This is a genomic window from Kribbella sp. NPDC049174, assembly GCF_043197365.1.
Lineage (GTDB): Bacteria > Actinomycetota > Actinomycetes > Propionibacteriales > Kribbellaceae > Kribbella.
In genome coordinates, this window is sequence record NZ_JBICSZ010000003.1 from 842,279 (window position 1) to 898,093 (window position 55,815).

Here is a 55,815-nt window from a genome sequence, read left to right on the forward strand (position 1 = left end):
TGGGTGTGGCCGGGTGCGGTGGGGGTGAAAAGCAGCAGCCAGTTGATGTTGCGAACCCGAGTGCGGCGCCGTCGCCCAGCACTACGCCTGCCCCGGTGCGGAGTGTTCCAGTGGTGACCGCGAAGCCGGCTCAGCTGAGTGTGGCCGCGGCGGGGAAGCGGTACCTGGCGGTGACTCGGCCGTACAACGTGGCGCTGGAGCGCTTCGAGAAGGCGGCCAACAGCGGCGCGTCCGTGGCCACGCTGCAGGCCCGGGCCCGGGCTGTCGCCGCGGCGAATCTGACCGAGTCGCGGCAGCTCCGGGCTATTGCCTGGCCGACCAAGGTGGCCACGCAGATCCGGGCGCTCGCGGCAGCAGACGCAGCGGCCCGCCCGCATTGGTTGCGGGTCGCCGAAGCCGACAGTCTGTCGGCGATGGCGAAGTACGTCCGGCTCGCCTCGGCGGAGAGCGGCAAGGCGCCGGCCGCCGAGATCCGACGTCTGCTCGGCCTCCCGAAGTACGACGAGAAGGACTACAGCTGACGTTGTCGGTCCTCGCGGGCAGGATGTGGGCATGGCGGTTCTGAGTGCGAGGTCAATCAACCGGGCGACGCTGGCTCGGCAGTTGTTGCTGGAGCGGGCTGACGTGTCGACGGTGGAGGCTGTCGGGCGGTTGGTGGGGATGCAGGGGCAGGAGCCCAAGCATCCGTATGTGGGGTTGTGGTCTCGGGTGGAGGGGTTCTCCGAGGGGGACCTGGATCGGGCGGTCGAGGGGCGGGAGGTTGTGCGAGCGACCCTCTTCAGGGGGACCTTGCACCTGGTGACGGCGGCGGACTATCTGCGGTTCAGGGCGACCTTGGCGCCGGTGCTGGAGGCTGGGCTCCGGATGCTGAAGGAGCGGGGTGAGGGGCTCGAGCCGGAGAAGGTGGTCACAGCGGCGCAGAAGCTGCTGGCCAAGGAGCCGTTGACGTTCACCGAGGTGCGGGACGCGTTGCAGAAGGAGTTCCCGGCGGTGAACGAGCGGGCGCTCGGGTTCTGCACCCGGATGATGGTGCCGCTGGTGATGTACCCGACCGGCACCCGCTGGGGCTGGCCGGCGAACGCCAAGTTCACCCCGGCCGAGGCGTGGCTGAGCGGCAAGCTCCACACGAGAGCGGTGCCCGAGGAGCTCGTCGTCCGCTATCTGGAGGCGTTCGGTCCGGCGACCCCGGCCGACTTCCAGACGTGGTCCGGACTACCGAAGGCGAAGCCGGTCTTCGACGGCCTCGAGCTCGAGCAGTTCACCGACGAGGCCGGCAAAACGCTGTACGACGTACCGGATGCGGCGCGGCCGGGTCCGGACACCCCGGCGCCGGTGCGATTCCTGCCCGAGTTCGACAATCTGCTGCTCGCACACGCCAAACGCGAGCGGATCATCGCGGACGAGCACAAGCCGGCCGTGTTCACGAAGAACCTGCGGGTCAAGGCGACGTACACCGTGGACGGGCTGGTCGCGGGCCTGTGGACGGCGGAGAAGAAGCGTGGTGTGGCGACTCTCACGCTGACCCCGTTCGGGCGTACGACGAAGAAGACCGGGACCGAGCTGGAGCGGGAGGGAGCGGGGCTGCTGCGGTTCCTGGAACCGGATGCGAAGACCTACGAGGTGGTTACGGCCAGTTGATGAGGTTGTTGTCACACGTCGGATGACTGGGCCGGAACCCTTCGGCCCGGTGGAATAGACAAATGAGCACAGTCCCCACCATCACTCTGGACAACGGTGTCGAGATCCCGCAGCTGGGCCTGGGGGTCTGGCAGATCGAGGACGACCTCGTCACCGACGTCGTGACGACCGCGTTCGAGGCCGGCTACCGGCATGTCGACACCGCGGCGATCTACGGCAACGAGGCCGGCGTCGGGCGGGCGATCGCCGCGGCCGGCCTCCCCCGCGACGACCTCTTCATCACCACCAAGCTGTGGAACAGCGACCAGGGCTACGACACCACCCTGGCGGCGTTCGACGCGAGCCTGGAGCGGCTCGGGCTCGAGTACGTCGACCTGTACCTGATCCACTGGCAGTCACTGAAGAAGGACAAGTACGTCGAGACCTGGAAGGCGTTCGAGCAGCTGTACGCCGACAAGCGGGTCCGCGCGATCGGGGTGTCGAACTTCCACGAGCCGGCGCTGCGGCGGCTGTTCGAGGAGACCACGATCCGGCCGGCGGTGAACCAGATCGAGCTGCACCCGGCACTGCCGCAGGACGAGCTGCGCGCGTTCAACGCGGAGAACGACATCATCACCCAGGCGTGGAGCCCGCTGGCGCAGGGCGAGCTGCTCGATCAGCCCACGCTGAAGACGCTGGCCGGCAAGCACGGCAAGACGCCGGCCCAGGTGGTCATCCGCTGGCACCTGCAGCTCGGCAACGTGGTGATCCCGAAGTCGAAGACCCCGAGCCGGATCCAGGAGAACTTCGACGTCTTCGACTTCCAGCTCGACAACGACGACATGGCGGCGATCGCCGACCTCGAGACCGGCGTCCGCACCGGCGGCGACCCGGACGTCTTCGGCTGAGGCTTCGGCCGGAGGCCGGGTCAGAGTCAGACCAGCTCGAGGAAACGGGCGAGAACCGGCGAGCGGTTGTCCGGTGACCAGGCCACGGAGAGTTTCCACGGTGGTAGGTCATCGGACAACTCGCGGTAGACGACCGCGTCCGGGTTCGACGGCGGGGTCGGGCCGATGAGCAGTGAGACCCCGAGTCCGGCCGACACCAGCGACACGATCGTCTGTACGTCGGCCGCCTGCTGCTCGATCCGGGGTGTGAACCCGGCCGCGCGGCAGTAGCCGACGATCGTGTCGTGAACGGCAGGCCCGCTCAACCGCGTGTAGAAGACGAACGGGTCGTCCGCGAGCTCCTCGAGCCGGATCCGCTTCCGCCGTACCAGCCGATGCCGCGCCGGCAGCACCGCCACCAGCGGATCGTTCGACACCACCTTCGTCAGCAGTCCATTCGTGCGGCCGGCCGTGGTCCGCGCACCCTCCGGGGTCGTCGGGCGGATCAGGCCGACGTCGATCCGGCCGTCGCGCAACGCCTCTGTCTGCCGGATGGTCGTCACGCTCTCCAGATCGAGCACGACCTCCGGGTACGCCTGCCGGAAGGGACGCAGCAACCGCGGCAGCGCCTCGAATGTCGCGGACTGGACGAAGCGCAACCGCAACGTCCCGAGCTCGCCGCGCTGGGTCCGCTGCGCCGCGCGGACCGCCTCGTCGGATCGTCGCAACAGGTCATGCGCCTCGGCCAGGAACGTCTCCCCGGCCGCGGTCAGCACGAAGCGGCGGCGTACCCGGGCGAACAACTCGACCCCGAGATCGCGCTCGAGCGAGGCGATCTGCCGGCTCAGCGACGGCTGGGTCAGATGCAGCCGGGTCGCGGCCCGGCCGACGTTCATCTCCTCGGCCACCACCACGAACGATCTGAGCTGACGCAGTTCCATGACCACGATCATGCACCAAAGACATCAACTCTGCGAGAAAATTTCATTGGACGTATGAAGGGGTCAGTTCTTACCGTCGAAGGGACGAAAGGAATCCCCGTGAACTACATCCCGTTCTCGATGGTCAAGGCGATCCACGAGCAGACCCACTCAGCATTTCCGAACGCACCGGTCGTCCCGCACAGACCGCTGCGCCCACGCCGGCACCCGGTGCGCGCCGTCCGCCGCCTGCTGCAGGGCCGAGATCCGTCGCCGCAGCCGGCGCCGGTCGAGCCACGTCCCACGCTGACGCTGGTGGCCGGAACCGATCACGAGCTGTGCGAAGCTGAGGTCCGTGATCGAGGTACGACGACTGCGAGTGCTGCGCGCGCTGGCTGATCACGGCACCGTGACCGCGGCCGCCGAGGTGCTGCACCTGACGCCCTCGGCGGTCTCGCAGCAACTGGCAGCCCTGGAGTCCGAGGTCGGTCAGGAACTGCTCGAACGCCGCGGCCGCCGCGTCGCCATCACCTCGGCCGGTCGCCTGCTGCTCGCCCACACCGACACGATCCTCGCCGAGGTCGAGCGGGCCGAGGACGCCATGCGGCTGCACGCGAACGGCGAGAACGGCGAGGTCCGCGTCACCGCGTTCGCGACCGCGATCAGCCTGCTCGTCGCGCCCGCCCTCGCCCGCCTCCGCGAAACCAACCCCGGCCTCGACCTCGTCATCCGCGACGCCGAAGGCCACCAGGGCATCACCCAGCTGCTCGACGGTGACGCGGACATCGCGATCGCCGTCGAGCATCGCGGTTCGCCCCGCCCGGACGATCAGCGCCTGGCCCGGATCCCCTTGTACGCCGAGCCGTTCGTCGCCGTCCTCCCGCCGGACCACCCGGCCGCCGCGGCCGACACGATCGAGCTCCCGATGCTCGCGGCCGACGACTGGGTGATGCCGTCACCCGGCAACCCGATCCGCGACGTCGTCCTCCTGGCCTGCGAACAAGCCGGTTTCCAGCCCCGAGTCGTCCATCAGTCCGACGACTTCCGCGCCGTCGCCGCCCTGGTCGCAGCCGGCGGCGGCGTCTCCCTCGTCCCCCGCCTCGCCGTACCCGCGCTCGCCGTCACCCGCCCCCTGACCGAACCGGTCCCCACCCGCCGCGTCTACGCCGCCGTCCGCCAAAGCCGAGCCGACCACCCCCTCATCACCGCAACCCTCGCCGTCCTCACCGAGGTCGCCGAGAAGCTCTGACTCAGCCGAGTCGGGCGGCTGCGGTGCGGGTCAGGTTTTCGAAGTTGGTGGGTTTTACGCCGTCGCCCATTTCGCGGAAGGCCAGGACGGAGACGACGTTGCCCTTGCGGGTGATGGCGTACGGGAAGCCACCGGGCTCGCTGCCGGGGTCCGATGGGAGCGGGAAGTCGTACCAGCGAACGATGGCGGTCGCGTCACCCAGCGGCAGCGTCCGGTTCTCGGTCAGCTTGCGGGCGTGAGTGGGAGCCGGGTCGAGCGCCTTGCAGGACTTGATCGTCGCGACGATCTTGTCGTACGCGGCCTTGGCCGCACGGGCGTCGTCGTACCGGGTCAGCCACTGCCCGCCGGAGGCGTCCAGCTCGGTGGTGAAGTTCCGGTTCAGGCTGCCGCGGACGCCGTTGCCGCGGGTCGACGACGGACCGCAGATCGGGTCGGCGGAGCCGGTCGTCACGATCCAGCCGCGGTTCGGATCCGCCTTGGCGACGTCGGGTCCGGTCAGCAGCATCGACGTGCGCAACTGCACCGCCGCCGGCTTCGTTGTCGGAGTCGGCGCCATCGTCGGCGTCTTCACCGGCTCAGGAACCGACCGCTCCGGCGTCGTACTGGGCGTCACGCTCGGCGTCGTCCCCGCGTTCCCCACCGGCGTACCCCCGTCGGTTTCGTTGCCGCAGGCCACCAAGCCCAATGCCAACCCGACCAGCCCGACCGCACCGGTCACCCGTCGTACTCCCCGTCCGTACATGGCACCAACCTTTCCCCCTCGATGTGTGCACGCTTTGACGCACGCAACACCGAGTTGGTTGGCAGTGACACCTCAGCCGCGACGGCGGCCGTCCAGGCCGATGGTGGAGACCCGCGCGATCAGGGATCGGGGAATGTAGCGCGCGGCGGCGGCGATGAGCTTGTAGCGGACGGACGGGATCGAGACCGCCTTGCCGCGCATCAGGTCCTTCCAGGCGGCGTTGACCATGTCGTCGGCGTCCAGCCACAGGAACGACGGGATGATCGTCTTGTCCATCCCCATCCGATCGTGGAACTCGGTGTGCACCAGCCCCGGGCACAACGCCATCACCGCGACGCCCTTCGCGTGCAGCCCGGTCGCCAGCCCGGCGGAGAAGGTGGTCACCCAGGACTTGTGCGCGCTGTAGCTGCCGCGCTGCAGGAACCCGGCGATCGACGACACGTTGATCACCGCACCCGACCCGCGCTCGATCATCGGCAGTACGGCGGCATGCGTCAGCCGCATCACCACCCGCACCAGCAGGTCGAACTGCTTCTCCTCGACCTCGATCGGGTTCGACCAGAACGGCTTCTTCTGCCCGAAGCCGGCGTTGTTCACCAGGACCTCGATCGGCCCGGTCCGGAACCGCTCCTCCACCCTGGCAAGGTCCTCGGCGTCGGTCAGGTCGGCCGCGAGGACCTCGCAGGCGACCCCGTGCACGCGGGTGAGCTCGGCCGCGGTCTCCTTCAGCCGCGCCTCGTCCCGCGACACCAGCACCAGGTCGTAGCCCTCCAGCGCCAGCTTGTCCGCGAACGCCCGTCCGATCCCGGTCGCCGGCCCGGTGATGAGCGCAGTCGCCACGTTCTCCGTCCTCCCGTAGGTGCCAGTCGGCACTCCCCAGTCTGTCACTACTCTGGTGGCGTGCTGACCGACATCGACGCCTGGGTGCTGGATCTCGACAACACGCTCTACCCCGCCGACTCGGCCCTGGCCGCGCAGGTGACGCACGGCATCTTGTCGTCGGTGGCCGAGTTCTACGGCACCGATGTGGTCGGCGCCCGGCAGATCCAGGCCGAGCTGGTCGCGCAGTACGGCACTTCTCTGCGCGGAGCGATGACGACGCGGGACATCGACCCGCACGAGTTCCTCAGCTTCGAACGGCGGATCGACTACTCGGTGCTGAGCCCGAACCCGGCACTCGCCGCCGCCCTCAGTGCCCTCCCGGGTCGTCGCTTCGTCTACACGAACGGGTCGGAGTACCACGCCGAGCAGGCGCTGCGGCAGCTCGGCCTGACCGCCTGCTTCGACGGCATCTTCGACATCCTGGCCGGCGACCTCATCCCGAAGCCCTACGAGGAGAGCCTCGACGCTTTCCTGACCCGCTTCACCGTCGACCCCGGCCGCGCGGCGATGTTCGACGACCTCCCGGTCAATCTGGAGGTTCCGCGGGCTCGGGGCATGGCCACCGTCCTGGTCGGCGGACCACCGGCGGCCGGCGACCGAGCGCCGTACCAGCAGGTCGGGGTACGGCAATGGCAGGTCTGGGATCTGCCGGCCTTCCTTCACTCCTTGACGGCGCCCGCGGTCAATCCCTCCACGATGTAGCGGCTGGCCACGGCGAACAGGATCATCGTCGGCACGATGCTCAGCACCGCGGCGGCCGACATCGAGCCCCAGTCGATGTTGTAGCTGCTGATGAAGCCGTTCAGCGCGGCCGGGATGGTCTTGTTGCTGTCGCTGTTCAGCAGCGTCACCGACAGGAACAGCTCGTTCCAGCAGTTGACGAAGTTGAAGATGTACGACGCCGCGATCCCCGGCGTCATCACCGGCACCAGCACCCGGAACAACGCCGACAGTCGCGAGCACCCGTCCACCATCGCGGCCTCCTCGAGCGAGGCCGGCACGTTCTCGAAGAACCCACGCAACATCACCGTGCAGAGCGGGATCGACATCGCGACGTACACCAGGACCAGGCCCCAGCGGTTGTCGACGAGGTACAGCCGCGTCATCAGGATGTAGAGCGAGCCGAGCGCGATGAACCCGGGGATCATCTGCGTCACCAGGAACGCGCCCATCACCGCGCCCTTGGAGACGAACTCGAACCGGGCCAGCACGTACGCCGACAACAGTGAGACCACCGTGGCCAGGGCGGCCGCGACCGTCGACACGATCAGGCTGTTGCCGAGGTAGACGGCGAAGTTCGACTGGTCGAACAGGCCGCGGTAGTTCTCCAGCGACCAGGTGCCCGGCCAGTACCGCAGCGGATACGCGAAGATCGTGCCCGGATCCTTGAACGACGTGATCAGGATCCAGTACAGCGGGAACACCGTGACGATCAGGCAGATGCCGAGCCCGCCGAACTTCACGATCCGGCCGGCCAGGGTTTCGGAGCGGATCATGCGAGTCCCTTCCGCGGCCGGATCGCCAAGAGGTAGAAGACCGCGAACAGCATCAGCACGAACACGACCATCACACCCATCGCCGAGGCGCGTCCGTAATCGCCCTCCTGGGTCACCTGGATCATGTACGACGTGACGATGTGCGTCTCGTTCGCCGGGCCGCCCCCGGTCATGCCGAAGATCAGTTCGGGCGAGTTGAAGATCCAGATCACCCGCAGCAGCACGGTCAGCGCCAGCGTGGTCCGGATCGACGGGATGGTGATGCTGAACAGGGTCCGGACCTTGCCGGCCCCGTCGATCGCGGCCGACTCGTACAACTCCTCCGGCACCCCCTGCAGGGCGGCGAGGATCATGATCGCGAAGAAGGTCACGCCGTACCAGACATTCGCGATGATGACCGAGATCATCGCGTACCGGGCATCGGCCAGCCACGGCACCGGGGTGTCGATCAGGTGCGACTTCATCAGCAGGTCGTTGACCACGCCGAACTCACCGTTGAACATCCAGCGGAACAGGATGCCGATCAGGAACCCCGACACCGCCCACGGGAAGAACACCAGCGCCTGATAGGCCCCGCGGAAGCGGAACCTCCGGCGCAGCCACAGCGCCATCGTGAAGCCGATCAGGAACTGCGGCACGAGCGAACCGACCACCCAGACGACCGAGTTCGTCACCGTGCCGCGGAACATCTGGTCGTCCAGCAGCGTGCGGAAGTTGTCCAGGCCGACCCACGAGGTGTCCGACAGGTCGTTCAGGTTGTAGTTCCGGAACGCCATCTGGATCCCGCTCAGCAGCGGGTAATAGGTGAACACCCCGACGAACACCAGCGCCGGCAACATGAAGGCGAGCAGCACCAACGCCGTCCGTCCGGACCAGCGCCGCCGACCACTGACCGGCCGCCTCGAGGCGGGTGGCTTCAGAGCCGGCCGGTCCGTTTCAGTCAGAGACATCGATCAGTTCCCGGCCCACTTCTTGGTCCAGTACTCGTCCCAGCTCTTCAGGATCTCGGCGGGCTGGGCCTTCCCGGTGATGAGCTTCTGGACGTCGGCGTCGGACTTGTTGCCCCACTCGGTGGACCACGGGACGCCGCGCGGCTGGGTGACCACGAGATAGGTGTCGGGCGATTCGTTCATCGCGACGTACGACGCCCACGGGCCGTCCTTGAAGAACGGGTCCTCGGCCGCCGACTTCAGGATCGGGACCAGGCTGTTCTCCTTCGAGAACGTCATCGCGGCGTCACCGGAGGTCAGGAACTTGACCAGCTTCACGGCCTCGGGCTTGTGCTCACTGCCCTGTGCCACACCCCAGCCCGCGTTCGCCAGCGGCTGGGCGGCCTTGCCGGTCGGCCCGACGGGCAGCGGCGCCGTACCCCACTGGTCTTCCTTGATCGTCTTGGACTGCTTGACGGTCGCGATCACCTCGGGGTCCTGGAGCAGGAAGCCCGTCGTACCGGAGGTGAAGCCCTGCACCATCTCCGGGTAACCCCAGCTGACCGAGGACGGCGGGGAGGCGTTCTTGAACAGGTCGAGGTACAGGTTCAGCGCGTCGACCGCCTTCGGCGACGAGAAGATCGTCTTGCCGCTGGTCAGCTTGAACGCGTTGTCCCGGTTGATCTCGTCGATCACGTACCCGGAGATGATCGCGATCGCGTTGCCGCCGGCCCCGAGTCCGCCGCGGAACGAGTAGCCGTAGACGTTCTTCGACGGGTTGTTGATCTTCTTCGCCTGCTCGACCATCTCCGCCCAGCTCTTCGGCGGGCCGCTGAACCCGGCCTGCTGGACCAGGTCCTTGCGGTAGAACAGCGACAGCCCGTAGAAGCCGTACGGGACCATGTACGACTTGCCACCCTGCTCGGTCACCTTCAGCGCGTTCGGCGTCAGCGCCTGCAGACCGTCCCAGCCCTTCAGGTCGGGGGCCATGTCGTAGATCCACTTGTTGGTCGAGAACGGGCCGACAGTGGTGTCCCGCACCTCCAGTACGTCGACGCCCTTGCCGGACTGCAGCATCTGCTGAATCTTCTGGTCCGCCTGGTTGGTCGGCGGCGAGATCAACTGCACCTTGATGCCGGAGTTCTTCGACTCGAAGTCGGCGATCAGCTTCTTCAGCAGCGTGGTCCGGGTCGGGTTGGTCAGGCTCTCGACCATCTGCAGCGTGACCTGACCTTCGGCCTTCTCGGCCGGGCCGGGGCCACAGGCTGACAGCAGCAGCGCGGCGGCAGTCGCCGCGGCGGTGAGAGATGCGAACATCGTGCGTGGTCGGTGGGACATGGCGCTTCTCCTAGCGGATGTAGGCCCAGGGGAGGGCATCAGACGTCGGCGCGGACATCTGATGAATTGATCGACCGCTCCCGGCACCCTAGTGACCATTGCGCGCGAATGACAAGGTTTCGGCGAAGATGTGACCACAAGAGGTCTGAGGACTTACTCTGCAGGTGAGTTTTGGGATCAGGCGGTCCGCGACGAGGAGGTACGAATGGCAGCCACCGACAAGGCGCTGGCCGGCCTGCGCCAGATGATCGCCTCCGGCGAGCTGGGACCGGGCGCGAAGTTCCCACCCGAACCCGAGCTGTGCGACCACCTCGGCGTGTCCCGCAGTTCGCTGCGCGAGGCGGCCCGGTCGCTGGCGGCGCTCGGCGTGATCGAGTCGCGGCACGGCTCCGGCACGTACGTCTCGGCGCTGGACCCGGCCGAGATCATCAGCCGGTTCTCACTGTCGGTCGAGCTGATCCCGCTCGAGGGCGTGCTCCAGCTGATGGAGGTACGGCGGGTGCTCGAGGCACACGCGACCGCCGCGGCCGCTGCCCGGCAGGACCCGGACCTGGAGAAGAAGCTGGGCGAGATCCTCGACCGGTTGGAGGAGACCACCGACGCGACCGAGATCCAGCAGCTGGACGCCGAGTTCCACGGCGCGATCTGCACGGCCGGTGGGAACCCGACCGTCACCGCGCTCACCGGCGTGATCCGCGGCCGCGGCGGTCACTACCGCATCTTCGAGCCGGGCGCGGAGTTCGACGCGATCAAGCAGACCAGCGACCGCGGCCACCGCGCCATCCTCTCCGCGATCGCCCGCCGCGACCCGGCCGCGGCCGCCACCGCCGCGTCTGCCCACATCGCCCAGACCGAGCTCTGGCTCCGCGCCCTCCGCCCCGAACCCCAGGTTGACCCACCGACGGACTGACGCGTCCGAGGACCAGCCCACCCAGCCCCTCGATCGACTCGGCCTTGAAACCAACCCACCGAGCGAAGCGAGGCGGTGCTTGAGCAGTTCTTTCTTCTTCTTGTCGAGATCTTGCAGTCTTGTGCGCGGCTGCATAACCTCCAGGCGCCGGCTGTTCGTCTGGAGGGGATCCGCCAATGTCCCGATCACATCTGCGCGCCGTGGCCGTCGCACTGACGACCGCCCTGCTCGGTGCCCTGCTCACTACCCCCGCCGCGGCCACACGTCCGGCCCCGCGGATCACCCGCGCCGGACTCGACCCGGCGCTCGTCGCAGGACGCGGTGCGGACGTCGCCTTCGTCGAGCAAGAAGCCGAAAATGCTTACCACACAGGCGAAAAGATCGGACCGAGCCGTGAGGCCTACACACTCCCGGCCGAGGCTTCCGGACGAACCGCCGTACGCCTCACGTCGACGCAGTACGTCGAATTCACCCTGACCGAGCCTGCGAACGCGTTGACCCTGCGCTACAGCATTCCGGACGCGCCGGCGGGTGGCGGGATCCGGGCGCCGCTCGATGTGACCGTGAACGGCAAGCACAAGCGGACCATGACGCTGACGTCGGAGTACGCCTGGCTGTACGGCATGTACCCGTTCTCCAACGACCCGAATGTCGACCCGATCCCCGGGTGGTGGAAGCCCGAGCCGGATCCGGTCGCCAAGCCGTTCCGGCCGAACCACTTCTACGACGAGCAGCGACTCCTGTTCGACCGGACGTACAAGGCCGGCGACCGGGTCCGGTTCGCCGTACCGCGGAACACGTCCGCTGCCTGGTACGTGCTGGACCTGGCCGACTTCGAACTGGTCGGCGCACCGCTGCAGCAACCACGGAAGTCGTTGTCGGTGCTGTGGTTCGGTGCCGACCCCACCGGACGACACGATGCGGCGCCCGCGATCGAACGGACGATCGCGGCGGCCCAACGGATCGGCTGGTCGGTGTTCATCCCGCCGGGCACCTACCAGGTCAACCGGCACATCGTCGTCGACAAGGTGACCGTCCGCGGCGCCGGCACCTGGTGGACGATCATCAAGGGCAAGGTCCTGCCGCTGCCTGAGCCCGCACCGGACAAGTCGGTGCACAGCGCACCCGGTTTCTACGGCAAATACGCCGCGAACGGCGGCAGCACCCGCGTCCACCTGGCCGACTTCGCGATCGAGAGCGACGTACGCGAACGGATCGACACCGACCAGGTGAACGGCATCGGCGGCGCGATCGGCGGCGGCTCGACGATCGAGAATCTGTACCTGCACCACACCAAGGTCGGCATCTGGCTGGACGGCCCGATGGACGGACTGCTGATCCGGAACACCATCATCACCGACGCGATCGCCGACGGGATGAACCTCCATCTCGGCGTCTCGAACGTCCGGGCGACCAACAACTTCATCCGCAACAGTGGTGACGACGGGCTCGCGATGTGGTCGGAGTCGAACCCGGACGGACTGGTCAACCACAACAACGTCTACGACCACAACACCGTGCAGACACCGGTACTGGCGAACAACATCGCCATCTACGGCGGCAGGGACAACGCGGTCACCGACAATCTGGTCGCCGATCCGATCCGCGAGGGCAGCACGCTGCACGCGGGATCGCGGTTCAACTCCACGCCGTTCGAAGGAACGCTGACGTTCGCCCGCAACGCCACGGTCCGCGGCGGCCCACGCGACCTGAACTGGAACCTCGGGCTCGGCGCGATCTGGCTGTACGCGCTGCAGTCGACGATGGCCGGCCGGATCGAGATCACCGACAGTTCGTTCCTGGACTCGACGTACAACGCGATGCTGTTCGTCGTCGACTGGCCGGTGAAGGACGACTACGCGATCACGAACGTTGCTGTGAGCAACATCAAGGTGGACGGGACCGGGACCAACGTGGTCAACGCCCGGGTCGGCGGCTGGGCGACGTTCGAGAATGTCGACGCGCGCAACGTCGGTGCCCCGTTCGTGAACAACTGCGGCACGTTCCAGTTCGACGGTACGCCGGAGTTCGACGTCCGCCTGCTGTCCGGCAACGACGGCGGCTGGACCGGCGCGACCTGGTGCGAGGACCGCCCGCCCGTCGTACCGCCGCCGCCGCCGTCCCCGTGGAGCTGACCCGTCTGACGTGAGGGATCCCGCTGCGCGGGTTAGGGTCGGGGCATGCGCGAACACGCACAGCGGCTGAACGGGCTCGGGACGACGATCTTCGCCGAGATGTCGGCCCTCGCGGTGGCGACCAACTCGGTCAACCTCGGCCAGGGGTTCCCGGACCGCGACGGACCCGACTCGCTGCTCGAGGACGCGATCGCCGCGATCCGCGCCGGTGCCAACCAGTACCCGCCGGCCCGCGGCGTCCCCGCGCTGCGCCAGGCGATCGCCGACCACCAGAAGCGCTTCTACGACCTGTCGTACGACCCCGACACCCAGGTCCTCGTCACCACCGGCGCGACCGAGGCGGTCGCCGCCGCCCTGCTCGCGTACGTCGAGCCCGGCGACGAGGTGATCGCGCTGGAGCCGTACTACGACTCGTACTCGGCCGGTATCGCCTTCGCCGGCGGCCGCCGCGTCCCGGTCACCCTCCGCGCCCCGGACTACCGCCTCGACCTCGACGAACTCCGCGCCGCCGTCACCCCGCGCACCAAGGTCCTGCTGATCAACTCCCCGCACAACCCGACCGGCACCGTCCTCACCGACGACGAACTCCGCGGGGTCAGCGAGGTCGCGGTCGAGCACGACCTGATCGTCATCACCGACGAGGTCTACGAACACCTCGTGTACGACGGCGGGCAGCACAAGCCACTCGCGGCGTACGACGGAATGGCCGACCGCACCGTGTCGATCAGCAGCGCCGGCAAGACCTTCGCCGTCACCGGCTGGAAGATCGGTTGGGTCACCGGGACACCGGCGATCGTCACCGCGGTGACCACGGCCAAGCAGTTCCTCACCTTCACCTCCGGCGCCCCGTTCCAGCCCGCCGTCGCCGGAGCACTTGCCCTAGGCAACGACTACTTCGACGCCCTCCGCGCCGACCTGCAGTCCCGCCGCGACCTCCTCTGCGACGGCCTCGAGGAACTCGGCTTCGGCGTCCACCGCCCACAGGGCACCTACTTCGTCACCACCGACATCCGCCCCCTCGGCCACACCGACGGCATCGACTTCTGCCGCATGCTCCCCGAACGCACCGGCGTCGTAGCCATCCCCCACCAAGTCTTCTACGACAACCCCGACCCCGGCCGCCCCCTGGTCCGCTGGGCCTTCTGCAAACAACCCCAAATCCTCCAAGAAGCCCTAACCCGCCTCCAAAAACTCTGACCACACCACGTGTGGATGACGAGGCACATCACCAGCTGCCTATGGCATACTGACGGTAGCTCCCCAGGTGCTGCTTGGAGAGAAGTGAAGCTGGGATTCCCACCGGATGATGGGGCCCAGCTTTCGCGCTTTCTAGCGGACCGTCAGGTGATGGTCGGCGATCATCTCCGACAAGGCCAGCAACCACCTCCGCTCCCCCAGGTTGGCCGCCGTCACCGCTCCGGCGACTGCGTCCGGAAGCCAGAGCATCGGTTCCTGAAGCGGCCGCGCGAATCCGACCGACGTTCTGCGCGACAACAGTCCCTTGTCCCGCGCGCTGTCGACCAGGCTCCGGTCCCGCTTGTCCTGCGACGGCGCTCGTGACTCGAGCCAGACCTGCCCGACGCGCAGTTGATCCAGCTCGTACAGCAGACGTTCGAGGCAGCACCTCCGGGCACGTTCCTGCTTCTGCCTGTGAACAGGCGTACCGACGACGACAACCGCCACGATGCCGAGCCTGGCAATCGTTTCGGAGATCAGATCCCTGCGCTTGGTGGACTCTGCGACCCAGTGGAGCCGAACGATCTTCCGCTCGGTCAACGCGCGGAGCTCCTCGCGAAGGCCCTCGGTCGCGGCATCGTCGGCAATGACTGCCGCGAGCGTGTAGGCGCCCGGCCGGTGATCGTCGCCGACGACGACGGACTCGTCGACCCAGGTGACCAGCGGCGGGTCTGGCGCGGGTGAGTTGGGCACCAACGGATTCTGCAGGAGTTGGCAATCCTGTGCTCGGCGCCATCCACAGGTTCTCTGGGGCAGCCTGGGGCATCGCGGGGCAGATCGCCGGGCCCGGACTGCGGTCCGGCTGGTGCGGTTACTTCGGGAGGAAGTGGGAGAGGGTTTCGGGGTCTCGGGCTACTGCGGTGGTGTTGTCGTCGGCGGTGAGGATGGGGCGTTGGATGAGGATGGGGGATTCGGTCATTGCCTGGATCCAGTCGGGGCGGTGGGCCTCGTCGCGGGGGAGGTTGCGGAGGGGTTTGGCGGCTGGTTCGTTGTGGCGGACCAGGTCCCAGGGTTCGAGGTTGAGGCGGGCCAGCACGGCGGTGAGTTCTTCGGCGGTGGGTGGGTCGTCCAGGTAGCGGCGGACGGTGTAGGTGATGCCGGCTTCGTCGAGGGCCTTGGTGGCGGTGCGGCATTTGGAGCAGGCGGGATTGATCCAGATCTCCACAGGTGAGGTCCTTCGGGTCAGCGGTGGTGGAACCAGAGCTTGGTCGGCTGCTGGAGCATGAGGAACAGCAGCGTGCTGTGGATGGCGAGGCCGAGAAGACTGCTCGGCAGCGCCATCAGGCCGCCGGCGATGCCGATCGCGGCGACGGCGATCAGCAGGTAGCGGGCCCAGGCGTAGCGTTTGCGCAGGTAGATCGCCGGGATGATGTAGGCGGCGGCGCAGGCGAGGATGACGGCGACGACTGTGCCTTGGGCGTCCTTGGAGCCGGTGACGATCTCGGAGATCTGTTCACCGGCGGAGGTGAACGCGAGGCCGGCGAGCAGGAAGCACATGACGCCGAGGCCGAGCGAGATCGCCGCTGCGATGGTGACCTGCTTGGGTGGGGGCGCGTCCTGATGCCGCTGGGTGCCGAACGCACCGCCGTACGCTCCGGGAAGGTCGCCGTACGGACTCGGTCGATCACCGTACGGCGGCGAGCCAGGCGACTGTGAACCGGGCGGCTGCGACCCCGGCGAGGGTGAGCCAGGTGGCGAGCTGGGAGGACCGTCGCCCGAGCCGAAGACACCCTGGTACGGGCCAGGACGGTCCTCGCCGGAGTTGTTGCCGTGCTGCTCGGTCATGCCTTGAAGGGTTCCTTCCACCAGCTCACCCTCGATCCTCCCAGATCCCCCAAACCACGGCCTTCCCCCGCGCCTCAGGCGCTGGTGACGATGCGGAGGTCGAGGTTGGGCAAGGTCAGAAAGGGGCGGAGGTCGTCGGCGGTGAGATTGTTGCCGGGGAAGTAGGCAGGATTGGGGTGGAAGTGGACGGTGGTGCCGGTGGTCGGGGTGGTGGGGATTGGGTCCAGGTCGGTGACTGGGAGCCCGTGTTCGTAGCGCTGGGTCCAGGAACCGTTGAGGCGGCGGTTGGTGTGGACGAGCCAGTCGCTGAGGGCGGCGACGACGGACATGCCTCGGCGAGGGTGGTCGTCGGGGAGGCGCGGCGTCGACGGGTTCGCGAAGAAGCGGAGGTCCTGGGTGGCCATGATCGGCTTCTTCATCAGCTCACCGTGTTCGTCGACGCGGGTGTCGGTGCCACGGCCGTCGTCCTCGATCGCGATGGAGCCGTCGACATGCAGCGTGACTGTGCAGGTGCCGCGCCGGCCGGCTGATTCAGCCTCGTCCTCCGGGTACGCGATGACTTCAAGCACCAAGTGGATCAGACCGCCCGGGGCGTAGCGAGCGGGCTCGGAGCGGATCTGTTCCAGGTGTTCCTGGTCGACCGTGCCGGCCCAGTCGTGCGTGGTGTTCACCCATTCGGCGCGCGGATTCGTCACTCACCCATTCAACAATCTCCAGACCCCGACGGGTTGGGCAAACACGAGAGCCGGGCCCGCAGCGTGCGGGCCCGGCTCTGGGTCAGGCGCGAGAGACGTCCAGCGCGTCCTTGGCCTCGTTGAGCGTGACCTTGACCGTGTCGCCGTCTCGGATATCGCCGGCCAGGAGTCCTCGAGCGAGCTCATCGCCGATCGCGGACTGGACCAGGCGGCGGAGCGGGCGGGCACCGTAGACCGGGTCGTACCCGGTCATCGCGAGCCACTCCATCGCGTCGTCGCCGACGTCCAGGGTGATCCGGCGGTCGGCCAGGCGGCGCTGCAGGGCGGTGATCTGGAGCGCGACGATCTGGGTCAGCTCCTCACTGCCGAGAGCGTCGAACAGCACGATCTCGTCCAGCCGGTTGATGAACTCCGGCTTGAACGACTGCCGCACCACGGCCATCACCTGGTCGCGCTTGGCCTGGTCGTCCAGCCTGAGGTCGGCCAGGTAGGCCGAGCCGAGGTTGCTGGTCAGGATCAGGATCACGTTGCGGAAGTCGACCGTACGACCCTGACCGTCGGTCAGCCGGCCGTCGTCCAGCACCTGCAGCAGGATGTCGAAGACCTCGGGGTGTGCCTTCTCCACCTCGTCGAGCAGGATCACCGAGTACGGACGCCGGCGCACGGCCTCGGTGAGCTGGCCGCCTTCCTCGTACCCGACGTAGCCGGGCGGAGCACCGACCAGCCGCGCGACGCTGTGCTTCTCGCCGTACTCCGACATGTCGATCCGGACCATCGCGCGCTCGTCGTCGAACAGGAAGTCCGCGAGCGCCTTCGCCAGCTCGGTCTTGCCGACACCGGTCGGACCGAGGAACAGGAAGCTGCCGGTCGGGCGGTCCGGGTCGGAGATGCCGGCCCGGGCCCGGCGGACGGCGTCGCTGACGGCCTTGACCGCCTCGCGCTGGCCGATCAACCGGCGACCCAGCTCGTCCTCCATCCGGAGCAGCTTGCCGGTCTCGCCCTCGAGCAGCCGGCCGGTCGGGATGCCGGTCCACATCGCGATCACCTCGGCGATCTCGGTCGGGCCGACCTCCTCGTTGACCATCGCGTCCGGTCCGTCGGTGACGTCGGGCTCGGCGTCGGCCGCCTCCAGCTCCTTGGTGAGCTCAGGGATCTCGCCGTACAGGATCCGGGCGGCGGTCTCCAGGTCGCCGTCGCGCTGGGCGCGCTCGGCCTGGCCGCGGAGCTCGTCGATCCGCTCCTTGACCTCACCGACCCGGTTCAGGCCGGACTTCTCCTTCTCCCAGCGGGACTCGAGTGCGCGTAGTTCCTCCTCGCGGTCGGCGAGGTCGGCGCGCAGCCGCTCGAGCCGCTCCTGGCTGGACGGGTCCTCCTCGCGGGACAGCGCGAGCTCCTCCATCTTCAGCCGGTCGACGGTACGGCGGAGCGAGTCGATCTCGACCGGGGAGGAGTCGATCTCCATCCGCAGCCGGGACGCGGCCTCGTCGACCAGGTCGATCGCCTTGTCCGGCAGCTGGCGGCCGGTGATGTAGCGGTGGGACAGCGTCGCGGCGGCAACCAGCGCGCTGTCGGAGATGGCGACCTTGTGGTGCGCCTCGTAGCGCTCCTTCAGGCCGCGCAGGATCGCGATCGAGTCCTCCACCGAAGGCTCGCCGACGAAGACCTGCTGGAAGCGGCGCTCCAGCGCCGGGTCCTTCTCGATGCGGGTCCGGTACTCGTCCAGGGTCGTGGCGCCGATCATCCGCAGCTCGCCGCGGGCCAGCATCGGCTTCAGCATGTTGCCGGCGTCCATCGCGCCCTCGCCGGTCGCACCGGCACCGACGACGGTGTGGAGCTCGTCGATGAAGGTGATGATCTGGCCGTCGGACTCCTTGATCTCGGTCAGCACCGCCTTGAGCCGCTCCTCGAACTCACCGCGGTACTTCGCACCGGCGACCATCGCGCCCAGGTCGAGGCTGATCAGCCGCCGGCCGCGCAGCGACTCGGGCACGTCACCGGCCACGATCCGCTGGGCCAGCCCTTCGACGACGGCGGTCTTGCCGACACCGGGCTCACCGATCAGGACGGGGTTGTTCTTGGTCCGGCGGGACAGCACCTGGACCACCCGGCGGATCTCGGAGTCACGCCCGATCACCGGGTCGAGCTTGCCCTCCTTGGCCCGCTCGGTCAGGTCGACGCCGTACTTCTCCAGGGTCTTGGTGGTGCCCTCCGCCTCCGGCGAGGTGATCCGGCGGTTGCCGCGCATCCGGTCGAACGCCTGCAGCAGCGCGTCGGCGGTCACGCCGAGCGCGGTCTTCGCGTTGCCTTCGACGGTGGCGAGCGAGATCAGCAGGTGCTCGGTGGAGACGTACTCGTCCCCGAGCCCGAGGGCCCGCTGCTCAGCCTGGTTCAGCACATCGCTGGTCTTGGGTGACAGGCTCGGCGCCTGCACGCTGCCGCCGCTCGCCTTCGGCAGGCGGCTCAGGAATTCGGCAGTACGACGGCGTACGGCGTCGACGTCCGCACCGGCGGCCTCGAGGAGACCGACGGTGGTCCCCTCCGGCTGCGCGAGCAGCGCGGACAGCAGGTGAATCGGCTCCACGGTCGGGTTGCCCGCCGCGGAGGTCTGACGGATCGCGACCGACAGGGTTTCCCGGGCCAGCGTCGTCAACCGCTGAACGTCCATCTGGTTCCAGCCTTTCAAGCTCAACGAACAGCAAACACTGGATACAACCTATCCAAACTTGAGTCCATTCCACTCAACTCTGAGAAATCCTGGGGATCAGTCAGGGTTCCCCAGGGTGCGAGAGATGGATCTACTACAAGTTGTATCCGTTTGATGGCTGCCGGTTGAGCATGAGTTGGCCACCTGTGGACAACCCTGGCTGGGGGACAAACTGGCTGTGGACAACCCGGCTGGGGGCGCTAGCGATCAGGAGCTCGACCTGACGGTCACCCAGTCAGTGGCCGGTGACGCCTACCGGCTCTGCGCGATGCTGGTGGGTCTCGCTCTGAGTTCGGTGAACTCGGAGGCGCGGATGCGGTAGACCTGCAGGTTCAGGTCGTAGTACTTGTCGGTCTCGCCGACCCATTCCATCCCGAGCCGGCCGGCGGTGGCGATGGCACGTTTGTTGTTCGGGCGGGCGACGGCGAACAGCTCGTCGGTCTCGCCGTCCTTGAACGCCCAGCGCATCAGCGCATGGCTGGCCTCGGTCGCATAGCCGTGCCCCCACGCGCTCGGCCGCAACTGCCAGCCGATCTCCAGATCCTCCTCGTACGGCGGGAGCAACCGGATCAGCAGGGCGCCGACCACCTCGTTGTCCTCCCGGCGGACGATGGCCCAGCGGCCGGCCGGTACGACGAAGTTCGGCTGCGCCTCGATCCAGGCAGCCAGGACAGCACGCATGGTGGCCACATCGCCGACCTTGTCGATCGCCGGTGAGAGCCACGGCGCCACCTCGGGCGAGCCGTAGATCTCGAGTGCGGCGTCGGCGTCGTCTTCTTCCCAATCCCGGATCAGTAACCGGTCCGTCTGCAGACTGAGCGTCACTCAGCCAGGGTAGGTCGCGTTGCCACATCTGCCGAACCGCAGGGCGGTCCTGAATCGGACCACCCTGCGGGGGGCCGAAGGGCGCCCGGGGGGTGGGGCGCACCTTCAGCGGTGGAGACGTCGGGGGGACGACAATCTCCACTGGCCGGAGGGTCCGAGGGGGGCGGACACCTCCGGGTCGTTGGGCTCAGCACGATCGGCCTGAGCCCGGGCTCATCGGGTCAGCGGGGGCCCAGCTCCAAGGGCTGGGTCCGGATCCAGCGGGTCGTGGTCTGCTGCCGGCCCATGGCGATCACGTCGCCGGCCGGACCGGCCGAGAAGACCCGGCTGCCGGTGGTGCTCCGTCGGGAGGCACCGACACCACGCTGGACCTCTGCGAGTAGCTGGTTGACCCGCTTGCGCAGGTCCTCCACTTCCGACTGTAGCGCGAGGATGTGCCGAATTCCCGCCAGGTTCACACCCTCCTCCTGGGACAGGTGTTGCACATACCTCAGCTTCGCCACGTCGTACGCCGAGTACCGCCGGCCGCGGCCGGACGCCCGGCTCGGCGTGACCAATCCGAGCCGGTCGTACTGGCGCAGTGTCTGCGGATGCATGCCGGCCAGCTGGGCCGCCACCGAGATCACGTAGATCGGGGTGCGGTCGTCCCAGGTCGGCACCTGGCTGAACGGGATACCCATCACGTACTCCCGAACAACCCGGCCCGCAGGTCAGGCTGGTCCGAGGCCGAGCTGAACTCCTGCAGCTTGGCGCGCTGCTCCTCGCTCAGCTCGTGCGGGACCTGCACCTCGATGGTGAGCAGGATGTCGCCCTTGCTGCCGTCCCGCCGGACCGATCCCTTGCCACGGACGCGCAACTTGCTGCCGTTCGCCGTACCGGCGGGGATCCGGACCGTGACGGGCAGGCCGTCCAGGGTCGGCACCTTGATCTCGGCACCCAGCGCCGCCTCGGTGAAGCTCACCGGGACGGTCAGCGTCAGGTGCTCGCCCTGACGACCGAAGATCCGGTGCGACTTCACGTGCACGGTGACGTAGAGGTCGCCCGCGGGGCCACCCCGTTCGCCGGCCGCGCCCTTGCCCTTGAGCCGGATCCGCTGACCGTCCTGCACGCCCGCCGGGATGCGGACCTGCATGGTCTTGCTCGACTGACCGCGGCCGGAGCCGTGGCAGGTCTCGCACGGCTGGTCGACGACCAGGCCGCGACCCCTGCACTCGGTGCACGGCTCGGTCATGGCGAACACGCCGCCCTGGACCGAGGTCTGCATCCCGGTGCCCTCGCACTTCAGGCAGACCTTCGGCACCGTGCCGTACTTCGCGCCGGTACCACGACAGGTCTTGCACGGCTCGTCGCTGGTCATCCGGAGCGCCACGGTGACACCGTTCACGGCCTCGGCGAACTCGATCGTCGCCTCGGTCTCGATGTCGGCACCCCGCCGCGGCCGGGCCGTCGACGAGGTGGTTGTGGTCCGGCCGCCACCGCCGAACATGCCGCCCAGGATGTCGCCGAGACCACCGCTCCCGCCGCCGGTACCGCTGCGGTTGAACAGGTCGCCGACGTCGAAATTGAAGCCGCCCTGTCCGGTGCTGCCGCCCGGCATCCGGAAGCCGCCGCTACCGAACAGCCGGCGTGCCTCGTCGTACTCCTTGCGCTTCTTCGGGTCGCCGACGACGTCGTACGCCTCGGAGACCTCCTTGAACTTCGCCTCCGCGCTGGCGTCCCCGGCATTGGAGTCCGGGTGGTACTTGCGCGCCAGCTTGCGGTAGGCCTTCTTGATCTCGTCGGCCTCGGCGGTCTTGGAGACGCCGAGAACCTTGTAGAAGTCCTTCTCGAGCCAGTCCTTCGTACTCATTCGACGCCTCCCCTCCCGCCAGGTCTGTTACTCCGCAGACTTGTCTGCGGGCTGGTCGTCATCAGTGCTCTCCACCGGTACGTCGGCCTTGGCGGCGTCGGCCGGCAGTTGCTCGGTCGGCTCCGAGACGGCCACCCGGGCCGCACGCAGGACTCGCTCGCCGAGGCGGTACCCCGGCTGCATCACCATCGTCGCGGTCGGGCCGTCCACCTCGTCGGAGTAGTTGTGCAGCAGGGCCTCGTGGATCCGCGGGTCGAAGGGGTCGCCCTTCTCGCCGTACCGCACCAGGCCGAGCTTCTCGGTGACCCGCTCGAGCGACTCGGAGACCGCCTTGAACGCGCCCTCCAGCTCACCCGCCTCGCGGGCCCGGCCGATGTCGTCCAGGATGCCGAGCAGCTCGGTCAGCACCGAGCCGATCACCAGCTCCCGCGACGCCTCGCGGTCCCGGTCCACCCGGCGCTTGTAGTTGACGTACTCGGCCTGCAGTCGCTGCAGGTCCGCCGTACGCTCGGCCAGCGCCTCGGTCAACAGAGCCTCCTGGGCGGACGGGCCGATCAGGTCCGACGGGTCCCGCGGCGGTTGCGCGCCCGGGGTGCCCGGCATGCCCGGTGCGGCGCCGGCCGCGGGAGCGTCCGACAGGGACGTCTCCCGCAGCTCGCCGGTGTCCGGGTCGATCCGGCGCTTGTCCCGGACGACGGGGTCACCGTCGCCGAACTCGCTGCCAGTCGGTCGATCCGTCACTTGTCCTCCGTCTTGTCCTGCGGCCGGTCCTCGTCCACGATCTCCGCGTCGACGACGTCGTCGTCGCTGCTCGAGCTCGCGGTGTCGTCGGACGACGCGCTCTCCTCGGATCCGCCGGCCGCCTGGGCGTTCGCGTACATCGCGGCACCCATCTTCTGGCTGGACTGGGCGAGCTTCTCCGACGCGGCCTTGATCGCGTCGGCGTCGTCACCCTCGAGCGCCTTCTTCAGCTCGGCGACGCCGTCCTTGACCTCGGTCTTGACGTCGTCGGGAACCTTGTCCTCGTTCTCGGACAGGAACTTCTCGGTCTGGTAGACGAGGCCCTCGGCCTGGTTGCGGCTCTCCACCGCCTCGCGGCGCAGGCGGTCCTCCTCGGCGTACTGCTCGGCGTCGCGGACCATCTTGTCGATGTCGTCCTTCGGCAGCGCCGAACCGCCGGTCACCGTCATCCGCTGCTCCTTGCCGGTGGCCAGGTCCTTGGCGTTGACGTGCACGATGCCGTTCGCGTCGATGTCGAAGGTGACCTCGATCTGCGGCACGTTCCGCGGCGCCGGCGGCAGGCCGGTCAGCTCGAAGTTGCCCAGCGACTTGTTGTCCCGGGCCATCTCGCGCTCGCCCTGGTAGACCTGGATCATCACCGACGGCTGGTTGTCCTCGGCCGTGGTGAAGATCTCCGAGCCCTTGGTCGGGATCGTGGTGTTGCGCTCGATGATCTTGGTGAACACGCCGCCCTTGGTCTCGATCCCGAGGCTCAGCGGGGTCACGTCGAGCAGCAGGACGTCCTTGACCTCACCCTTCAGCACACCGGCCTGCAGGGAGGCACCGACGGCGACGACCTCGTCCGGGTTCACACCCTTGTTCGGGTCCTTGCCACCGGTTAGCTCCTTGACCAGCTCGGCCACCGCGGGCATCCGGGTCGAACCGCCGACCAGGATCACGTGATCGATCTTCGCCACGTCGATGCCGGCGTCCTTGATGACGGCCTTGAACGGGGCGCGGGCGCGCTCCAGCAGGTCGTTGGTCATCTTCTGGAACTCGGCCCGGGAGAGCTTCTCCTCCAGGTGCAGCGGTCCCGACTCGGTCAGGCTCAGGTACGGCAGGTGGATGGTGGTCTCGGCCGCGGCGGACAGCTCGATCTTGGCCTTCTCGGCGGCCTCGCTGAGCCGCTGCATGGCCATCTTGTCGCCGGACAGGTCGGTGCCGTTCTTGTTCTTGAACTGGGTCACCAGCCAGGAGACGATCCGGTTGTCCCAGTCGTCACCGCCGAGGTGGTTGTCACCGCTGGTCGCCTTCACCTCGAAGACGCCGTCGCCGATCTCCAGCAGCGACACGTCGAACGTGCCACCACCGAGGTCGAAGACCAGGATGGTCTGCTCGGTGCCCTTGTCCAGGCCGTAGGCGAGCGCGGCCGCGGTCGGCTCGTTGACGATCCGGTGCACCTTCAGGCCGGCGATCTCACCGGCCTCCTTGGTCGCCTGGCGCTGCGCGTCGGAGAAGTAGGCCGGCACGGTGATGACCGCGTCGGTGACCTGCTCCCCGAGGTACGCCTCGGCGTCCCGCTTCAGCTTCTGCAGCACGAACGCGCTGATCTGCTGCGGGGTGAACTTCTTGCCGTCGATGTCCACGCTCCAGGCCTCGCCCATGTGGCGCTTGACCGAGCGGATGGTGCGGTCGACGTTCGTGGTGGCCTGGCGCTTCGCCACCTCGCCGACCAGGACCTCGCCGTTCTTGGCGAAGGCCACCACCGAGGGCGTCGTACGCGCTCCCTCGGCGTTGGGGATGACGGTGGGCTCGCCACCTTCCAGTACGGCGATGACGGAGTTCGTCGTACCGAGATCGATACCGACCGCGCGGGCCATGTGCTTACCTCCACGAAGTTGAGTGATGCGGACTCAATGTTGCCTTCCAGCCGCCCCGGTTTCAAATCCGTGACCGAGCAGACTTGAGTACACCTGACTCAACATGGCATACGGCCGGCTCATTCCCAACCCGGCCCCCGGTTTCCCAGGGCTCGCCCAGGGTCCTCCCCCGGCCCGGACCCGGGAATCTCCGGTCCGGCGACCCTTCGATGCACCGGAATCCGGACGCCCGCACCCCTGCCGCGGCAAAGGCTTTCCGTGGGATGGTGTGACAGTGAAGCTCCGCCCCATGACCTCCGCTGACGACGCCGCGGTTCTTGCCCTGAACATCGCCGCGGAAGGTCTGGTCGAGCCGCTCGGACCGGACCGGCTGGACTGGCTCCGACTGATCGCCGCGCACGCCGCCGTGGTCGACCTGGACGACGAGGTGGCGGCCTTCGTCCTCACCTTCGCGCCCGGCTCCGCGCACGACAGCCTCGACTTCCAATGGTTCGCCGGCACCTATGTCGACCGCTTCCTCCACCTGGACCGCATCGTGGTCGCCGAGCCGCACCGCCGCAAGGGCATCGCGACCGCGGTCTACCGCGCCGTCGAACGCTCCGCCAAACCCTTCGACCGACTGGTCTGCGGCATCCGCTCCGACCCGCCCGACGTCGCCGGCCTCGCCTTCCACGCCGGCCGCGACTTCGTCGAGGTCGGCAAACTCCGTCGTCCCGACGGCACCACCACAGCCCTGTGTTCGAAGGAGCTCACCGACTAAATCGGGTGCGTGGCCGGCGACTTCCGGTCACCCTTGAGCCATGACCACACAGCTGCAGGAGCGACTGCGCAACGCCTTCGTCTGGCGCACGGACCGCGGCGCCTGAAGCAACTACGCCGACGTCACCGGCTGGTGGCGCGACGCCGAGCTGTTGCGTGACCTGGGGCCCGCGCTGGGCCGTCTGTACGACGTGACGCCGACAGTCGTGGTGGGTCCGGTATCTCGCGGGTCGATGCTCGGTGCGTTGACGGCGGCGGCGCTGGGAGTCGGGTTCGCCGAGATCCGGAAGAACAACGGCCAGGCAGCCGACAGCGATCGTTGGGTACTGCGGACGACCGGGCCGGACTACCAGGATCGGCACATCGTCTTCGGGTTTCGCCACGGCCTGGTCAAGGCCGGTGATCGGGTCCTGATGGTCGACGACTGGGCCGATACCGGTGCGACCGCGCTGGTCGCCCGTGCCCTGGTCGAGGACTGTGGCGCCCACTGGATCGGCGCTGCCTGTGTCGTCGACGGCCTCGGCAACGCGCGACTGCGCCACGACCTTCCGCTTCGCAGCCTGATCGACGTACGTCGGCTGTGAAGTTGCGGACCGCCAGGCCATCACAATCGCCTCTCGTCCCCACCCGTCCGTGGGAGCTGAGGGCTAGACACCGAATGTGATGGCCTGGCGGTCTGCCTGTGGGTAACCACGGCCCGCCTCGCCGCAATTGAGCGACCATCGTGGGATGTCCGAGGTCATCGAAGTGCTCCAGCGGCGCGGAGGGACGGCAACCTTCGCCGAACTGCGAGCTGGCGTCTCCGGCCGTGCGATTCGCAGCGCCTTGGCCGACGGAGCGATCCGCCGGATTGCCAAAGGCATCTATGCGATGCCTCCGGCCGCCGATCCACTCGCTGCAGCCAGGGCCCAGGGAGGGATCGTGTCGCATCTCAGTGCCGCCGTCCTGCACGGATTCTCGGTGCTCGACCTGCCGGACAAGCCGCACATCACCGTGCCGCGCGGGCAGCACCGTCGGCTGAGTCCGGTGGATTGCGAACTGCACTGGGCCGACGACGTCCCCTCCGACGGGCGCCTGACGGGCAAGCTCCGAACCGTCCTGGACTGCACACGTACCTTGCCGTTCGCCGCGGGTCTCACCGTCGCGGACTCGGCGCTCCGGCTCGCCGCGTTCGACCGATCGCGACTGTTGGTCGCGGCCGCCGAACTCAGCGGTCCCGGCTGCCGTCGGGCCCGCCGGGTGGCGGCGGCCGCGGACGCCCGGGCTGAGTCCGCGCTGGAGTCTGCCCTGCGCGCCCTTCTGATCGAGGCCGACATCGACGGCTTCGAACCTCAGGTCGTGGTTCGGGACCGCGGCTTCTCCGCCCGGATCGACCTGGGGCACCCGGAGCTGCTGATTGCCCTCGAGGCCGACAGCTTCGCTCATCACGGCACGCGCAGTGCGCTCACCCGAGACTGCCGCCGACACGTCAATCTCACGATTCGCGGCTGGCGCCTGCTCAGGTTCTCGTGGGAGGACGTGATGTTCGACCCCGCCTGGGTGGTGGATGCGATCGGGCAGGCGATGGGCGGATCTCCAGGCCATCGCAATCCACGCGAGACCGCCATCGCGAGCCGTGGCCGGCGAGTACTGCGGCAATTGTGATGGCCTGGAGATCCGCCACCTCTAAACCGGACGCCCGCCCACGAACGTCCGGGTGACGAGCGGTACGCCGGGGCGGTAGGCGAGGTGGATGTACGACGGTGCATCGAGAACGGCCAGGTCCGCACGTGCCCCAGGCACCAACCGGCCGACGTCGGTACGACGAAGTGACGCGGCACCGCCCGCCGTCGCGGACCAGATGGCCTCGGCTGGAGTCATGTGCATCTCGCGAACGGCCAGGGCGACGCAGAGCGGCATGGAGGAGGAGTAGCCGGAGCCCGGATTGCAGTCGGTGGCGAGGGCAACGGTCACGCCGGCGTCGAGCAGCCGACGGGCATCCGGGTACGGCGAACGCGTCGAGAACTCGACCGCGGGAAGGAGGCCCGCGACCACGCCCGTCGAGGCGAGAGCATCGATGTCGGCGTCGGTGAGATAGGTGCAGTGATCGGCTGCCGCCGCACCGACTGAGCAAGCCAGCTGCACGCCCGGGCCCTCGCCCAGCTGATTGGCGTGGACCCGGGCCTGCAGACCCTTTCCTTGGCCGGCCGTCAGGATCGCCCGGGCCTGGTCCTCGTCGAAGGCGCCGCGTTCGACGAACACGTCGACCCACTTGGCGTACGGCGAACTCGCCTCGAGCATTGGGCCGGTCACGAGCGCCACATAGCCGGCCGGGTCGTCGGCGAACTCCGCCGGTACGACGTGCGCCCCCAGATAAGTCGTCTCCTCGGTGAACTGACCCGCGATCTGGAGCGCCCGCGCCTCGTCCGCGACCGTCAGCCCGTACCCGGACTTGATCTCGACCGTGGTGGTGCCCTGCCGCCGCATCTCGGTCACCAGCCGAGCCACGTTCGCCGTCAGCACCTCATCGGTGGCCTGCCGGGTCGCCGCCACCGTGGTCCGGATCCCGCCCGCGGAGTACGGCGTACCGGTCATCCGGGCGGCGAACTCCTCGGCCCGGTCACCGGCGAACACCAGATGCGCATGCGAGTCCACGAACCCCGGGATCACCGCCCGCCCACCGAGGTCCAGCGCGGAATCCGCAGCCGGGGCGTCGCGACGGGAACCCACCCACGCGACCTTGCTGCCCTCGATCACCAGCGCTGCGTCCCGCACCTCGCCGAGCAGCTCGCCACGCGCGGGGTCGTTGGTCACCAGCGAACCGATACCGGTCAACAACAGCGACATCATTCGGTCACCGCCGCGATCGAGGCGGCCAGTTCCGCCGGCACGTCCAGCATCATATGATTGCCCGCAGCAACCATCTGTTGCCCGCCGACGATCACGTCACTGACATCGGCGGCCGACGCCGCGAAGGCGATGGTTTCCACAGTTCCTCCGGTCCCCGCCGTACGCGCGCTGTCCAGCCGGACGGCGACCAGATCCGCGCGGGCACCCACCTCGATCGCCCCGGCGTCGTCGAACCCGAGCGACCGGTGCCCATCGACCGTCGCGGCCTTGAGCAGCTCGGCCGCGGACCAGTGGCCGCGCTCCTGGGAGGCGAGTCGCTCGTCCAGTTCCACCGCGCGCATCTCCTCGAACAGATCGATCACCGCGTGACTGTCCGACCCGAGTGTCAAGGGCGACCCGGCATCGCGCAGCGCCGCCGACGGACCGATGCCGTCGGCCAGATCCCGCTCGGTGGTCGGGCAGAAACATGAGTACGTCGCCGAGCTGCCGAGCAGGCCCACGTCGACGTCGGTCAGATGGGTCGCGTGGACGGCGCTCGTCCGCCCGCTGAGGAAGCCGGTCTCGTCGAGGACCTGGGCCGGCGTACGACCGTAGGCGTCCAGGCACGCGGCGTTCTCGCCGACCTGCTCGGACAGGTGGATGTGCAAGGGTGCGTTCGGCAACGCCGATGCGACAGCGCCGAGTTGGTGCTGGGGCACGCCGCGCACCGAATGCGCCGCCGCGCCGATCACGACATCGTCGGAGCCGGTCAGCAACGAGACCCTGGAGGCCCAGCCCGCGGCGTCGCCGTCACTGAACCGTTCCTGGACCGAGTTCAGTGGCTGGTCGATGCCGCCGGCGACGTAACACGTGTCCAGCAAGGCGATCCGGATCCCCGCGTCCCGGGCCGCCGCGATCAGCGCCGTACCCATCGCGTTCGGATCGGCGTAGCGACGACCGCCCGGTGCGTGATGCAGATAGTGGAACTCGCCGACCGCGGTGATCCCGGCCAGCACCATCTCGCCGTACGCGGCCCGGGCGAGCTGGTAGTAGGTCTCCGGAGTGAGCATCGAGGCGACGGCGTACATCTGCTCGCGCCAGGTCCAGAACGTGCCACGCTCGGTCTGCGTCCGGCCGCGCAAGGCGCGGTGGAAGGCGTGGCTGTGGCAGTTCGCCAACCCGGGCAACACGAGGCCGATCAGCCGGATCGCGTCACCCGGATCCGCGTCGGTCTCGACCGCGGCGAACCGTCCGTCGACGATCGTCACCAGCACCCGCTCGGCGACCCCGGTCGGGAGGAGCGCGCTCGAGCACCAGTACGACGTCACTTCGCGAGATCCCTCAGTACGGCGGCCAACGCGTCGACGCCGGCCAGGCAGTCGTCCATCTCCGCGTACTCGGCCGGCGAGTGCGAGATGCCGGTCGGGTTGCGCACGAACAGCATCGCGGTCGGGATGCCGGCAGCCGAGAACACGCCGGCGTCATGCCCGGCACCGGTCGGCAACACCGGCGCACCATCCAGCACGTCGACCAGCCGGTCCCGCAATCCGGCCGGGAAATCGACCACCGGCGACACCGACTCCGGTACGACCTCGAGCGTCGTACCGTCGCGCTCGGCGCGCTCTGTGGCTTGTTTGGTGATTGCTGCCAGCAACAATTGCAGCGTTGCGTCGTCGGCGGCGCGTGCGTCCAGCCAGGCGGTCACCTGGGACGGCACGGCGTTCGTGCCGTTGGGCTCGACCGACAGACGGCCGAAGGTCGCGCGGGCGCCGGCCAGGCGGGCCTGTTTGTTCGCGGCCAGTGCGGTCATCGCGTAGGTGAGCATCGGGTCGTGCCGGTCTTCCATCAGCGTCGTCCCGGCGTGGTTGGCCTCGCCGCCGAAGGTGAACCGATACCGCCCGTGCGGCCAGATTGAGCTGGCCACACCGACCGGTGCCGTCAGCCCGCGGCCCTGCTCGACGTGCAACTCGACGAACGTCCCCATCCGCTTCAGCAACGGCGACGGCCCGACACCCGCCGGATCCGTCCCCGCCGCCTCCAACGCCGCGGCCAGCGAAACCCCTGATCTGTCCGTCAACGCCAGTGCCTTGTCAGCCGGCAACACCCCCGTCGCCACCCGAGACCCAAGACAAGGCATCCCGAACCGCGACCCTTCCTCCTCCACAAAAGCACCCACCCCGATCGGCACCGACGGCGTAAACCCCTCCGCCCGCAACCGATCCACAGCCGCCAGCGCAGACACCACACCAAGCGGCCCGTCGAATGCCCCACCATCAATCACAGAATCCAGATGGCTCCCGGTCACCACACCAGCACCCTCTGAAGGACCCCACCAGGCGACGTGGTTGCCGATGCCGTCTGATTCGATGGTGAGGCCTCGGGTGGTGCCCTGGTCGAGGAACCAGTGGGTTGCCTCGCGTTCGGTCGGCGTCCAGCCGCCGCGGCGGTAGGCCCCGGTGTCGGGGTCCCGGCCGACGGCGGCCAGCGCCGCCCACATGTTCTCGAAGCTCAAGACAACGGGTTCTTCGACAGCCAGTCCTTGGCGACCGCGTTCGGCGACTCCTTGTCGACGTCGATGCGCTTGACCATCTCGGTCAGCCCGTCCGTGGTCAGCTTGGCCGAGACCGCGTTCAGCGTCGACGCGACGTCATCCGACTTGTGGTCGGTCCGGATCAGCGGAACGATCGCGTTCGGCGGCAGGATGTTCTCCGGGTCCTCCAGCATGACCAGGTTGTTGTCCTTGATCAGCGACTGGGTGGTGAAGAAGTTCGACACCTGGATCTGGTTGTCCAGCAGCGCCTTCAGGCTCAGCGGGCCACCCGCGTCCAGCGTCTTGTACTCCTTGCCGAACTCGACGCCGTACTTCTCCTTCAGACCCTTCAGCCCGGCGTCACGCACCTTGAACTCGGAGCTGCCGCCCGCGGCCATGTCCTTCGCGACCGCCTTCAGGTCGGCCAGCGACTTCAGGCTGTACTTGTCCGCGGTCGCCTTGGTCACCACGATGGTGTCTTCGTCGGCCGCCGGCGACTTCTCCAGCACCTCGAGCCCGGACGGCAGCGAGGCCTTCAGCGCGTCGTACGTCGCCTGGTCCTCGGTCTCGGTCGCGTCGGTCTTGAAGTAGTGCAGCGCGGCGCCGGTGTACTCCGGCAGCAGGTGCACCGAGCCGTCCTTGATCGCGGCCATGTAGGTCTCGCGGTTGCCGATGTTCGGCTTCTGGGTGACCTCGATGCCCTTGGCGGCCAGCGCCTGACCGTAGATCTCGGCCAGCAGCTGGCTCTCGGAGAAGTCCGCCGAACCGACGGTGATGCTGGTGACCTTGTCCGGCGCGGGCGAGGAACCCGCGTCGCTGTCGCCCAGCTGATCGCCTCCACCCCCACAGCCGGCCAGGCCGGCCAGGCCGAGCACCGCCACCCCGGCGATCGCAGTACGGATGAGTGTGGATCTCAACACGAGAGCCTCCAGTGTCTCGTCAGCCACCGGCCGTTGCCGGTGGATGTTTCGGTGGGGCGGTTCATCAGATTCATCAGGTTCATCAGATCAGGCCGGTCCGACACTTCAGTCGACCTTCAGGCCGTCGGACACGACCACCCGGCCGAGGACGGCGAACATCACGTCGAGCAGGATGGCGAGCAGGGCCACCAGCAGGGCGCCGGTGAACATCTGCGGGAAGTCGCGGAGCTTCAGTCCGTCGACCACGTAGCGGCCGAGGCCGCCGAGCGAGACGAGCGCGGCGATCGTCGCGGTCGAGACGATCTGCAGGGTCGCGCCGCGCAGACCGGAGATGATCAGCGGCATCGCGATCGGGATCTCCACCTTGGTCAGGATCTCGCGCCCGGTCATCCCCATCCCCCGGGCGGCGTCGATCGTGGCCGGATCGACACCGGAGACACCGGCGTACGTCGAGGCCAGGATCGGCGGGACACCGAGCGCGACGAGCGCGATCAGCACCGGCAGGAACCCGATCTGGTCGGTCAGCAGCACCGCGATCATCAGCAGTCCCAGGCTCGGCAGCGCCCGCGCCGCGTTGCCCAGGTTGATCGCCAGGAACGCCCCGCGCCGGGTGTGGCCGATCCGCAACCCCACCGGCAGCGCGATCGCCGCGGAGAGCCCGAGGGCGGCGAACGTGTACCAGACGTGCTCGATGATCCTGGCCCAGATCCCTTCCGGGCCGGACCAGTTGAACGGGTCGGTCAGGTATTCCCACATGTCAGGCCACCTCCACCGGAGGAGCGGCGATCACGCGGGCCCACGGAGTGAGGACGCGCTGGAGCCCGACCAGGGCCAGGTCGGCCAGCAGCGCCAGCAGCAGGGAGAGCACCACGCCCACCACGACCGGGGTGAGGAAGTCCCGCTGGAAGCCCAAGGTGAACAACTCGCCCAGGCCGCCGATCCCGATCACCGCGCCGACGCTCACCATCGAGATGTTCGCGACGGTGACGACGCGCAGACCGGCGAAGATCACCGGTACGGCGATCGGCAGGTCGACCGCGATCAGCCGGTGCATGGAGCCGTACCCGACCGCGACCGCGGACTGCCGGACTTCGACCGGCACGGAGCGCAGCCCGTCGATCACGTTGCGGATCAGCAGCGAGACCGTATAAATGGTCAGCGCCACGATGATGTTGACCGGGGACAGCACCTTGGTGCCGAGGACCGCCGGCAGCACGATGAACAGCGCAATCGAGGGCACTGAGTACAGCACGCCGCCGAGGGCGATCAGCGGGTTCGCCAGCCAGGAGAACCGGGTCGCCACGTAGCCGAGCGGCACCGCGATCAGCAGTCCGAGAATGACTGGGATGATCGCCAGGTAGATATGCTCGCGCAGCTGTTCCCAGATCAGGTCGAGGTTGTCGGCGATCCAGCTCATGGGCGGAGCGCCTCAGCGACGATCACCTGGTCGACCACCCCGACCGCCTTGCCGTTGTCGTCCACGCAGACGCCCCAGCCGGTCGGAGAGGTCAGTACGGCGTCCAGCGCGGCACGCAGCGAATCAGTCCGCTTGAAGACAGCGCCGATGGGCAGCATCTCGTGGTCGGTGCGCCAGCCGACCGGCACACCGTCATCGTCCAGCACGAGCTCCGGCGGCAACGGCTTGACCGGCAACTCGTCAGGGTGCACGAAGGTGAGCGCACGATAGCCGCGGTCCTGCCCGACGAAGCCGCGGACGAACTCGTCGACCGGGTTCGCCAGTAGCTCGGACGGCGGCGAGAGCTGGGCCAGCTTGCCGCCGACCCGCAGTACCGCGACGTTGTCGCCGAGTTTGATCGCCTCGTCGATGTCGTGGGTGACGAAGACGATGGTCTTGCCGATATCGCGTTGCAGCCGGAGCAGCTCCTCCTGCAACTGGTGCCGGACGATCGGGTCGACGGCGCTGAACGGCTCGTCCATCAGCATGATCGCCGGGTCGGCCGCCAGTGCTCGCGCGACGCCAACTCGTTGCTGCTGGCCACCGGACAGCTGGGCCGGATACCGCTCGGCCAGCTTGAGGTCGAGGCCGACGCGCTCGAGCAGTTCCATCGCGGTGTCGCGGGTCTTGCGCTTGTCCCAACCGAGCAGCTTCGGCACCGTGGCGACGTTGTCCACCACTGTCTTGTGCGGGAACAGCCCGGCGTGCTGAATCACGTACCCGATCCCTCGCCGCAACGCGACCGGGTCCTTGCCGGTGATGTCCTCGCCGTCGATCGAGATCGTCCCGCTGGTCCGCTCGATGGTGCGGTTGATCATCCGCAAGGAGGTGGTCTTGCCGCAGCCCGAGGGGCCGACGAACACAGTGATCTGACCGCTCGGGATCCGCAGGGACAGTGTGTCGACGGCGACGGTGCCGTCCGGATACCGCTTGGTGACGTCCTCGAACTCGATCATGGCGCCCCTTCGCGCTCGTCGTCGGTCGCCCGATCGACCCTAGCGGAACGGGAGACCGAAGCCACGTGATCGCCCGGTTTCCCATCCCTCGGAAAGTGCACCATAGCGGTAGAGAATGCTAGGGTCGCACTCCGTGATCAGGACTCCTGCATCGGAACCCTGACCCCTCGTTCGGCGGCAACCTCCGCTGCCGTGTCGTAGCCGGCGTCGACGTGCCGGATGACACCCATCGCCGGATCGTTGCTGAGTACCCGTTCCAGTTTCTGCCGGGCCAACTCGGTGCCGTCGGCAACCGATACCTGGCCGGCGTGGATGGACCGGCCGATGCCGACGCCGCCGCCGTGGTGGATCGACACCCAGGACGCGCCGCTGGCCACGTTCACCATCGCGTTCAGCAACGGCCAGTCCGCGATCGCGTCCGAGCCGTCCAGCATTCCTTCGGTCTCCCGGTACGGCGACGCGACGCTGCCGGTGTCCAGGTGATCCCGCCCGATCACGATCGGGGCCTCGAGCTCGCCGGAGGCAACCATCTCGTTGAACCGGACGCCGGCCTTGTCCCGCTCGCCCTGGCCGAGCCAGCAGATCCGGGCCGGCAGACCCTGGAACGCGACCCGCTCGCCGGCCAGCTTGATCCACCGGGTCAGGTGCTCGTTGTCCGGGAACAGATCGAGGATGGCCTGGTCGGTCTTGGCGATGTCGGCCGGGTTACCGGACAGCGCGGCCCACCGGAACGGGCCCTTTCCCTCACAGAACAAGGGCCGGATGTACGCCGGCACGAAGCCGGGGAACTCGAACGCCCGCCCGTACCCGGCTTTGCGGGCCTCGTCGCGGATCGAGTTGCCGTAGTCGAACACCTCGGCGCCCGCGTCCTGGAAGCCCACCATCGCGGCGACGTGCCGAGCCATTGATGCCTGTGCGCGCTCGGTGAAGCCGGCCGGGTCCTTCTCGCGGGCAGTGGTCCAGTCGTCGAAGTCGATCCCCACCGGCAGGTACATCAGTGGGTCGTGCGCCGAGGTCTGGTCGGTGACGATGTCGATCGGAGCGCCGAGCTCCAGCAGCTCCGGCACGATCACCGCGGCGTTGCCCAGGACACCGATCGACAACGGCCGCCGGGCCTTCGTGGCCTCCTCGGCCAACCGCAACGCCTCGTCCAGCGAACCGGCGCGAACATCGAGGTACCGGTGCTCGATCCGCCGGTCGATCCGGGTGGCGTCGACGTCGATGCAGATCGCCACGCCGTCGTTCATCGTCACGGCCAGCGGCTGCGCACCGCCCATGCCGCCGAGCCCGGCGGTCAGCGTGATGGTGCCGGCCAGCGAGCCGCCGAACTTCTTCTCGGCCACCGCACCGAACGTCTCGTACGTGCCCTGCAGAATGCCCTGGGTGCCGATGTAGATCCACGAGCCGGCCGTCATCTGGCCGTACATCGTCAGCCCCATCGCCTCCAGCTTGCGGAACTCCTCCCAGGTGGCCCAGTCGCCGACCAGGTTCGAGTTCGCGATCAGCACCCGCGGTGCCCACTCGTGCGTCTGCATCACACCGACCGGACGGCCGGACTGCACCAGCATCGTCTCGTCGTCCTTCAGCGTGGTCAGCGTCCGGACCATCGCGTCGAACGAGTTCCAGTCCCGGGCCGCCTTCCCGGAGCCGCCGTACACGACCAGCTCGTCGGGGTGCTCGGCCACCTCGGGGTCGAGGTTGTTCTGCAGCATCCGCAGCGCGGCCTCCTGCTGCCAGCCGCGGGCGGTCAGGGTGGTACCGCGGGGTGCGCGCACGGGACGGGGTCCGGACATGGGTGATCCAGCCTTTCTGCTCAGGACAGCGGGCCGGTGACGGCCTCGGTCGCTTCGATATAGGTGCCGTCGGCAACAAGGCGGACGGAGTGCTCGATCTCGGGAGCCAGGTGCCGGTCGGTGCCCGGCCCCTCGACATGCTCCCGGAGGGCGGCCCGGACGGCGGCGGTGGCCGGCGCCGGGGTCAGCGGCGCGCGCAGGTCGAGCGCCCGCGCGGCGGTCAGGATCTCGACGGCGAGGACGCGCTGCAGCCCGTCGATCGCCCTGCGCAGCTTGCGTGCGGCCGACCAGCCCATCGAGACGTGGTCCTCCTGCATCGCACTGCTCGGGATGGAGTCCACACTGGCCGGTACCGCGAGCCGCTTCAGCTCGGACACGATCGCGGCCTGCGTGTACTGCGCGATCATGTGGCCACTGTCCACGCCGGGATCGTCGGCCAGGAACGCGTTCAGCCCGTGGTTCCGGGCGACGTCCAGGAATCGGTCGGTACGACGCTCGCTGATGCTGGCCAGGTCGGCCACGGCGATCGCGAGGAAGTCGAGCACGTAACCCACGGGGGCACCGTGGAAGTTGCCGTTCGACTCGACGCGACCGTCCGGGAGCACCACCGGGTTGTCGATCGCGGCGGCGAGCTCGCGGTCCGCGACCGTGGCCGCGTGCGCCGCGGTGTCGCGAGCAGCGCCGTGCACCTGCGGCGAACAGCGCAAGGAGTAAGCATCCTGGACCCGGTTGCACTCGGGACCGCGGTGGCTCGCGACGATCGCGCTGTCGGCGAGGATCGCACGCAGGTTGGCGGCGGCGGACCGCTGCCCCGGATGAGGTCGCAAGGCCTGCAGGTCGTCGGCGAACACCCGATCGGTGCCGAGTTGTCCTTCGACACTCATCGCGGCGGCGAGGTCAGCGGTCTTGAGCAGCCGTTCGAGGTCGGCGAGGGCCAGCACCAGCATGCCGAGCATGCCGTCGGTGCCGTTGATCAGGGCGAGACCTTCCTTCTCCGCGAGCACGACCGGCGTCAGGCCGTGTGCTCGCAGCGCCTCGCCGGCGTCGAGAAGGTTGCCTTCGACATCTCGCACCTGGCCTTCGCCCATCGCCGCGAGAGCGACGTGGGACAACGGCGCGAGGTCACCGGAACAGCCGAGGCTGCCGTACTCGTGCACTACCGGAGCCAAGCCGGCGTTGAGGAGGCCGGCGTACGCCTGGGCCGTCTCGACCTTCACCCCGGTGCGGCCGGTCGCGAGGGTCGACAACCGGAGCAGGGTGAGGGCTCGGACGACCTCGGCCTCCACCTCGGGGCCGGAGCCGGCCGCGTGCGATCGGACCAGGCTGCGCTGCAACTGGGCGCGCAGTTCCGGTGCGATGTGCCGGGTCGCGAGCGCGCCGAAGCCGGTCGAGACGCCGTAGTGCGGGGTCTCGGCGTGGGCGAGTGCCTCGATCGCGGCCCGCGACTTCGCGATCTCCTCGAGCGCCTGGTCGTCGATCCGGACCCGGGCCCCGTGCCGTGCCACCGCTACGACCTCGGCCGCACTCAGCGGCCCGACGCCGACGATCACCTCGTTCTGCTCATCCACGCGTTCATTCCACCGCGCGGCACCGGCAACCGACAGCAGCGCCGTGCACTTTCTGTCTCGCATCTGAGACATCCGATGGACCGCCCGGCGCATAGGCTTCAGGAATGGTGTTCGAGATCCGGACGGCGGGGCCGGAGGATGCGGTGGGGATCGCCCGGGTCTGGGCCGCCGCGATGCCGCAGCTGGTGAAGACGGCACGCGGAATCGAGGCCGAACTCCGCAACAGCACGCGCCGGATCGTGCTGGTCGCGGTCGACGGTTCCGACGTGGTCGGCTTTGGGAACGTGTTCCTGCCCGACCCCGGCGCCGAAGCGCCACGGGTGCGGATCTCCGTGCAGGTGCCGCCCGAGTTCCGCCACCGCGGCATCGGCAGCCGGCTGGCCGAGGCGATCTGCGCGGAAGCCGAGCAGGCCGGTGCGGCCGGCCTGCTGGTCGTGGTCGAGGACAGCGACGAGGCCAAGGAGTTCGCGATCCGGCGAGGGTTCACGATCGGCCGCCGGATGAGCCACTCGCGTGCGGACCTGAGCGCCGTACCCGAGCCTGTGCCCGCGCCCGACGGGTTGCGCGTGACCGATCTCGAGCAGGTGGAGCCGGAGCAGCTGTGGCGCGCGGTCGTGGCCGTCGCTGAGGGCGATCCGAGCGGTCTTTCGTTCGCACCGCCGTACGACGAATGGCTGGCAACCGACTGGGGACACCCGGATCTGCGCCGCGACCTCAGTGCCGCGGTGCTCGACGGTGACACAGTGCTCTCGTTCGTGATCACCACGGCCGATCCGGAGCGGCGGGTGATCTGGTCCAACCTGACCGGCACCATCCCGGCGCAGCGCGGTCGCGGGCTGGCGAAAGTGGTGAAGTCGGCGGCTCTCGCACGCGCCCGGGACGCGGGATTCGCCCAGGCATACACCGGCAACGACGCGGGGAACGCGCCGATGCTGGCAGTGAACACGTGGCTCGGCTACACAGTGTCGTCGGCCGCCTGGACCGCGGAGAAGGCCCTCTGATGCGTCTGTTTCTCGTACTCGCGTTCTTCGGCGTGCTCTCGCTCAGCGCCGGAGTCCTGATGTCGGGTGACGACCAGGACGTCGACTGGCTGATCGCCGGCGGGCTGTTCGGGGTCGCGCTGGCCGGCGAGGGGGCCCGGCTGTGGTTGCGCCGCGGCCGCGCCAAGTCCCACGAATCGTCCGGAATCTGAACCTTCGCGGTTACGCTGCCGTTGTGAGCGGCAACGTTCCCGCCTCGACCCGCACTCTGCGGGTGCTGACGTTCCTGGCCACCCAGCCCGGTCCGGTGCCGATGGAGCGCATCGCCTCCGCGGTCGGCCTGCCGCGCTCGTCGACGTACCACTTGCTGCGGGCAATGATGGACGAGGGTTTCGTCGTGCACCTGCCGGAGGAGAAGCGGTACGGGCTCGGGGTCGCGGCGTTCGAGATCGGCTCGGCCTACCTGCGCCACGATCCGCTCGAGCGACTCGCCCGCCCACTGCTCGTCCAGTTGGTCGCGGAGGTCGGCCAGACCGCGCATCTCGGCGTACTGCACGGTCGTGAACTCGTCTACCTCCTGAAGGAGCAGCCGCCCCGCCCGGTCACCCTCGTGACGGACGTCGGCGTACGCCTCCCGGCCACCCTGACCGCCTCCGGCCGCGCCCTGCTCGCCGAGCTCCCGCCGGCGCAGGTCCGTGCGCTGTTCCCGGGCCCGGAGAGTTTCGTACGGCGTACCGAGCACGGACCGCAGTCGCTGAGTCAGCTCCGCCGCCTGCTCGCCGACGAGAAACGCCAGGGCTTCGCCGTCGAGGACTCCTTCATCAGCCCAGGCCTCTCATCCGTGGCCAGCGCAGCCGTCGACCACGCCGGCCACCCGGTCGCCGCAATCAGCGTCACCTTCCGCACCGACGCCGTACCTCCCACCGACCGCCACCTCCTAGCCCACCGCATCCGCCAAGCCGCCACCGCCCTAACCCGCCGCCTCCACGGCTAACTACCCCACGCGTGCTACGCAGCCGCTCCTCCACCACACCCAGCTCTAACCCGATTCGGCGGGATGTTCGACCTGGCGGTCGCCCCATTGCGTCAGCACACCGCGGGCGATCTCCAGGTCCTCTCGCAGCGACCGGTCGGCGAGGTCGCCCGGCAAGGTGGCCAGCGCGTCGGCCAGCCACGGTCCGACCGCCGCCGGGGCGAGATCGTCAGGCGTCAGCCCGGCGAGGCGAATTGCCCGTACCGCGGTGACCAGCTCACTCGCCAGCACCTCACGCAGTGCGTCGAGGAGTTGCGCGGTCAGTACGGCGGCCTGTGGCGCGAAGCTGGCGTGGTGCTCGGCTCCTCGTGACAGCGTCGCCGTACCGAGGGTCGCGGGCTGCGCCGACGAACGGACCGCGGCCAGCGCGTCGTGCGCGACGTACTCGATCATCATCACGCCCGAGCTCGCCTCCGCACCGCTGGCCAGGAACCGGCTCAGCCCGGAGAATTCCGGATCGACCAGGTTCGCGACGCGGGACGTCGACAGGGTGGCCACGCTGTGCAGACTCAGCCGGAGCGAGTCGAGGGCGAGCGCGATCGGCATCGCGTGCCAGTTGCCGTTGTGCAGCACGGTGTCGCCGGCCACCAGCGGGTTCTCCGCGGACGCGTTGATGTCGATCCGCAGACTGTTGCCCAGAGCATCCACATGGTCGACGGCCGGACCGAGCACCTGGGCGAAGGCTCTGAGTCCGAAGGGGTCCTGGACCCGCACCGGTGGGATCGGCAGGTCGTCGAGCAGTCCGCGCATCCGGCGCGCCACCCGGACCTGTCCCGGTTGCGGCCTGGCCTCGTGGACGCGGACGTCGTACACCTCGGCGTTGCCGCGGAGCGCGACATGCGACAGAGCACCGACCAGCGGTACGACGTTGATCAGCGTGGCGGCCTCGACATACGCGAGACAACACTCGGCCAAGGTGATCGCGTTGCTCGACAGGAGCGGCAGTGCGCTGGTCCCGTCGACGACGGCGCCGAGGGCGAGCCCGAGCTCGGCCAGCGGACCGAGGTCGCCGGTCCCGATCGCGCCACCCCGGTGCAGGTCGGGCAGCTCGTCATCGTTGAGCAGAGCAACGATCGCGTCGGCGACGTCGGGGTCCAGGCCCGATCCACCGACCGCGAGCTGGTTGACCCGGATCAGCAGCCCGAGCCGGACCACATCCTTCGGGTACGACGTCGTACCCGTGGTCGAGTGCGATCCGAGCAACCGCGCCCCGTGCTCCGGATCCGACGTGAGCACATCCCGATTGGCGCCGACCCCGGTCGTCCGCCCGTAGACCGGCCGATGGCGCGCCACCTCGGCGACCGCCAGGGCCGACTCGCTCATCCGTTTCCGGGCGTCGTCACTCAACCGCACCGCGGTCCGGCGCTGCCCGAGCGCGACCGCTTCCAGCGGGGTCAGCCCGACCCCGGAGATCTCCACCGGCTCCACGGACCCAGTGTGATCCGCCCCACGCCCCCAGGCAGCAACCTGGCCACCGTTGCCGTCTCGCATCCGAGACAAGAACAGCCCGCCGCCTCCGGGGAGACGACGGGCTGAAAAGACCAGGGGCTACTTCTGGCCGTAGCGCTTCTTGAACTTCTCCACGCGACCCTGGGTGTCCATCACACGCTGCTGGCCCGTGTAGAACGGGTGGGTGGCGGACGAGATCTCGACGTCGACGACCGGGTAGGTGTTCCCGTCGTGCCACTCGACGGTCTCGTTGCTCTCGCGCGTCGAACCGGTGAGGAAGCTGAAGTCGCCGGACTTGTCCCGGAAGACGACCCGGCGGTAGTCGGGGTGAATGGCCTTCTTCATGCTGCGGTACTTCCTTCCAGATAAGGGGCGAACGGATCGGTCAGGGGGTGGACCGCTTCATCCGCACGCAGGACACAACCATCGAGGCGCTCCCGTAATTCCCGGACGTCCAGACCGACCCCGGTGATGGACAGGTACGTGGCCCGGTCGCCGTACTCCGGGTGCCACTCCAGGGCCGAGCGGGCCTGGTGCTGCTGTCCGACGCCGGACCACCGGTCGGCCGGGAGGTCGGCCAGCCACGGGCCGAGCACGCCGATCGAGATGTTCGTGCCGAAACTGTCCCAGCTGAGGCGGCTGCGGTGCTGGGTCGCGAGCCACACGGTCCCCCGGCCCCGCGCCGTACCGGCGACCAGATCCTCCAGCGCGTCGTACAGGCGCTCGGGGTGGAACGGCCGGTCCGACTGCCAGACGAGCGTCCGCACCGGGCCGTCATCCACCGGCGCACTGATCGAACCAGGCTCCGTCCAGGTCTCAGCCGCGTCCGGATGATGCAGACGTACGCCGAGCAGCCCGGTCGGTGTGGTCCGGATGAGCAGCTGCGGATTGATCGCCCGCACCAGCGCCCGGACGGTCTCGTCGTCACTGCTGAGCACTGCCGCGTTCGCGTACTCGAGCTGATGGGCGATCACCTCGGCGATCGCGCGGCCATCCTCCGAGGCGGTCGGGATGCCGCGATCCTGGATCAACTGGTCGCCGGTGAGGTCCTCGACGACGCTGCCGGCGTCGACCGTGGTCACCACCGCGTCCACCCGGAGCTCGTCGGCGGCGTCGCGGGCGATCTCCTCGGCCAGCGCCTGGGTGTCCCCCGCGCCCGGCACCGACACGATCGCGACGTCATACCGCTCGACCGCCGCGATGCTGACCAGCAGCGCGACCAGTGAGCCGCGCATCGCGCAGGACACGCACGGGTGCCCCATCCGGATCACCTCTCGGTCGATCACCCCGCCGGCGGTTCTGGCGATCCGTACGACGGACCCGCCGGTCAGACCGCTCACGTCGTACTCGACGAGCACCCCGGACGGACCGGCGGCGGCGAGCAGATTGCCCCCGACGGCGGCACGGAACGGCTCGTCGACACCCGTCAGCACGGTCACCGGTAGCATCAGCACTCCCGCCTTATTGAAAACGATAACCAGTACAACGTACACTCCGGATCGGAATAGCGGCCACCCGGCCGGTGTTCTCCCCAGCGAGGGTCACCCGCCAGGTGATCCAGGAAAGGACAGTATGGCCAAGCGCAACGACCTCCGCCCGATCGTCAAGCTGCGGAGTACGGCGGGAACCGGCTTCACCTACGTGACCCGGAAGAACCGGCGGAACAACCCCGACCGGCTGGTGATGCGCAAGTACGACCCGGCGGTCCGGCAGCACGTCGACTTCCGCGAAGAGCGGTAGGGCGTGGCCAAGACCAGCAAGGTCGCCAAGAACGAGCAGCGCAAGCAGACGGTCGCGCACTATGCCGAGCTCCGGGCCGAGCTGAAGGCGATCATCGCGGACCCGGGGTCGACCTTCGAGGAACGCGGTGAGGCCCAGCTCAGGCTGCAGAAGCTCCCGCGGGACGCGAGCCCGGTCCGGGTCCGCAACCGCGACGTCGCCGACGGCCGCCCACGCGGCTACCTGCGCAAGGCCGGCATCTCCCGCATCCGCTTCCGCACCATGGCCCACCGCGGCGAGCTCCCCGGAGTCACCAAGTCCTCCTGGTAGTGCGGGTCAGAGGCGGTTGTAGGCCTTCAGGGTGCGGAGTGCGTGGACGGTGAGGATGCCGCGGTACTCGAGAGTGGCGGCGGCGCTCGGGGGTTCCCAGGTGAGGGTCCAGCCGCCGTCGTCCTGCTGGTCCGCGACCAGGCGATCCAGGTGTCCCTCGATCTGAGCGTCGTCGAACAGCGGGCGCCAGAAGCTGTCCGGGGTCGGGGCGAGGTGCAGCGGGGTCACGCCGTACGACGGGTCGGCGGCGTCGGCCCGGTACCACTTCAGCTTCGGCAGCCAGTCGCGGACCTGGTCGAGGTCGACCTCGGTGTGTTCCAGGAACTCCATCGCCTCGTGCATGCCGTGGGCGTCCTCAGGGAAGCCCTCGGCCAGCTGGGCGGCACACCAGGCGGCGGCTCGCTCACGCCACGGGTGCTCGACCCCGAGCTTGTGCAGCCGGCCGACCAGACCGGCCGTCGGGTTGAGATCGGGCTGGTAGGTCCACTCGCTCATGTGCTCGGCCCGCGGGTATCCCTCGATCACCGGGGAGGCCAGCGAGACCGCACCTTCCGGGGTCGCCGTCTTGTCCAGCCAGTCCGTAGCGCGCCGGACCATCTCGTCGTCCCGGGCGCCGGACGCGATCAGGGTGTCGAACGCGACCTCCACGTCGAGCGACAGACTGTCCGGGCAGCGCTTGTCCGGCTCCAGGCCGTGCCCGAAACCGCCGTCCGCGTTCTGGTAACCGCGCAACGCCGCCACGACCCCGGCCGGGTCGGCGTCCTCGAAGATCGTGGCGAACAGCCGGCTCTCGACCAGCCGCGCCTCCCGCCGTACAAAGTCCCGGCCTGCGCTGAAGATGTCCATGCCCTCACCTTGGCGCAGCCCACCGACAAAGTCTTGAACGAAACAGACATCGGCAGTGTGCTCAGCAAAGGCAGCAGGCTCCTGAAAGGCATTCGTTGGCAGGTAGATCTGCGCGGTTGACAGCTCTGGCAAACGGCTGAACTCTAGGTCTAGAAGGCAGACGTTCGGAGTACGTCGTGATCGTCATCCTGGGGCTCATCATCTTGCTCGCCGCGGTGATCATCGGCATGGCCGGTGTTCTCGGCAACAGTGGCGGCGCGGATACCCTCACCGACGACGGGTTCGCGGTGTTCGGCTACCACGTGACCGGCTCCACCGGCACCCTGTTCCTCTACGGCATCGTGGTCGGGGCGGTTGCCCTGTTCGGGTTGACCCTGCTGCTGGCCGGCGCGCGCCGCACCTCCCGCCGCGGCAGCGCGGCGCGCCGCGGGCTCAAGCAATCCCGCCGCGAGACCGCCGCTGCCAGCCAGGCTCGCGACGACCTCATCGACGAGCGCGACACCGCCCGCGCCTACACGGCGAGCGCGCTGGGGAACGGCACGCCCCGCGGCGAGCGCCAGCTCGACCCAGACGACGATCGCCGGAGCAGGCTGCACCTCTTCGGGCGCCGATCCGCTCCCCGGGAGGCCCCTGCCACACCCCCAGAGTCGCCGACCAGCCAGCCGCCCCCCGATGACCCTGGCGATCGGCCCGCCGGCGCTCAGGGTTCGAAGCGGTAGCCCATCCCTGGTTCGGTGAGCAGGTGTTTCGGCCGGGCCGGGTCCTGCTCGAGTTTGCGGCGGAGCTGGCCCATGTAGAAGCGAAGGTTGCCGCTGGCCGTCTCGTAGCCGGGGCCCCAGACCTCGGTGAGGAGCTGGCGTTGCGACATGAGCTTGCCCGGGTGCCGGACCAGGACCTCGAGCAGGTGCCACTCGGTCGGCGTCAGCCGGATGTCCTCACCATTCCCGAGGGTGACCCGCTTGGCCGCGAGATCGACGGACGCACCGCCGACGGTCACGACCGGCTGGTCCTGGGCCAGGTTGCTGCGACGCAGTACGGCGCGCATCCGGGCCAGCAACTCGTCGATCCCGAACGGTTTGGTCACATAGTCGTCCGCGCCGGCGTCCAGTGCCTCGACCTTGTCCGTCTGGTCGGTCCGGCCGGACAGCACCAGGATCGGTGCATCGGTCCAGCCGCGCAGACCACGGATCACCTCGACCCCGTCGAGGTCCGGCAACCCGAGGTCGAGGATCACCAGCTCCGGCGGATGCTGCCCCGCCACCTTGAGCGCGGCGGTGCCGCTGCCGGCCAGGAACACCTCGTAGCCACGGGCCTTCAGATTGATCTGCAAGGCCCGGACGATCTGCGGCTCGTCGTCGACCACCAGAACCCTGGTCATTCGTGCACCTCCGGTTCGGACCGTTCCCGGGCGCCCGGGACCGGCGCGTCGGCCGGCTTCACGGTCGCCGTCGGGATCGCGACCACCATGGTCAGCCCGCCACCGGGAGTGTCCTCCGGCTGCAGGGTGCCGGCCATCGCCTCGGCGAGACCACGAGCCAACGCGAGGCCGAGACCGACCCCGACCGTGTTGTCCGTGTCGCCGAGCCGCTGGAACGGCGCGAAGACCCGATCCCGGTCCGCCCGTGGGATCCCCGGCCCGCGATCGACCACGCGGATCTCCACGGTGTCGCCCAGCGAGCTCCCGGTCAGCAGCGGCGGCCGCCCGGCCGGCGAGTAGCGGATCGCATTCGCGACCAGGTTCGCGATCACCCGCTCCAGCAGCGCCGGATCGGCGTCGACCAGCGGCAGCGTGTGCGGGATGTCCACGATGACCTTGTCGCCGTCGTCGCCGAGCTCGGCCAGTACGCCGGGCATCACCTCGTCCAAGGCCATCGGCCGGGTGAACACCGGCAGTACGCCGGCCTGCAGGCGACTGAGGTCGAGCAGGTTGTCCACCAGGCGCGAGAGCCGGTCGAGCGACTCGTCAGCCGTCTCCAGGAGTTCTGCCCGTTCGGACTCGCTCCAGTCGACGTCATCGCTGCGGAGACTGGTGACGGACGCCTTCGCCGAGGCCAGCGGCGACCGGAGATCATGGCCGACCGCCCGAAGGAGCGCCGTACGGAGCTTGTCGGCCTCGGCAAGCGGTTTCGCCTCCGCGGCGGCCTCGCTCAGCCGGGCCTTGTCGACCAGCGCGGCCGCGTGGGCGGCGAACGCCCCGACCAGCCGTCGCTCATCCGCGGCCAGCCGGCGGCCCTGCAGGACCAGGACCAGGTTGTCCCGTCCGGGGATCTCCGCATCGCCGTCCTCGGGTCGGCGGCAGGTCGGCGTACCGGCGGAGGCGATCGGTCGCCAGACCTCGGTCAGCTCGTCGTCGTCCACCCGCTCCATCAGTACCGCGCCGGTCATCCCGAAGGCCTCGCGGACGCGTTCCAGCAGCGCGGGCAATGCGGTCTCGCCGCGGAGTACGGACCCGGCCAGCGTGGCCAGGGTCTCGGACTCGGCGGCGGCCCGGGCCGCCTGTCTGGTCCGTCTGGCCGCCCGGTCGACGACCGAGCTCACCATCGCCGCGACCAGCACGAAGATCGCCAGCGCCAAGGCGTTGTTGATCTCGGAGATGGTGAAAGTTCGGGTGGGTGGCGTGAAGAAGTAGTTCAGGACGACGGTGCCACCGATCGCGGTCAACAGCGCCGGCCAGAGCCCGCCGACGAGGGCGACCACGACGACCGCCAGCAGGAAGGCGAGCACGTTGCTGGTCAGGTTGAGGTGGTCCCCGCCCAGCCCGAGCACCAGCGCGAGCAGCGGCGGCAGTACGACGGCCAGCACGAAACCCTCGATCTTGCGCCGCCGGGACAGGCTGCCGCGCAACCGGGGCAGCCGGCCGCGGCCCATCTGCGAGTGGGTGACGAGGTGGACGTCGATGTCGCCGGAGTCGCGGATCGTGCTGACCCCGATCCCCGGACCGGTCAACAGCGAGGAGACCCGGGACCGGCGGCTGCCACCCAGCACCAGTTGGGTGGCGTTCTCGGCCCGGGCGAACGACAACAGCGCGGCCGGGACGTCGTCGCCGACCACCTGGTGGTAGGTGCCGCCGAGGCTCTCGACCAGATTGCGCTGCTCGGCGAGGCGTTTCGGGTTCGCGCCGGTCAGGCCGTCGGAGCGGGCGACGTGGACAGCGAGCAGGTCCCCACCGGAGGACCTGGCGGCGATACGGGCGGCACGCCGGATCAGTGTCTCGCCCTCGGGGCCGCCGGTGAGGGCGACCACCACCCGCTCCCTGGCTTCCCAGGTCGAGTCGATGTCATGTTGAGCACGGTACTGCTGCAGGCCGGCGTCCACCCGGTCGGCAAGCCACAGCAGCGCGAGTTCACGCAGGGCGGACAGGTTGCCGACCCGGAAATAGTTGCCCAGGGCAGCATCGATCTTGTCCGCCGCGTAGACGTTGCCGTGCGCCATCCGGCGGCGCAGCGCCTCCGGCGTCATGTCGACCAGCTCGATCTGGTCCGCGGCCCGGACCACCCGGTCCGGCACGGTCTCCTGCTGCGGTACCCCGGTGATCTTCTCGACCACGTCGTTGATCGACTCGAGGTGCTGGATGTTGACCGCCGAGATCACGTCGATGCCGGCGGCCAGCAACTCGTCGATGTCCTGCCAGCGCTTCTCGTTCCGGCTGCCCGGCACGTTGGTGTGCGCCAGCTCGTCGACCAGGGCGACGTCCGGCCGGCGGGCCAGGACGGCGTCGACGTCCAGCTCGGTGAAGCTGGCGCCGCGGTAGTCGAGAATCCGCCGCGGCACCACCTCCAGGCCTTCGAGCATCTCGGCGGTGTGCTGCCGGCCGTGGGTCTCGACGAACCCGACCACCACATCGGTGCCCCGGGACAGCCGCCGCTGCCCCTCGCCCAGCATCTTGTAGGTCTTCCCGACGCCGGGCGCGGCACCCAGGTAGATCCGCAGATGCCCGCGGCCCGTCTTGCTCATGTCTCCATGCTCTCAGGTCAGCTCAGCGCGGCCAGCGCGTTGTTGAGCGTGACCACATTCACCCGGGGTTCACCGAGGAAGCCCAGCGTGCGACCCTCGGTGTTCTCCGTCACCAACTCCTGGACCTTGGCCACGTCCAGGCCACGTTCCCGCGCGACCCGGTCGACCTGCAGAGCGGCGTACGCCGGGCTGATGTTCGGGTCGAGGCCGCTGCCGCTGGCGGTCACCGCGTCCGGCGGGACCTGGGACGGGTCCACCCCCTCGAGTTCGGCGACCGCCTGCTTCCGCTCCTCGATCGCCGCGAGCAGGTCGGCGTTGTTCGGGCCGTAGTTCGACCCCGCGCTGCCCATCGCGTCGTAGTCGACCGCGGACGGCCGGGTCTGGAACCACTTCGGGTCCGCGACCATGATCGCGTTGCCGTCGGCATCCTTCTTTCCGCTGTCCATCGTGTACGCCTGGCCGATCAGGCCGGAGGCCACGTCCTTGCCGTCGACCTGGACGATCGAGCCGTTCGCGTTGTCGTTGAAGACCGCCTGGGCCACGCCGGTCATCACCAGCGGGTAGGCGAGGCCGAGGACGACCGTGAAGAACAGCAGGGCCCTGAGTGCGACCCCGAACTGCCGGACGGAGCCGGGGAGATTGCTTGCCATGAACGACTACCTTTCAGCGGATCCCGGGGATCAGGGAGATCACCAGGTCCAGGAGTTTGATACCGATGAACGGGGTGACCAGGCCGCCGACGCCGTACAGGAGCAGGTTGCGGCGCAGCATCGCCGACGCGGAGGACGGCTTGTACCGCACACCGCGCAGGGCCAGCGGGACCAGCGCCACGATCACCAGCGCGTTGAAGACGATGGCCGACACGATCGCCGACTCCGGCGAGTGCAACTGCATGATGTTCAGCTTGTCCAGGCCCGGGTACGCCGCCGCGAACAGCGCGGGCAGGATCGCGAAGTACTTGGCCACGTCGTTCGCGATCGAGAACGTGGTCAGCGATCCGCGGGTGATCAGCAACTGCTTGCCGATCTCGACGATCTCGATCAGCTTGGTCGGGTTGGAGTCGAGGTCGACCATGTTGCCGGCCTCCTTCGCGGCCGACGTACCGGAGTTCATCGCCACGCCGACATCGGCCTGCGCGAGCGCCGGCGCGTCGTTGGTGCCGTCACCGGTCATCGCGACCAGCCGGCCGCCCTCCTGCTCCTTCCTGATCAGCGCCATCTTGTCCTCGGGCGTCGCCTCGGCCAGGAAGTCGTCGACCCCGGCCTCCTCGGCGATCGCCTTCGCGGTCAGCTGGTTGTCACCGGTGATCATCACGGTCCGGATGCCCATCGCGCGCATCTGGTCGAACCGCTCCCGCATGCCTTCCTTGACCACGTCCTTGAGGTGGATGACGCCGAGTGCGCGGGCCTTCCCATCGATGCTCTCAGCAACGACCAGCGGCGTACCGCCGGAGGCCGAGATCCCGTCGACGACGGCACCGAGCTGCGGAGTTGTGGTCCCGCCCTGGTTGCCGATCCAGGCGTTGACCGCCCCGGCCGCACCCTTGCGGACCTGCCGGCCGTCCACGTCCACGCCGCTCATCCGCGTCTGCGCGGTGAACTCGACGAACGTTGCGTGCGGCAACTCTCCGGTGTGCCGCTCGCGCAGCCCGTACCCGGTTTTCGCCAGGACGACGATCGATCGGCCCTCCGGCGTCTCGTCGGCCAGGCTGCTCAGCTGAGCCGCATCGGCCAGCTCGGTGTCCGTCACTCCCTCGACCGGGATGAACTCCGCCGCCTGCCGGTTCCCCAGCGTGATCGTTCCGGTCTTGTCCAGCAGCAGCGTGTTCACGTCACCCGCCGCCTCGACCGCACGACCTGACATGGCCAGCACGTTGCGCTGGACCAGCCGGTCCATCCCGGCGATGCCGATGGCCGACAACAGCGCGCCGATCGTGGTCGGGATCAGGCAGACCAACAAGGCCACCAGGATCACGATGCTCAGATCGGTCTTCGCGTACGTCGCGAACGTCGGCAGCGTCACGGTCGCGACCATGAACACGATCGTCAGGCTGGCCAGCAGGATGTTCAGCGCGATCTCGTTCGGCGTCTTCTGCCGCGACGCGCCCTCGACCAGCGCGATCATCCGGTCGATGAAGCTCTCACCGGGTTTGGTGGTGATCTTCACGACGATCCGGTCCGACAGCACCTTGGTCCCGCCGGTGACCGCACTGCGGTCGCCGCCGGACTCCCGGATGACCGGGGCTGACTCGCCGGTGATGGCCGACTCGTCGACGCTGGCGACACCCTCGACGACGTCACCGTCGCCCGGGATGATCTGGCCGGCCTCGACCACCACGAGGTCGCCGAGCTGCAACTGCGTGGCCGGCACCTCCTCCTCGCGGTCACCGATCAGCCGCCGGGCGGTCGTCTCGGTCTTGGCCCGGCGCAGCGTCTCGGCCTGGGCCTTGCCCCGGCCCTCCGCGACCGCCTCGGCCAGGTTGGCGAAGATCACGGTCAGCCAGAGCCAGACCACGATCCACCAGACGAACACACTGGAGTCGGTGAAGGCCAGGATCGTCGATGCGAGCGCGCCCACCTCGACCACGAACATCACCGGGTTCTTCACCATCACCCGCGGGTCGAGCTTGCGCAGCGCGTCCGGCAGGGAGGTCAGCAGCATCTTCGGGTCGAACAGACCCGACGGTGCCTTCTTCGCCACCTTCTCCGCAGCCGGAGGAGGGGTCTTCACGAGCGTGGTCACAGTCCCTCCGCGAGGGGTCCGAGGGTGAGAGCGGGGAAGTAGGTCAGCCCGGTGACGATGATCACGACACCGACCAGCATCGTCACGAACAGCGCCTTGTGAGTGGGCAGCGTGCCCTGGGTCACCGGCACCGGCTGCTGTCGCGCGAACGAGCCGGCCAGCGCGAGCACCAGCACGATCGGCACGAACCGGCCGAGCAGCATCACGATCCCGAGGGCGGTGTTGTAGAACGGGATGTTCGCGCTGATCCCGGCGAACGCGCTCCCGTTGTTGTTACCGGCCGAGGTGAACGCGTACAGCACCTCGGAGAAACCGTGCGGACTGTCGGTGTTCCAGATCGACGCCCGCGCCACCGCCAGGCCCATCGCGATCGAGGCACCGGCCAGAACCAGCGTCGGCGTGGTCAGGATGTACAGCGAGACGAGTTTCATCTCGCGCGCGGTGATCTTCTTCTTCAGGTACTCCGGTGTCCGGCCGACCATCAGTCCGGCCACGAAGACCGTGAGGATGGCGAGCACCAGCATGCCGTAGAGCCCGGTCCCCGTCCCGCCCGGCGACACCTCGCCGAGCATCATGTGGAAGAGCGTCGTACCGCCGCCGAGGGCGGTGTAGGAGTCGTGCATCGAGTTGACCGCACCGGTCGACGTACCGGTGGTCGAGGACGCGAAGAGGGCGGACGCCCATTCGCCGAAGCGGGTCTCCTTGCCCTCCATCGCGGCACCCGCGGCCTGCGTCGCCGTACCGGCGCCCTGGTTCTCGAAGAAGGTGACCGAGAAGGTGAAGGCCGCCCACAGGACGCCCATCACCCCGAGGATCGCGTAGCCCTGCCGCTTGTCCTTGACCATCAGGCCGAAGGTGCGCGTGATGCACACCGGGATCAGCAGCAGCAGGAAGATCTCGAACAGGTTGGACAGCGGGTTCGGGTTCTCGAACGGGTGCGCCGAGTTCGCGTTGTAGAAGCCGCCGCCGTTGGTGCCGAGTTCCTTGATCACTTCCTGGCTCGCGACCGGGCCGCCGGGGATGGTCTGCGTCTGGCCGACCACCGAGGTGACCTCGTGGCCGCTGGAGAAGTTCTGTACGACGCCGGTCGCGACCAGCACCAGGGTGCCGATGATCGCGATCGGGAGCAGGACCCGCAGCGTGGTCCGGGTCAGGTCGACCCAGAAGTTGCCGAGCCGATCGGTCTTGCTCCGGGCGAAGCCGCGGATCACCGCGATCGCGACACAGATGCCGACCGCCGCGGAGAGGAAGTTCTGTACGGCGAGGCCGGCGAACTGGACCAGGTGGCCCATCGTGACCTCAGGAACGTACGACTGCCAGTTGGTGTTCGCGACGAACGACGCGGCGGTGTTGAACGCCAGTCCAGACTCGACCCCGGGCAGATCGTTGGACAGCGGCAGCTGGGCCTGGAGCCGCTGGAGCAGATAGAGCAGGATGAGGCTGAGGGCGGAGAAGGCGATCACGGATCGGGCATAGACGGCCCAGGTCTGATCGGCGCGCGCGTCGACCCCGAGCAGCTTGTAGGCGCCGCGCTCGATCCGCAGGTCCTTGTCGGACGTGTAGACCCGGGCCATGTAGCCCCCCAGCGGCCGGTACACGGCGGCCAGGAGCGCGACGAGGAGGCCGACCTGCAACAGGCCGGCTGCGGTGTCGGACATCAGAACCTCTCGGGGAAGATCAGGGCGGCGACGAGGTAGAGGATCAGAGCCGCGGCGACCACCAGGCCGGCGATGTTCTCGGCGCTCACAACTTCTCCACTCCACGCAGCGCGAACCAGACGGCCGCGAAGACGACAACGGTGACGGCGAGGTAGATGACGTCAGACATGACGGCGCCACCTCACGCAGAAAGTGCTCATGAGCCCACTGCACACCGCTCGTTGCCCGCTCAGGAGTGTTCTCACAGGCCTCTCACACCGGCTCTCGCAGCTCTCACGGACCTCTCACGGGTACTGATTCCGACAGCTATCTTTGGGTGGGACTTCGTCTCAGCCCGCCGAGTCCGCATACTTACGCCTGGCAATCACGCCCCCACAGACAGACAAGGGAAGAACAGCTAGTGACTTCAGTGGACGAACAGCCGATCACGGCACCTGCAGAGCAGTTCTTCTCCGCGGAGACGCGGGAGGCGCTCGTCGAGGCGAGCCGCCGGCTGGCGGAGCGTCTCCAGGCCCACACCGAGGCCCTGCTGGCGATGACCGGCGACGAGGAGCAGGCCGCGCTCTACGAGCAGAACGCCGCCCTCGAGGAGCTCGTCGAAGGCTGGAACGACGCCGTCTTCGAGCACACCGGTACGGCGCCGCTGCTGCTGGAGGACAGCGCCGACGACGAGGACGACGAAGCGGTCGAGCAGGACCACGTGATCAGCGTGGTGTCCCGGTTCGACCTGCGCGTGGTCGACCTGGACGCGCTGATCGAGGCCGGCCGGGCCGCGCAGGAACGGCACCCGGCCGAGCTGGACGAGGGCGGCGAGCAGGAGCCGGTCGACTCGGCCGAGCAGGCGATCTACGAGATCAGCCGTGAGGTCGGCGAGGCGTGGTTCGAGCTGCCCGGGATCGAGATGGTGGCCGGCGCGCGGGCGTACGTCGTACCGGAGCATCCGTTCGAGGCGCTGGACGCGGACGCCGAGGACGTCGTCACCGAACTCATCGCCCCGAACGGCGTCGCCACCCACGCCGAGACCTGGGCCTAGAGCAGTAGCTCACCGTCCAGGGTGGTGACCGCGTTGCCGCTCAGGGAGACGCGGTCGCCGGCCGCGGTGACATGCAGGACCCCGCCTCGGGCGGACGCCTGGTAGCCGACCAGTTCGTTCCGTCCGAGGCGCCCGGCCCAGTACGACGCCAGCGCGGTGTGCGCACTGCCACAGACCGGATCCTCGGCGATCCCGGCGGCCGGTGCGAAGAACCGCGAGACGAAATCGAAGTCGTGTGCCGGCGCCGTCACGATGGTGCCGCGATTGTGGTCGCGCAGGTTGACCACCTCGAGCCCGCCGATGTCCGGCGTGAGCTCCCGGACGGCGGCCTCATCCGGCAGGACCACGAGTACGTCGGTCAGCGCACCGGTGCTGTGGACACTCTCCGGCTTCGCGCCGAGCGCCTCGACCAATCCCTCCGGCACGTCGATCTCCGTCGTACGCGAGATCGGGAAGTCGAGGGTGATCCCCGCACCCAGTGCCGCGGTCAGGATCCCGCTCCGCGTGCTGAATCGGACCTTCCCGCTGACCAGACGGTCGCCGGCCAGGACATGCGCGGTCGCGAGCGTCGCGTGCCCGCACATGTCCACCTCGATCGCCGGCGTGAACCAGCGCAGGTCCCAGTCCGCGTCGGCCTGACCCGACGGTCGCACGAACGCGGTCTCGGACAGGTTCATCTCCGCCGCCACCGACTGCATCCAGTCCGCCTCCGGCCACTCACCGGCCGCCAGCACGCACACCGCCGCCGGGTTCCCGCTGAAGGCACGCTCCGCGAACGCGTCGACCACTCTGATCCTCATACGCCGACGCTAAGCGGCCTGTTCGGCTGATTCCATAGCCACTCGGCAGCCGGTGGATCGGTCAGGCCATCGCGACGGCTTCGATCTCCAGCAGCCAGTTCTCGGCGTAGATGTCGCAGATGATGATGGTGAGGGCCGGCGCGTGCTCGCCGAGAACCTCCTCGCGGATCTTCGAGTTGATCGCGCGGTACTGCCGGTCCGACAGGTACGTCGTCACCTTGACCAGGTTCCGCACTCCCATACCGGCCTCGGCGAGCACGGCGAGCACGTTCCGCCAGACCATCCGGCACTGCGCCTCGAAGCTCTCCGGCACCCGCCCGTGCTCGTTGCCCCACGGCACCTGACCGCTGACGAACACCATCCGCTGGGCACCGTCCACCTGCACGCCGTGCGTGTAGTTGCCCGCAGCCGCCGGCAGGATCGCCGGGTTCAACGGCTCGATCGCAAGCTCCGCCATCCGTGAATCCCCCTCCACTCCCTCTGTTTCCCGCCCCCGGGTGTCAGTACTGCATCATGTCTACCCTGCCGACCCCCAACCGCCCACCCACAGGGCCGGATCGATGAGCAACCGACAAACAAGTGACATGCGCGGGTTTCAGGCCTTCAGGGACTTCTCGAACCAGTGATGGGCGTAGGGCTCGGTGTTGAAGGCGGGGACCTCGGTGTAGCCCGCGGCGCGGTAGAGCCCGATCGCCTCGACCAGGCTCCGGTTGGTCTCGAGCCGTCCGACGCTCGCACCCCGAGCGGCCACCTCGCGCTCGAGCTCGGCGAGCAGCCGGCGACCGAGGCCGAGGCCGCGTGCCTCGGGTGAGACCCACATCCGCTTGATCTCCGCGGGTTCCTCACCGTGCAGCTTCAGCGGGCCGCACCCGACCGGCTCCGAGTGCAGGGTCGCGACCAGCAGCAACCCGGCGGGCAACGTCAGCTCGGCATTGTCCGGCCGAGATGCTCCGCGTGTGATCGAAGTCGAACCGCTCGCCGAGCTCATCGAAGTACGCCCGCAAGCAGTACTGCGCATCCGGCCGCCGCGGATCGACGATCCCGACCTCCACCATCGACGCGGTCAGCAACCGCGACACGTCCTCCATCGCAGCGACCAACCGCTCCCGCTGCCGCTCACTCAGCGGCGCCAGGATCGACGCGGCCAACTCGTCGGACCGCTCATCCAGCACCCGCCGGTCAGCCACCCCCTGCTTCGTCAGCCGCGCGATCCGAACCCGCCCGTCATCCCCACTCGCCTCGACCCGAGCCAGCCCGTAACCACCCGATTGAACTCCCGAACCACCGCGATCCCCATCCTCTGACTTTGGTCAGAGAATGGGGATCGCGGGAGAGGTTCTGTCAGTCGAGGGGGCGGAGTTCGTCGGCGTAGGAGACGGAGACTCGGCGGAGGACTCCGTCCTTGACCGAGTACTGGCCCATCCGCCACAGGGGTGGGCTGTAGGCGTGGACGGTGACGCTGCCCTTGTCGAGGCCGGTGAGGCGGTGGATGTGGTCGGGGCCGAAGCCGTAGACGTCGCCGGACTCCACCTCGGTCTCGATCGACTCGGTGCCGATGGCCAGGTTGTGCTCGACGAGCTTCCCGCGCGCGACCGCGACCGCACCGGACGAGACGTCGTGGTCGTGCCAGCCGGTGTCGTTGACCGGCGTCCAGCAGATCAGCCAGACGTCGACGTTGGCGT

General features: G+C 68.7%; 59 protein-coding genes (1 of these 59 running past the window's edge). 19 read left to right on the top strand and 40 right to left on the bottom strand.

The features are described 5' to 3' along the window. The first annotated feature begins 113 nt into the window (after window positions 1-113). The 3 genes from ACGFIF_RS21420 (at window position 114) to ACGFIF_RS21430 (ending at window position 2,525) form a co-directional block, all read left to right on the top strand. Window positions 114-521, top strand: a complete 408-nt coding sequence (locus ACGFIF_RS21420) for a hypothetical protein (RefSeq protein WP_393156634.1) — start codon at window positions 114-116, stop codon at window positions 519-521. 31 nt (window positions 522-552) lie between these two features. Beyond that, window positions 553-1,638 carry a winged helix DNA-binding domain-containing protein gene (locus ACGFIF_RS21425; protein ID WP_393156635.1) on the top strand — a complete coding sequence of 362 codons (1,086 nt, stop codon included), beginning with the start codon at window positions 553-555 and terminating at the stop codon, window positions 1,636-1,638. Window positions 1,639-1,700: 62 nt separating this feature from the next. Beyond that, entirely contained in the window at window positions 1,701-2,525 is an 825-nt protein-coding gene (locus tag ACGFIF_RS21430; protein WP_393156636.1) for an aldo/keto reductase, read from the top strand. A gap of 26 nt (window positions 2,526-2,551) precedes the next feature. Here the strand turns inward: ACGFIF_RS21430 and ACGFIF_RS21435 are convergent, their stop codons facing one another. After that, window positions 2,552-3,445 (bottom strand): LysR family transcriptional regulator, encoded by an 894-nt coding sequence (locus ACGFIF_RS21435; RefSeq protein WP_393156637.1) that lies wholly within the window; start codon window positions 3,443-3,445, stop codon window positions 2,552-2,554. A gap of 99 nt (window positions 3,446-3,544) precedes the next feature. Here ACGFIF_RS21435 and ACGFIF_RS21440 point away from each other — a divergent pair, with 99 nt between their 5' ends. Both ACGFIF_RS21440 and ACGFIF_RS21445 read left to right on the top strand, forming a co-directional pair. Continuing rightward, complete coding sequence (locus tag ACGFIF_RS21440; RefSeq protein ID WP_393156638.1) at window positions 3,545-3,823, top strand: hypothetical protein; 279 nt, start codon at window positions 3,545-3,547, stop codon at window positions 3,821-3,823. Beyond that, window positions 3,780-4,673: a LysR family transcriptional regulator gene (locus tag ACGFIF_RS21445; RefSeq protein WP_393156639.1), complete on the top strand. Its 894-nt coding sequence runs from the start codon at window positions 3,780-3,782 to the stop codon at window positions 4,671-4,673. Before ACGFIF_RS21440 ends, ACGFIF_RS21445 begins: the two co-directional genes overlap by 44 nt. Before the next feature lies 1 nt (window position 4,674). Here the strand turns inward: ACGFIF_RS21445 and ACGFIF_RS21450 are convergent, their stop codons facing one another. Next, window positions 4,675-5,415, bottom strand: coding sequence for a hypothetical protein (locus ACGFIF_RS21450; RefSeq protein WP_393156640.1), 741 nt, complete (start codon window positions 5,413-5,415; stop codon window positions 4,675-4,677). Between the two features lie 72 nt (window positions 5,416-5,487). After that, window positions 5,488-6,255, bottom strand: a complete 768-nt coding sequence (locus ACGFIF_RS21455) for an SDR family NAD(P)-dependent oxidoreductase (protein ID WP_393156641.1) — start codon at window positions 6,253-6,255, stop codon at window positions 5,488-5,490. A 60-nt stretch (window positions 6,256-6,315) separates the two neighbouring features. Here ACGFIF_RS21455 and ACGFIF_RS21460 point away from each other — a divergent pair, with 60 nt between their 5' ends. Further along, window positions 6,316-6,999: a pyrimidine 5'-nucleotidase gene (locus ACGFIF_RS21460; RefSeq protein WP_393156642.1), complete on the top strand. Its 684-nt coding sequence runs from the start codon at window positions 6,316-6,318 to the stop codon at window positions 6,997-6,999. On the opposite strand, the gene ACGFIF_RS21465 is transcribed toward ACGFIF_RS21460, so the two are convergent. The 3 genes from ACGFIF_RS21465 to ACGFIF_RS21475 are packed head-to-tail and all read right to left on the bottom strand — an operon-like array spanning window position 6,957 to window position 10,060. Then, window positions 6,957-7,793 (bottom strand): carbohydrate ABC transporter permease, encoded by an 837-nt coding sequence (locus tag ACGFIF_RS21465; protein WP_393156644.1) that lies wholly within the window; start codon window positions 7,791-7,793, stop codon window positions 6,957-6,959. The two genes, ACGFIF_RS21460 and ACGFIF_RS21465, sit on opposite strands and share 43 nt — an antisense overlap. After that, complete coding sequence (locus ACGFIF_RS21470; protein WP_393156645.1) at window positions 7,790-8,743, bottom strand: carbohydrate ABC transporter permease; 954 nt, start codon at window positions 8,741-8,743, stop codon at window positions 7,790-7,792. Before ACGFIF_RS21470 ends, ACGFIF_RS21465 begins: the two co-directional genes overlap by 4 nt. A gap of 3 nt (window positions 8,744-8,746) precedes the next feature. Further along, a complete protein-coding gene (locus tag ACGFIF_RS21475; RefSeq protein ID WP_393156647.1) occupies window positions 8,747-10,060 on the bottom strand; it encodes an ABC transporter substrate-binding protein in 1,314 nt (437 codons plus the stop codon). 205 nt (window positions 10,061-10,265) lie between these two features. Between ACGFIF_RS21475 and ACGFIF_RS21480 the strand changes: the two genes are divergently transcribed. The 3 genes from ACGFIF_RS21480 (at window position 10,266) to ACGFIF_RS21490 (ending at window position 14,302) form a co-directional block, all read left to right on the top strand. Further along, window positions 10,266-10,970: a FadR/GntR family transcriptional regulator gene (locus tag ACGFIF_RS21480; RefSeq protein ID WP_393156648.1), complete on the top strand. Its 705-nt coding sequence runs from the start codon at window positions 10,266-10,268 to the stop codon at window positions 10,968-10,970. Between the two features lie 176 nt (window positions 10,971-11,146). After that, window positions 11,147-13,105, top strand: a complete 1,959-nt coding sequence (locus ACGFIF_RS21485) for a glycosyl hydrolase family 28-related protein (protein WP_393156649.1) — start codon at window positions 11,147-11,149, stop codon at window positions 13,103-13,105. 45 nt (window positions 13,106-13,150) lie between these two features. Then, window positions 13,151-14,302, top strand: a complete 1,152-nt coding sequence (locus tag ACGFIF_RS21490; protein ID WP_393156650.1) for a pyridoxal phosphate-dependent aminotransferase — start codon at window positions 13,151-13,153, stop codon at window positions 14,300-14,302. Window positions 14,303-14,434: 132 nt separating this feature from the next. Here the strand turns inward: ACGFIF_RS21490 and ACGFIF_RS21495 are convergent, their stop codons facing one another. The 10 genes from ACGFIF_RS21495 to dnaK form a co-directional block, all read right to left on the bottom strand. Then, a complete protein-coding gene (locus tag ACGFIF_RS21495) occupies window positions 14,435-15,034 on the bottom strand; it encodes a hypothetical protein (protein WP_393156652.1) in 600 nt (199 codons plus the stop codon). Between the two features lie 118 nt (window positions 15,035-15,152). Further along, window positions 15,153-15,506 carry an ArsC/Spx/MgsR family protein gene (locus ACGFIF_RS21500; protein ID WP_393156653.1) on the bottom strand — a complete coding sequence of 118 codons (354 nt, stop codon included), beginning with the start codon at window positions 15,504-15,506 and terminating at the stop codon, window positions 15,153-15,155. A 17-nt stretch (window positions 15,507-15,523) separates the two neighbouring features. Next, window positions 15,524-16,126 (bottom strand): hypothetical protein, encoded by a 603-nt coding sequence (locus ACGFIF_RS21505; protein WP_393156654.1) that lies wholly within the window; start codon window positions 16,124-16,126, stop codon window positions 15,524-15,526. 74 nt (window positions 16,127-16,200) lie between these two features. Next, the gene (locus ACGFIF_RS21510; protein ID WP_393156656.1) at window positions 16,201-16,821 is read right to left on the bottom strand and encodes a hypothetical protein; all 621 of its coding nucleotides are present in this window, start codon (window positions 16,819-16,821) and stop codon (window positions 16,201-16,203) included. An 82-nt stretch (window positions 16,822-16,903) separates the two neighbouring features. Then, window positions 16,904-19,486, bottom strand: coding sequence for an ATP-dependent chaperone ClpB (clpB, locus tag ACGFIF_RS21515; protein WP_393156657.1), 2,583 nt, complete (start codon window positions 19,484-19,486; stop codon window positions 16,904-16,906). Between the two features lie 291 nt (window positions 19,487-19,777). Further along, window positions 19,778-20,350, bottom strand: a complete 573-nt coding sequence (locus ACGFIF_RS21520) for a GNAT family N-acetyltransferase (protein WP_393156658.1) — start codon at window positions 20,348-20,350, stop codon at window positions 19,778-19,780. Window positions 20,351-20,571: 221 nt separating this feature from the next. Further along, window positions 20,572-21,030: a heat shock protein transcriptional repressor HspR gene (locus ACGFIF_RS21525; RefSeq protein ID WP_393156660.1), complete on the bottom strand. Its 459-nt coding sequence runs from the start codon at window positions 21,028-21,030 to the stop codon at window positions 20,572-20,574. Continuing rightward, on the bottom strand, window positions 21,030-22,199 hold the full coding sequence (dnaJ, locus tag ACGFIF_RS21530) for a molecular chaperone DnaJ (protein WP_393156661.1): 1,170 nt from the start codon (window positions 22,197-22,199) through the stop codon (window positions 21,030-21,032). Before dnaJ ends, ACGFIF_RS21525 begins: the two co-directional genes overlap by 1 nt. 27 nt (window positions 22,200-22,226) lie before the next feature. Beyond that, window positions 22,227-22,940, bottom strand: a complete 714-nt coding sequence (gene grpE, locus ACGFIF_RS21535; RefSeq protein ID WP_393156663.1) for a nucleotide exchange factor GrpE — start codon at window positions 22,938-22,940, stop codon at window positions 22,227-22,229. Continuing rightward, window positions 22,937-24,799 carry a molecular chaperone DnaK gene (gene dnaK / locus ACGFIF_RS21540; RefSeq protein ID WP_393156664.1) on the bottom strand — a complete coding sequence of 621 codons (1,863 nt, stop codon included), beginning with the start codon at window positions 24,797-24,799 and terminating at the stop codon, window positions 22,937-22,939. The genes grpE and dnaK overlap by 4 nt, the downstream gene beginning before the upstream one ends. 289 nt (window positions 24,800-25,088) lie before the next feature. Between dnaK and ACGFIF_RS21545 the strand changes: the two genes are divergently transcribed. From ACGFIF_RS21545 to ACGFIF_RS21555, 3 genes are all read left to right on the top strand, one after another. Beyond that, window positions 25,089-25,559 (top strand): GNAT family N-acetyltransferase, encoded by a 471-nt coding sequence (locus tag ACGFIF_RS21545; protein WP_393156665.1) that lies wholly within the window; start codon window positions 25,089-25,091, stop codon window positions 25,557-25,559. A 151-nt stretch (window positions 25,560-25,710) separates the two neighbouring features. Continuing rightward, on the top strand, window positions 25,711-26,142 hold the full coding sequence (locus ACGFIF_RS21550) for a phosphoribosyltransferase family protein (protein WP_393156666.1): 432 nt from the start codon (window positions 25,711-25,713) through the stop codon (window positions 26,140-26,142). A gap of 145 nt (window positions 26,143-26,287) precedes the next feature. Then, window positions 26,288-27,202: a type IV toxin-antitoxin system AbiEi family antitoxin domain-containing protein gene (locus ACGFIF_RS21555; protein WP_393156667.1), complete on the top strand. Its 915-nt coding sequence runs from the start codon at window positions 26,288-26,290 to the stop codon at window positions 27,200-27,202. 21 nt (window positions 27,203-27,223) lie between these two features. Here ACGFIF_RS21555 and hutI read toward each other — a convergent pair whose 3' ends face one another. The 9 genes from hutI to hutH all read right to left on the bottom strand — a co-directional run bounded on the left by hutI (window position 27,224) and on the right by hutH (window position 37,652). After that, the gene (hutI, locus tag ACGFIF_RS21560; protein ID WP_393156816.1) at window positions 27,224-28,384 is read right to left on the bottom strand and encodes an imidazolonepropionase; all 1,161 of its coding nucleotides are present in this window, start codon (window positions 28,382-28,384) and stop codon (window positions 27,224-27,226) included. After that, on the bottom strand, window positions 28,384-29,694 hold the full coding sequence (locus tag ACGFIF_RS21565) for a formimidoylglutamate deiminase (protein ID WP_393156669.1): 1,311 nt from the start codon (window positions 29,692-29,694) through the stop codon (window positions 28,384-28,386). Before ACGFIF_RS21565 ends, hutI begins: the two co-directional genes overlap by 1 nt. Next, window positions 29,691-30,863 carry an allantoate amidohydrolase gene (locus ACGFIF_RS21570; protein ID WP_393156817.1) on the bottom strand — a complete coding sequence of 391 codons (1,173 nt, stop codon included), beginning with the start codon at window positions 30,861-30,863 and terminating at the stop codon, window positions 29,691-29,693. Before ACGFIF_RS21570 ends, ACGFIF_RS21565 begins: the two co-directional genes overlap by 4 nt. A gap of 11 nt (window positions 30,864-30,874) precedes the next feature. Beyond that, the gene (locus ACGFIF_RS21575) at window positions 30,875-31,816 is read right to left on the bottom strand and encodes an ABC transporter substrate-binding protein (protein ID WP_393156670.1); all 942 of its coding nucleotides are present in this window, start codon (window positions 31,814-31,816) and stop codon (window positions 30,875-30,877) included. Window positions 31,817-31,921: 105 nt separating this feature from the next. Further along, window positions 31,922-32,572, bottom strand: a complete 651-nt coding sequence (locus ACGFIF_RS21580; protein WP_393156672.1) for an ABC transporter permease — start codon at window positions 32,570-32,572, stop codon at window positions 31,922-31,924. A gap of 1 nt (window position 32,573) precedes the next feature. Next, window positions 32,574-33,233 (bottom strand): ABC transporter permease, encoded by a 660-nt coding sequence (locus tag ACGFIF_RS21585; protein ID WP_393156674.1) that lies wholly within the window; start codon window positions 33,231-33,233, stop codon window positions 32,574-32,576. Next, window positions 33,230-34,228: an ABC transporter ATP-binding protein gene (locus ACGFIF_RS21590; RefSeq protein WP_393156675.1), complete on the bottom strand. Its 999-nt coding sequence runs from the start codon at window positions 34,226-34,228 to the stop codon at window positions 33,230-33,232. Before ACGFIF_RS21590 ends, ACGFIF_RS21585 begins: the two co-directional genes overlap by 4 nt. A 137-nt stretch (window positions 34,229-34,365) precedes the next feature. After that, window positions 34,366-36,021 carry a urocanate hydratase gene (hutU, locus tag ACGFIF_RS21595; RefSeq protein WP_393156676.1) on the bottom strand — a complete coding sequence of 552 codons (1,656 nt, stop codon included), beginning with the start codon at window positions 36,019-36,021 and terminating at the stop codon, window positions 34,366-34,368. Between the two features lie 20 nt (window positions 36,022-36,041). Then, window positions 36,042-37,652 carry a histidine ammonia-lyase gene (hutH, locus tag ACGFIF_RS21600; protein ID WP_393156677.1) on the bottom strand — a complete coding sequence of 537 codons (1,611 nt, stop codon included), beginning with the start codon at window positions 37,650-37,652 and terminating at the stop codon, window positions 36,042-36,044. Window positions 37,653-37,693: 41 nt separating this feature from the next. On the opposite strand from hutH, the gene ACGFIF_RS21605 reads away from it, so the two are divergent. From ACGFIF_RS21605 to ACGFIF_RS21615, 3 genes are read left to right on the top strand one after another with little or no spacing between them, the layout of a single operon-like run. Continuing rightward, complete coding sequence (locus ACGFIF_RS21605; RefSeq protein ID WP_393156678.1) at window positions 37,694-38,590, top strand: GNAT family N-acetyltransferase; 897 nt, start codon at window positions 37,694-37,696, stop codon at window positions 38,588-38,590. After that, entirely contained in the window at window positions 38,590-38,781 is a 192-nt protein-coding gene (locus tag ACGFIF_RS21610) for a hypothetical protein (protein ID WP_393156679.1), read from the top strand. The genes ACGFIF_RS21605 and ACGFIF_RS21610 overlap by 1 nt, the downstream gene beginning before the upstream one ends. A gap of 23 nt (window positions 38,782-38,804) precedes the next feature. Continuing rightward, window positions 38,805-39,563, top strand: a complete 759-nt coding sequence (locus ACGFIF_RS21615) for an IclR family transcriptional regulator (protein WP_393156680.1) — start codon at window positions 38,805-38,807, stop codon at window positions 39,561-39,563. Between the two features lie 45 nt (window positions 39,564-39,608). On the opposite strand, the gene ACGFIF_RS21620 is transcribed toward ACGFIF_RS21615, so the two are convergent. The 3 genes from ACGFIF_RS21620 to ACGFIF_RS21630 form a co-directional block, all read right to left on the bottom strand. Further along, a complete protein-coding gene (locus ACGFIF_RS21620) occupies window positions 39,609-41,030 on the bottom strand; it encodes an aromatic amino acid lyase (protein ID WP_393156681.1) in 1,422 nt (473 codons plus the stop codon). 120 nt (window positions 41,031-41,150) lie between these two features. Next, a complete protein-coding gene (locus ACGFIF_RS21625; protein WP_393156682.1) occupies window positions 41,151-41,396 on the bottom strand; it encodes a type B 50S ribosomal protein L31 in 246 nt (81 codons plus the stop codon). After that, the gene (locus ACGFIF_RS21630) at window positions 41,393-42,499 is read right to left on the bottom strand and encodes a CobW family GTP-binding protein (RefSeq protein ID WP_393156684.1); all 1,107 of its coding nucleotides are present in this window, start codon (window positions 42,497-42,499) and stop codon (window positions 41,393-41,395) included. Before ACGFIF_RS21630 ends, ACGFIF_RS21625 begins: the two co-directional genes overlap by 4 nt. 124 nt (window positions 42,500-42,623) lie before the next feature. Here ACGFIF_RS21630 and rpmG point away from each other — a divergent pair, with 124 nt between their 5' ends. Next, window positions 42,624-42,791, top strand: coding sequence for a 50S ribosomal protein L33 (gene rpmG, locus ACGFIF_RS21635; protein ID WP_360449989.1), 168 nt, complete (start codon window positions 42,624-42,626; stop codon window positions 42,789-42,791). A 3-nt stretch (window positions 42,792-42,794) separates the two neighbouring features. Beyond that, window positions 42,795-43,100 carry a 30S ribosomal protein S14 gene (rpsN, locus tag ACGFIF_RS21640; protein ID WP_393156685.1) on the top strand — a complete coding sequence of 102 codons (306 nt, stop codon included), beginning with the start codon at window positions 42,795-42,797 and terminating at the stop codon, window positions 43,098-43,100. Between the two features lie 6 nt (window positions 43,101-43,106). On the opposite strand, the gene ACGFIF_RS21645 is transcribed toward rpsN, so the two are convergent. Further along, window positions 43,107-43,946, bottom strand: a complete 840-nt coding sequence (locus ACGFIF_RS21645) for a hypothetical protein (RefSeq protein ID WP_393156686.1) — start codon at window positions 43,944-43,946, stop codon at window positions 43,107-43,109. 176 nt (window positions 43,947-44,122) lie between these two features. On the opposite strand from ACGFIF_RS21645, the gene ACGFIF_RS21650 reads away from it, so the two are divergent. Further along, a complete protein-coding gene (locus ACGFIF_RS21650; RefSeq protein ID WP_393156688.1) occupies window positions 44,123-44,665 on the top strand; it encodes a hypothetical protein in 543 nt (180 codons plus the stop codon). Here the strand turns inward: ACGFIF_RS21650 and ACGFIF_RS21655 are convergent. Genes ACGFIF_RS21655 through kdpF form a run of 6 tightly spaced genes read right to left on the bottom strand, consistent with a single transcriptional unit; the run spans window position 44,647 to window position 52,389 of the window. Beyond that, window positions 44,647-45,324: a response regulator gene (locus tag ACGFIF_RS21655; protein ID WP_393156689.1), complete on the bottom strand. Its 678-nt coding sequence runs from the start codon at window positions 45,322-45,324 to the stop codon at window positions 44,647-44,649. The two genes, ACGFIF_RS21650 and ACGFIF_RS21655, sit on opposite strands and share 19 nt — an antisense overlap. Further along, on the bottom strand, window positions 45,321-47,900 hold the full coding sequence (locus ACGFIF_RS21660) for a DUF4118 domain-containing protein (RefSeq protein WP_393156690.1): 2,580 nt from the start codon (window positions 47,898-47,900) through the stop codon (window positions 45,321-45,323). The genes ACGFIF_RS21655 and ACGFIF_RS21660 overlap by 4 nt, the downstream gene beginning before the upstream one ends. 17 nt (window positions 47,901-47,917) lie before the next feature. Next, window positions 47,918-48,550 (bottom strand): K(+)-transporting ATPase subunit C, encoded by a 633-nt coding sequence (gene kdpC / locus ACGFIF_RS21665; RefSeq protein ID WP_393156692.1) that lies wholly within the window; start codon window positions 48,548-48,550, stop codon window positions 47,918-47,920. 13 nt (window positions 48,551-48,563) lie between these two features. Continuing rightward, window positions 48,564-50,600: a potassium-transporting ATPase subunit KdpB gene (gene kdpB / locus ACGFIF_RS21670; protein WP_393156818.1), complete on the bottom strand. Its 2,037-nt coding sequence runs from the start codon at window positions 50,598-50,600 to the stop codon at window positions 48,564-48,566. A gap of 38 nt (window positions 50,601-50,638) precedes the next feature. Beyond that, window positions 50,639-52,300, bottom strand: coding sequence for a potassium-transporting ATPase subunit KdpA (kdpA, locus tag ACGFIF_RS21675; RefSeq protein ID WP_393156693.1), 1,662 nt, complete (start codon window positions 52,298-52,300; stop codon window positions 50,639-50,641). Beyond that, the gene (gene kdpF / locus ACGFIF_RS21680) at window positions 52,300-52,389 is read right to left on the bottom strand and encodes a K(+)-transporting ATPase subunit F (protein WP_328524526.1); all 90 of its coding nucleotides are present in this window, start codon (window positions 52,387-52,389) and stop codon (window positions 52,300-52,302) included. Before kdpF ends, kdpA begins: the two co-directional genes overlap by 1 nt. Before the next feature lie 311 nt (window positions 52,390-52,700). On the opposite strand from kdpF, the gene ACGFIF_RS21685 reads away from it, so the two are divergent. Continuing rightward, entirely contained in the window at window positions 52,701-53,333 is a 633-nt protein-coding gene (locus ACGFIF_RS21685) for a hypothetical protein (protein ID WP_393156694.1), read from the top strand. Here the strand turns inward: ACGFIF_RS21685 and ACGFIF_RS21690 are convergent. From ACGFIF_RS21690 to ACGFIF_RS21710, 5 genes are all read right to left on the bottom strand, one after another. Continuing rightward, window positions 53,330-54,133 carry a PhzF family phenazine biosynthesis protein gene (locus ACGFIF_RS21690; protein WP_393156696.1) on the bottom strand — a complete coding sequence of 268 codons (804 nt, stop codon included), beginning with the start codon at window positions 54,131-54,133 and terminating at the stop codon, window positions 53,330-53,332. The genes ACGFIF_RS21685 and ACGFIF_RS21690 overlap by 4 nt on opposite strands. A gap of 61 nt (window positions 54,134-54,194) precedes the next feature. After that, window positions 54,195-54,590, bottom strand: a complete 396-nt coding sequence (locus ACGFIF_RS21695; protein WP_393156697.1) for a RidA family protein — start codon at window positions 54,588-54,590, stop codon at window positions 54,195-54,197. Window positions 54,591-54,728: 138 nt separating this feature from the next. After that, a complete protein-coding gene (locus ACGFIF_RS21700; RefSeq protein ID WP_393156698.1) occupies window positions 54,729-55,052 on the bottom strand; it encodes a GNAT family N-acetyltransferase in 324 nt (107 codons plus the stop codon). Next, a complete protein-coding gene (locus ACGFIF_RS21705; RefSeq protein WP_393156699.1) occupies window positions 54,976-55,320 on the bottom strand; it encodes a hypothetical protein in 345 nt (114 codons plus the stop codon). Before ACGFIF_RS21705 ends, ACGFIF_RS21700 begins: the two co-directional genes overlap by 77 nt. Window positions 55,321-55,474: 154 nt before the next feature. Then, window positions 55,475-55,815, bottom strand: the 3' portion of a protein-coding gene (locus tag ACGFIF_RS21710; protein WP_393156701.1) for a cysteine dioxygenase. Its footprint extends 223 nt past the window's final position; 341 of the gene's 564 nt are visible here — the last part of the coding sequence; its start codon lies beyond the right edge, outside the window — the gene reads right to left on this strand; the stop codon is at window positions 55,475-55,477.

Bases quoted from the DNA above. Each gene is read 5' to 3' on its own strand.
- ACGFIF_RS21585 (WP_393156674.1), bottom strand. From the start codon at position 33,233: ATGAGCTGGATCGCCGACAACCTCGACCTGATCTGGGAACAGCTGCGC.
- hutH (WP_393156677.1), bottom strand. From the start codon at position 37,652: ATGCGAGACAGAAAGTGCACGGCGCTGCTGTCGGTTGCCGGTGCCGCG.
- ACGFIF_RS21430 (WP_393156636.1), top strand. From the start codon at position 1,701: ATGAGCACAGTCCCCACCATCACTCTGGACAACGGTGTCGAGATCCCG.
- hutU (WP_393156676.1), bottom strand. From the start codon at position 36,021: ATGTCCGGACCCCGTCCCGTGCGCGCACCCCGCGGTACCACCCTGACC.
- ACGFIF_RS21525 (WP_393156660.1), bottom strand. From the start codon at position 21,030: ATGGGTATCCCGTTCAGCCAGGTGCCGACCTGGGACGACCGCACCCCG.
- hutI (WP_393156816.1), bottom strand. From the start codon at position 28,384: ATGTCGCTGTTGTTGACCGGTATCGGTTCGCTGGTGACCAACGACCCC.
- dnaK (WP_393156664.1), bottom strand. From the start codon at position 24,799: ATGGCCCGCGCGGTCGGTATCGATCTCGGTACGACGAACTCCGTCATC.
- ACGFIF_RS21630 (WP_393156684.1), bottom strand. From the start codon at position 42,499: ATGCTACCGGTGACCGTGCTGACGGGTGTCGACGAGCCGTTCCGTGCC.
- ACGFIF_RS21480 (WP_393156648.1), top strand. From the start codon at position 10,266: ATGGCAGCCACCGACAAGGCGCTGGCCGGCCTGCGCCAGATGATCGCC.
- ACGFIF_RS21605 (WP_393156678.1), top strand. From the start codon at position 37,694: ATGGTGTTCGAGATCCGGACGGCGGGGCCGGAGGATGCGGTGGGGATC.
- ACGFIF_RS21695 (WP_393156697.1), bottom strand. From the start codon at position 54,590: ATGGCGGAGCTTGCGATCGAGCCGTTGAACCCGGCGATCCTGCCGGCG.
- ACGFIF_RS21475 (WP_393156647.1), bottom strand. From the start codon at position 10,060: ATGTCCCACCGACCACGCACGATGTTCGCATCTCTCACCGCCGCGGCG.
- ACGFIF_RS21645 (WP_393156686.1), bottom strand. From the start codon at position 43,946: ATGGACATCTTCAGCGCAGGCCGGGACTTTGTACGGCGGGAGGCGCGG.
- kdpA (WP_393156693.1), bottom strand. From the start codon at position 52,300: ATGTCCGACACCGCAGCCGGCCTGTTGCAGGTCGGCCTCCTCGTCGCG.
- ACGFIF_RS21625 (WP_393156682.1), bottom strand. From the start codon at position 41,396: ATGAAGAAGGCCATTCACCCCGACTACCGCCGGGTCGTCTTCCGGGAC.
- rpmG (WP_360449989.1), top strand. From the start codon at position 42,624: ATGGCCAAGCGCAACGACCTCCGCCCGATCGTCAAGCTGCGGAGTACG.
- ACGFIF_RS21555 (WP_393156667.1), top strand. From the start codon at position 26,288: ATGTCCGAGGTCATCGAAGTGCTCCAGCGGCGCGGAGGGACGGCAACC.
- ACGFIF_RS21610 (WP_393156679.1), top strand. From the start codon at position 38,590: ATGCGTCTGTTTCTCGTACTCGCGTTCTTCGGCGTGCTCTCGCTCAGC.
- ACGFIF_RS21690 (WP_393156696.1), bottom strand. From the start codon at position 54,133: ATGAGGATCAGAGTGGTCGACGCGTTCGCGGAGCGTGCCTTCAGCGGG.
- kdpC (WP_393156692.1), bottom strand. From the start codon at position 48,550: ATGGCAAGCAATCTCCCCGGCTCCGTCCGGCAGTTCGGGGTCGCACTC.
- ACGFIF_RS21425 (WP_393156635.1), top strand. From the start codon at position 553: ATGGCGGTTCTGAGTGCGAGGTCAATCAACCGGGCGACGCTGGCTCGG.
- ACGFIF_RS21570 (WP_393156817.1), bottom strand. From the start codon at position 30,863: ATGTGGGCGGCGCTGGCCGCCGTCGGCCGGGACCCCGACACCGGGGCC.
- ACGFIF_RS21660 (WP_393156690.1), bottom strand. From the start codon at position 47,900: ATGAGCAAGACGGGCCGCGGGCATCTGCGGATCTACCTGGGTGCCGCG.
- ACGFIF_RS21450 (WP_393156640.1), bottom strand. From the start codon at position 5,415: ATGTACGGACGGGGAGTACGACGGGTGACCGGTGCGGTCGGGCTGGTC.
- ACGFIF_RS21465 (WP_393156644.1), bottom strand. From the start codon at position 7,793: ATGATCCGCTCCGAAACCCTGGCCGGCCGGATCGTGAAGTTCGGCGGG.
- ACGFIF_RS21580 (WP_393156672.1), bottom strand. From the start codon at position 32,572: ATGTGGGAATACCTGACCGACCCGTTCAACTGGTCCGGCCCGGAAGGG.
- ACGFIF_RS21490 (WP_393156650.1), top strand. From the start codon at position 13,151: ATGCGCGAACACGCACAGCGGCTGAACGGGCTCGGGACGACGATCTTC.
- ACGFIF_RS21435 (WP_393156637.1), bottom strand. From the start codon at position 3,445: ATGGAACTGCGTCAGCTCAGATCGTTCGTGGTGGTGGCCGAGGAGATG.
- ACGFIF_RS21470 (WP_393156645.1), bottom strand. From the start codon at position 8,743: ATGTCTCTGACTGAAACGGACCGGCCGGCTCTGAAGCCACCCGCCTCG.
- ACGFIF_RS21545 (WP_393156665.1), top strand. From the start codon at position 25,089: ATGACCTCCGCTGACGACGCCGCGGTTCTTGCCCTGAACATCGCCGCG.
- ACGFIF_RS21655 (WP_393156689.1), bottom strand. From the start codon at position 45,324: ATGACCAGGGTTCTGGTGGTCGACGACGAGCCGCAGATCGTCCGGGCC.
- dnaJ (WP_393156661.1), bottom strand. From the start codon at position 22,199: ATGAGTACGAAGGACTGGCTCGAGAAGGACTTCTACAAGGTTCTCGGC.
- ACGFIF_RS21485 (WP_393156649.1), top strand. From the start codon at position 11,147: ATGTCCCGATCACATCTGCGCGCCGTGGCCGTCGCACTGACGACCGCC.
- ACGFIF_RS21505 (WP_393156654.1), bottom strand. From the start codon at position 16,126: ATGACCGAGCAGCACGGCAACAACTCCGGCGAGGACCGTCCTGGCCCG.
- clpB (WP_393156657.1), bottom strand. From the start codon at position 19,486: ATGGACGTTCAGCGGTTGACGACGCTGGCCCGGGAAACCCTGTCGGTC.
- ACGFIF_RS21590 (WP_393156675.1), bottom strand. From the start codon at position 34,228: ATGATCGAGTTCGAGGACGTCACCAAGCGGTATCCGGACGGCACCGTC.